Source organism: Terrabacter sp. RAF57, assembly GCF_052113925.1.
Lineage (GTDB): Bacteria > Actinomycetota > Actinomycetes > Actinomycetales > Dermatophilaceae > Terrabacter.
Genome location: NZ_JBFRDT010000024.1, coordinates 1 through 52,202, shown reverse-complemented (window position 1 = coordinate 52,202; position 52,202 = coordinate 1). Strand labels below are relative to the sequence as shown.

At 68.3% G+C, this 52,202-nt stretch carries 49 protein-coding genes and 1 pseudogene; 16 read left to right on the top strand and 34 right to left on the bottom strand.

The window, feature by feature from the left end; all coding sequences use genetic code 11:
• Positions 1-231 (top strand): annotated as a pseudogene (locus AB4Y83_RS20185) (hypothetical protein); the annotation flags it as partial.
• Positions 232-303: 72 nt separating this feature from the next.
• Here the strand turns inward: AB4Y83_RS20185 and AB4Y83_RS20180 are convergent.
• The 7 genes from AB4Y83_RS20180 to trpS all read right to left on the bottom strand — a co-directional run bounded on the left by AB4Y83_RS20180 (position 304) and on the right by trpS (position 7,661).
• On the bottom strand, positions 304-1,266 hold the full coding sequence (locus AB4Y83_RS20180) for a glycosyltransferase family 2 protein (RefSeq protein WP_442297973.1): 963 nt from the start codon (positions 1,264-1,266) through the stop codon (positions 304-306).
• A complete protein-coding gene (locus tag AB4Y83_RS20175; RefSeq protein WP_442297972.1) occupies positions 1,259-2,422 on the bottom strand; it encodes a glycosyltransferase family 4 protein in 1,164 nt (387 codons plus the stop codon). The genes AB4Y83_RS20180 and AB4Y83_RS20175 overlap by 8 nt, the downstream gene beginning before the upstream one ends.
• Positions 2,423-2,496: 74 nt before the next feature.
• Positions 2,497-3,591, bottom strand: a complete 1,095-nt coding sequence (locus tag AB4Y83_RS20170) for a YihY/virulence factor BrkB family protein (RefSeq protein WP_442297971.1) — start codon at positions 3,589-3,591, stop codon at positions 2,497-2,499.
• A 24-nt stretch (positions 3,592-3,615) separates the two neighbouring features.
• Entirely contained in the window at positions 3,616-4,146 is a 531-nt protein-coding gene (locus tag AB4Y83_RS20165) for a 2'-5' RNA ligase family protein (RefSeq protein ID WP_056778550.1), read from the bottom strand.
• Positions 4,147-4,273: 127 nt separating this feature from the next.
• Positions 4,274-5,092 carry an ABC transporter permease gene (locus AB4Y83_RS20160; RefSeq protein WP_442297970.1) on the bottom strand — a complete coding sequence of 273 codons (819 nt, stop codon included), beginning with the start codon at positions 5,090-5,092 and terminating at the stop codon, positions 4,274-4,276.
• Positions 5,089-6,291 carry an ABC transporter ATP-binding protein gene (locus tag AB4Y83_RS20155; RefSeq protein ID WP_442297969.1) on the bottom strand — a complete coding sequence of 401 codons (1,203 nt, stop codon included), beginning with the start codon at positions 6,289-6,291 and terminating at the stop codon, positions 5,089-5,091. Before AB4Y83_RS20155 ends, AB4Y83_RS20160 begins: the two co-directional genes overlap by 4 nt.
• A 314-nt stretch (positions 6,292-6,605) precedes the next feature.
• Positions 6,606-7,661: a tryptophan--tRNA ligase gene (gene trpS, locus AB4Y83_RS20150; protein ID WP_442297968.1), complete on the bottom strand. Its 1,056-nt coding sequence runs from the start codon at positions 7,659-7,661 to the stop codon at positions 6,606-6,608.
• Positions 7,662-7,983: 322 nt separating this feature from the next.
• Here trpS and AB4Y83_RS20145 point away from each other — a divergent pair, with 322 nt between their 5' ends.
• Positions 7,984-8,463, top strand: coding sequence for a hypothetical protein (locus tag AB4Y83_RS20145; RefSeq protein ID WP_442297967.1), 480 nt, complete (start codon positions 7,984-7,986; stop codon positions 8,461-8,463).
• A 3-nt stretch (positions 8,464-8,466) separates the two neighbouring features.
• On the opposite strand, the gene AB4Y83_RS20140 is transcribed toward AB4Y83_RS20145, so the two are convergent.
• From AB4Y83_RS20140 to AB4Y83_RS20105, 8 genes are all read right to left on the bottom strand, one after another.
• On the bottom strand, positions 8,467-9,510 hold the full coding sequence (locus tag AB4Y83_RS20140; protein WP_442297966.1) for a TlpA family protein disulfide reductase: 1,044 nt from the start codon (positions 9,508-9,510) through the stop codon (positions 8,467-8,469).
• Positions 9,511-9,644: 134 nt separating this feature from the next.
• On the bottom strand, positions 9,645-9,923 hold the full coding sequence (locus tag AB4Y83_RS20135; protein ID WP_442273986.1) for a PqqD family protein: 279 nt from the start codon (positions 9,921-9,923) through the stop codon (positions 9,645-9,647).
• Positions 9,920-10,717 carry a hypothetical protein gene (locus tag AB4Y83_RS20130; protein WP_442273985.1) on the bottom strand — a complete coding sequence of 266 codons (798 nt, stop codon included), beginning with the start codon at positions 10,715-10,717 and terminating at the stop codon, positions 9,920-9,922. Before AB4Y83_RS20130 ends, AB4Y83_RS20135 begins: the two co-directional genes overlap by 4 nt.
• A gap of 11 nt (positions 10,718-10,728) precedes the next feature.
• Positions 10,729-11,856 (bottom strand): glycosyltransferase, encoded by a 1,128-nt coding sequence (locus AB4Y83_RS20125; RefSeq protein WP_442273984.1) that lies wholly within the window; start codon positions 11,854-11,856, stop codon positions 10,729-10,731.
• Entirely contained in the window at positions 11,856-12,875 is a 1,020-nt protein-coding gene (locus tag AB4Y83_RS20120) for a glycosyltransferase family 4 protein (RefSeq protein ID WP_442297965.1), read from the bottom strand. The genes AB4Y83_RS20125 and AB4Y83_RS20120 overlap by 1 nt, the downstream gene beginning before the upstream one ends.
• Positions 12,872-14,014, bottom strand: a complete 1,143-nt coding sequence (locus AB4Y83_RS20115; RefSeq protein WP_442297964.1) for a glycosyltransferase family 4 protein — start codon at positions 14,012-14,014, stop codon at positions 12,872-12,874. Before AB4Y83_RS20115 ends, AB4Y83_RS20120 begins: the two co-directional genes overlap by 4 nt.
• Positions 14,011-15,381, bottom strand: coding sequence for an O-antigen ligase family protein (locus AB4Y83_RS20110; RefSeq protein WP_442297963.1), 1,371 nt, complete (start codon positions 15,379-15,381; stop codon positions 14,011-14,013). The genes AB4Y83_RS20115 and AB4Y83_RS20110 overlap by 4 nt, the downstream gene beginning before the upstream one ends.
• Positions 15,378-17,381, bottom strand: a complete 2,004-nt coding sequence (locus AB4Y83_RS20105; RefSeq protein ID WP_442297962.1) for a glycosyltransferase — start codon at positions 17,379-17,381, stop codon at positions 15,378-15,380. Before AB4Y83_RS20105 ends, AB4Y83_RS20110 begins: the two co-directional genes overlap by 4 nt.
• Before the next feature lie 128 nt (positions 17,382-17,509).
• Between AB4Y83_RS20105 and AB4Y83_RS20100 the strand changes: the two genes are divergently transcribed.
• On the top strand, positions 17,510-18,913 hold the full coding sequence (locus AB4Y83_RS20100) for a polysaccharide biosynthesis tyrosine autokinase (RefSeq protein WP_442297961.1): 1,404 nt from the start codon (positions 17,510-17,512) through the stop codon (positions 18,911-18,913).
• Between the two features lie 33 nt (positions 18,914-18,946).
• Here AB4Y83_RS20100 and AB4Y83_RS20095 read toward each other — a convergent pair whose 3' ends face one another.
• Together AB4Y83_RS20095 and AB4Y83_RS20090 are read right to left on the bottom strand one after the other, a co-directional pair.
• A complete protein-coding gene (locus AB4Y83_RS20095) occupies positions 18,947-19,246 on the bottom strand; it encodes a hypothetical protein (RefSeq protein ID WP_442297960.1) in 300 nt (99 codons plus the stop codon).
• On the bottom strand, positions 19,243-20,136 hold the full coding sequence (locus AB4Y83_RS20090; RefSeq protein WP_442297959.1) for a nucleotidyltransferase family protein: 894 nt from the start codon (positions 20,134-20,136) through the stop codon (positions 19,243-19,245). The genes AB4Y83_RS20095 and AB4Y83_RS20090 overlap by 4 nt, the downstream gene beginning before the upstream one ends.
• Positions 20,137-20,204: 68 nt before the next feature.
• Here AB4Y83_RS20090 and AB4Y83_RS20085 point away from each other — a divergent pair, with 68 nt between their 5' ends.
• Positions 20,205-20,852 carry a hypothetical protein gene (locus tag AB4Y83_RS20085; RefSeq protein ID WP_442297958.1) on the top strand — a complete coding sequence of 216 codons (648 nt, stop codon included), beginning with the start codon at positions 20,205-20,207 and terminating at the stop codon, positions 20,850-20,852.
• Between the two features lies 1 nt (position 20,853).
• On the opposite strand, the gene AB4Y83_RS20080 is transcribed toward AB4Y83_RS20085, so the two are convergent.
• Positions 20,854-21,915: a glycosyltransferase family 4 protein gene (locus AB4Y83_RS20080; protein WP_442297957.1), complete on the bottom strand. Its 1,062-nt coding sequence runs from the start codon at positions 21,913-21,915 to the stop codon at positions 20,854-20,856.
• 115 nt (positions 21,916-22,030) lie between these two features.
• Between AB4Y83_RS20080 and AB4Y83_RS20075 the strand changes: the two genes are divergently transcribed.
• The 3 genes from AB4Y83_RS20075 (at position 22,031) to AB4Y83_RS20065 (ending at position 25,598) form a co-directional block, all read left to right on the top strand.
• Positions 22,031-23,197 carry a glycosyltransferase family 4 protein gene (locus AB4Y83_RS20075; protein WP_442297956.1) on the top strand — a complete coding sequence of 389 codons (1,167 nt, stop codon included), beginning with the start codon at positions 22,031-22,033 and terminating at the stop codon, positions 23,195-23,197.
• 86 nt (positions 23,198-23,283) lie between these two features.
• Entirely contained in the window at positions 23,284-24,468 is a 1,185-nt protein-coding gene (locus AB4Y83_RS20070) for a glycosyltransferase family 4 protein (RefSeq protein WP_442297955.1), read from the top strand.
• Positions 24,465-25,598: a glycosyltransferase gene (locus tag AB4Y83_RS20065; RefSeq protein WP_442297954.1), complete on the top strand. Its 1,134-nt coding sequence runs from the start codon at positions 24,465-24,467 to the stop codon at positions 25,596-25,598. Before AB4Y83_RS20070 ends, AB4Y83_RS20065 begins: the two co-directional genes overlap by 4 nt.
• Here AB4Y83_RS20065 and AB4Y83_RS20060 read toward each other — a convergent pair.
• Positions 25,591-26,184 carry a hypothetical protein gene (locus AB4Y83_RS20060; protein WP_442297953.1) on the bottom strand — a complete coding sequence of 198 codons (594 nt, stop codon included), beginning with the start codon at positions 26,182-26,184 and terminating at the stop codon, positions 25,591-25,593. The genes AB4Y83_RS20065 and AB4Y83_RS20060 overlap by 8 nt on opposite strands.
• A 53-nt stretch (positions 26,185-26,237) precedes the next feature.
• Between AB4Y83_RS20060 and AB4Y83_RS20055 the strand changes: the two genes are divergently transcribed.
• A complete protein-coding gene (locus AB4Y83_RS20055) occupies positions 26,238-27,341 on the top strand; it encodes an LCP family protein (RefSeq protein WP_442297952.1) in 1,104 nt (367 codons plus the stop codon).
• Between the two features lie 30 nt (positions 27,342-27,371).
• Here AB4Y83_RS20055 and AB4Y83_RS20050 read toward each other — a convergent pair whose 3' ends face one another.
• The 4 genes from AB4Y83_RS20050 to rfbA all read right to left on the bottom strand — a co-directional run bounded on the left by AB4Y83_RS20050 (position 27,372) and on the right by rfbA (position 30,520).
• The gene (locus AB4Y83_RS20050) at positions 27,372-28,325 is read right to left on the bottom strand and encodes a hypothetical protein (protein WP_442297951.1); all 954 of its coding nucleotides are present in this window, start codon (positions 28,323-28,325) and stop codon (positions 27,372-27,374) included.
• Positions 28,326-28,432: 107 nt separating this feature from the next.
• The gene (locus AB4Y83_RS20045; RefSeq protein ID WP_442297950.1) at positions 28,433-29,026 is read right to left on the bottom strand and encodes an arsenate reductase/protein-tyrosine-phosphatase family protein; all 594 of its coding nucleotides are present in this window, start codon (positions 29,024-29,026) and stop codon (positions 28,433-28,435) included.
• Complete coding sequence (locus AB4Y83_RS20040; RefSeq protein WP_442297949.1) at positions 29,023-29,628, bottom strand: dTDP-4-dehydrorhamnose 3,5-epimerase family protein; 606 nt, start codon at positions 29,626-29,628, stop codon at positions 29,023-29,025. Before AB4Y83_RS20040 ends, AB4Y83_RS20045 begins: the two co-directional genes overlap by 4 nt.
• A 13-nt stretch (positions 29,629-29,641) precedes the next feature.
• Entirely contained in the window at positions 29,642-30,520 is an 879-nt protein-coding gene (gene rfbA / locus AB4Y83_RS20035; RefSeq protein WP_442297948.1) for a glucose-1-phosphate thymidylyltransferase RfbA, read from the bottom strand.
• Between the two features lie 270 nt (positions 30,521-30,790).
• On the opposite strand from rfbA, the gene AB4Y83_RS20030 reads away from it, so the two are divergent.
• The gene (locus AB4Y83_RS20030) at positions 30,791-31,861 is read left to right on the top strand and encodes a glycosyltransferase family 4 protein (RefSeq protein WP_442297947.1); all 1,071 of its coding nucleotides are present in this window, start codon (positions 30,791-30,793) and stop codon (positions 31,859-31,861) included.
• Between the two features lie 8 nt (positions 31,862-31,869).
• Positions 31,870-32,886 (top strand): glycosyltransferase family 2 protein, encoded by a 1,017-nt coding sequence (locus AB4Y83_RS20025; protein WP_442297946.1) that lies wholly within the window; start codon positions 31,870-31,872, stop codon positions 32,884-32,886.
• Positions 32,887-32,925: 39 nt separating this feature from the next.
• On the opposite strand, the gene AB4Y83_RS20020 is transcribed toward AB4Y83_RS20025, so the two are convergent.
• Positions 32,926-33,849 carry a hypothetical protein gene (locus AB4Y83_RS20020; protein ID WP_442297945.1) on the bottom strand — a complete coding sequence of 308 codons (924 nt, stop codon included), beginning with the start codon at positions 33,847-33,849 and terminating at the stop codon, positions 32,926-32,928.
• 147 nt (positions 33,850-33,996) lie between these two features.
• Between AB4Y83_RS20020 and AB4Y83_RS20015 the strand changes: the two genes are divergently transcribed.
• Positions 33,997-35,592 (top strand): polysaccharide biosynthesis tyrosine autokinase, encoded by a 1,596-nt coding sequence (locus AB4Y83_RS20015; protein ID WP_442297944.1) that lies wholly within the window; start codon positions 33,997-33,999, stop codon positions 35,590-35,592.
• Between the two features lie 79 nt (positions 35,593-35,671).
• On the opposite strand, the gene AB4Y83_RS20010 is transcribed toward AB4Y83_RS20015, so the two are convergent.
• Both AB4Y83_RS20010 and AB4Y83_RS20005 read right to left on the bottom strand, forming a co-directional pair.
• Positions 35,672-36,277 (bottom strand): arsenate reductase/protein-tyrosine-phosphatase family protein, encoded by a 606-nt coding sequence (locus AB4Y83_RS20010; protein WP_442297943.1) that lies wholly within the window; start codon positions 36,275-36,277, stop codon positions 35,672-35,674.
• 121 nt (positions 36,278-36,398) lie between these two features.
• Positions 36,399-37,742: a UDP-glucose dehydrogenase family protein gene (locus AB4Y83_RS20005; protein ID WP_442297942.1), complete on the bottom strand. Its 1,344-nt coding sequence runs from the start codon at positions 37,740-37,742 to the stop codon at positions 36,399-36,401.
• A 74-nt stretch (positions 37,743-37,816) separates the two neighbouring features.
• On the opposite strand from AB4Y83_RS20005, the gene rfbB reads away from it, so the two are divergent.
• The 3 genes from rfbB (at position 37,817) to AB4Y83_RS19990 (ending at position 41,212) form a co-directional block, all read left to right on the top strand.
• Positions 37,817-38,830: a dTDP-glucose 4,6-dehydratase gene (gene rfbB, locus AB4Y83_RS20000; protein ID WP_442297941.1), complete on the top strand. Its 1,014-nt coding sequence runs from the start codon at positions 37,817-37,819 to the stop codon at positions 38,828-38,830.
• Positions 38,827-39,705, top strand: a complete 879-nt coding sequence (rfbD, locus tag AB4Y83_RS19995) for a dTDP-4-dehydrorhamnose reductase (RefSeq protein WP_442297940.1) — start codon at positions 38,827-38,829, stop codon at positions 39,703-39,705. Before rfbB ends, rfbD begins: the two co-directional genes overlap by 4 nt.
• 70 nt (positions 39,706-39,775) lie before the next feature.
• Positions 39,776-41,212: an O-antigen polymerase gene (locus tag AB4Y83_RS19990; RefSeq protein WP_442297939.1), complete on the top strand. Its 1,437-nt coding sequence runs from the start codon at positions 39,776-39,778 to the stop codon at positions 41,210-41,212.
• A 158-nt stretch (positions 41,213-41,370) separates the two neighbouring features.
• On the opposite strand, the gene AB4Y83_RS19985 is transcribed toward AB4Y83_RS19990, so the two are convergent.
• Positions 41,371-42,237 carry a glycosyltransferase family 2 protein gene (locus AB4Y83_RS19985; RefSeq protein WP_442297938.1) on the bottom strand — a complete coding sequence of 289 codons (867 nt, stop codon included), beginning with the start codon at positions 42,235-42,237 and terminating at the stop codon, positions 41,371-41,373.
• A 69-nt stretch (positions 42,238-42,306) separates the two neighbouring features.
• Between AB4Y83_RS19985 and AB4Y83_RS19980 the strand changes: the two genes are divergently transcribed.
• The gene (locus AB4Y83_RS19980; RefSeq protein WP_442297937.1) at positions 42,307-42,783 is read left to right on the top strand and encodes an acyltransferase; all 477 of its coding nucleotides are present in this window, start codon (positions 42,307-42,309) and stop codon (positions 42,781-42,783) included.
• A gap of 17 nt (positions 42,784-42,800) precedes the next feature.
• On the opposite strand, the gene AB4Y83_RS19975 is transcribed toward AB4Y83_RS19980, so the two are convergent.
• From AB4Y83_RS19975 to AB4Y83_RS19955, 5 genes are all read right to left on the bottom strand, one after another.
• On the bottom strand, positions 42,801-43,850 hold the full coding sequence (locus tag AB4Y83_RS19975; protein WP_442297936.1) for a polysaccharide pyruvyl transferase family protein: 1,050 nt from the start codon (positions 43,848-43,850) through the stop codon (positions 42,801-42,803).
• Positions 43,847-44,860, bottom strand: a complete 1,014-nt coding sequence (locus tag AB4Y83_RS19970; RefSeq protein ID WP_442297935.1) for a glycosyltransferase family 4 protein — start codon at positions 44,858-44,860, stop codon at positions 43,847-43,849. Before AB4Y83_RS19970 ends, AB4Y83_RS19975 begins: the two co-directional genes overlap by 4 nt.
• Positions 44,861-44,868: 8 nt before the next feature.
• On the bottom strand, positions 44,869-45,900 hold the full coding sequence (locus tag AB4Y83_RS19965) for a hypothetical protein (RefSeq protein WP_442297934.1): 1,032 nt from the start codon (positions 45,898-45,900) through the stop codon (positions 44,869-44,871).
• Positions 45,901-46,264: 364 nt separating this feature from the next.
• Positions 46,265-47,308: a glycosyltransferase gene (locus AB4Y83_RS19960; RefSeq protein ID WP_442297974.1), complete on the bottom strand. Its 1,044-nt coding sequence runs from the start codon at positions 47,306-47,308 to the stop codon at positions 46,265-46,267.
• 90 nt (positions 47,309-47,398) lie between these two features.
• Positions 47,399-48,775, bottom strand: coding sequence for a sugar transferase (locus AB4Y83_RS19955; RefSeq protein WP_442297933.1), 1,377 nt, complete (start codon positions 48,773-48,775; stop codon positions 47,399-47,401).
• Positions 48,776-49,193: 418 nt separating this feature from the next.
• Between AB4Y83_RS19955 and aqpZ the strand changes: the two genes are divergently transcribed.
• A complete protein-coding gene (gene aqpZ / locus AB4Y83_RS19950; RefSeq protein WP_442297932.1) occupies positions 49,194-50,006 on the top strand; it encodes an aquaporin Z in 813 nt (270 codons plus the stop codon).
• A gap of 10 nt (positions 50,007-50,016) precedes the next feature.
• Here the strand turns inward: aqpZ and AB4Y83_RS19945 are convergent, their stop codons facing one another.
• On the bottom strand, positions 50,017-51,372 hold the full coding sequence (locus AB4Y83_RS19945; RefSeq protein WP_442297931.1) for a DUF1501 domain-containing protein: 1,356 nt from the start codon (positions 51,370-51,372) through the stop codon (positions 50,017-50,019).
• 8 nt (positions 51,373-51,380) lie between these two features.
• On the bottom strand, positions 51,381-52,202 hold an 822-nt coding region (locus tag AB4Y83_RS19940), incomplete at its 5' end, for a DUF1800 family protein (protein ID WP_442297930.1).

The following is a 52,202-nucleotide window of genomic DNA, read 5'->3' as shown; positions in this document are numbered from 1 at the left end:
GAGCTGCCCACTGGCGGCGCGACCGGCGCCGGCGCCGGCGCGGGGGCCCGACCGGGGACCTCGGAGACCGGCACTCCGTCCCCGGTCGCGGGCCCGGTCGCGGCCCCGGCGAGCGAGGCGACGGCATCCGACCGCACCAGGTCGCTCGTCGTGCTCGCCGCGGCCGGTGTCGTCGTCACCACCGGCGTCGTGCTGCTCGCGATCGCCCGGCGCCGGCGCCGCGCGGCGTGAAACATCCTTGCGGCGCGATGGTCGCARGGGCCCGGACTCACCGCACAGGACTCGCGAGAACTCCCAATCAGGTCACCTCGCCGGCCTGGCCCAATACCGCAGGGGACGGAGAGATACAGCGTGCGCGAGGGCGTCCAGCAGGCCCGAAGCGGCGATCAGCAGCTCGCCACGCCCGAGGGCAGTCACAGCGGACTGCGCCTTGGCGCGAGCTGTTCGACGCTGGCGTGTCCGCCACTTCTGTCGGAGCGCTCGGCGCTGCGCGTCGGAGTTCGCCCGCGAGAAGTAGGTCCGGGCCCAGACCCGACGCGTTTCCTGGATGTTCTGATCCCCCGCGGAGTCAGAGGCGTTGAATCCGTGCCGCCGGTAGCCGACGCGAGCCCCAGGCAGGAACAGCACCGGTCCGTGCCTGAGTACCCGGAGCATCAAGTCCCAGTCGTCCGCGACGACGTAGCTCGTGTCGGGTCCACCCACCTCGGTCACGATGTCCAGCTTGAGCATGACGCAGCTCGGGGGGCAGAGCCGGTTGTGGACGAACACATCCTCGAAACGGACCTCGCGCCCATCGCTTGCCTCGAGCGAGGATGAGCCGTCGCCACCCACCATCGCGGCCGCGAACGCACCATCGTCGAATGGTCTTCCGTCAGCATCCACGAGGTCGACCAGCGCAGCGGCGCCCACGGCGTCCGACCGTTGACTCAAGCAGGAGACCGCGCGACTGAAGAAGTCGGATGGCAATACGTCGTCCTGGTCCAGGAAGACGACGTATGACGCACCAGGCGTGCTGGCTGCCATCGCGTGGTTCCGGGTGGACGCGATGCCCGACGAGCCCTTGGTGCGCAGACGCACCCGAGCGTCGGCGTGCGACCACCGGCGCACTCTTTCAACGCTGTCATCGCTGGAACCGTCGTCGACCACGACGACCTCGAAATGGGGGTGAGTCTGTGAGATGACGCTCTGCAACGTCTCATCGATGAACCGAGCACCGTTGTAGAGCGGTATCACCACCAAGACACGCTCGCTGTTCGGCTCAACCATTCGCGGACACCTCTCGGCCAGGGCCCGCTGTCGGGAGGCCCCACTCCTCGAGGATCTCGTGCAAACGTTCAGCGCGACCGGCCCATGTGAATTCCATCGACCGTTCACGAGCACGTCGACCGAGATCGCTGCGTACCGTCGGGGCGTCAGCAAGCTGTCGCAAGACGTCGATCAAGGCGCCTGGGTCGTTGCGCCTGATGACTATCGCAGCGTCCCCGGCGACCTCCGGCATGCCACCGGACTCCGTGACCACGGTTGCCACGCCGCTGGCGAGCGACTCCAGCAGCGTGAGACCGCACGGCTCCTCCCATCGAGACGGGAGCGTCACGACATCTGCCCACTCGTAGTGGGCAGGAAGCTTTGCCCGCGGTGTGAACGGCACGAACTCGACCCCACAGGACAGGGTTGAGGCGCGTCTGCGCAGGGCGCGCTCGTAGCTGGAAAGTGGGCCATCGATGGCGAAGCCCTCACTGCCCACGATCCTGACGGTGAGTCCGTGGATCCCGGCTCGCTCCACCGCATCCAACAGCACGTCGGGGCCCTTCTCCGGCACGACCCGGCCCACGTACAGGATTCTCAGTCCGTCTCGGTCGGTCCGGTCCACGGGCACGAAGGAATCGGTATCGACACCGTTGACCAGGGAGACGACCCGGGAGCGCATCGAGCGAGGAACGCGGTGGCGCGTCCTTTCAGCCAACCACTCGCTGACGGTGATGATCCCCTCCAAACCGCGGACGGAGCTGTGAGCTGCCCACGGGGCTCCGTGCAGGATCTCGTTGTGTGCGTAGAGCACTGGCGCTGACTGGGCGGGAAGGAGAGTGGCCACGTTAGGCGCGTTGTGGAGCAGCACGGTGTGCGGTGCGTCGCTCAGGACCTTGAAGGCAGCACGGTACTCACGGGAGGCGAAGGGCCGGCCGGCGCCCATCCGGGCGAGGGCTGTATCGACGAGACGGACTGAGCGGCTCCGCGGTGGGGCAGGCGGGTAGGAGATCACGTCTGCTGAGTTGTATCGCTCGGCATACGTTCCCTCAGCCACCAGAACCTGATGCCTGGCGCTCTCGGCCGTCGGACGGGCCAGCCCGTCGATCACCGTCATCACGGCCGATCCTGTCATCGGCGAGAAGTGGTCACCCGGCGTCGGCACATGGGCTATCACGGGTCGAATGTACCCAGCACGTGTCTGCCCGCACGGCGAACAGCGGTACTGACAGGCGCAGTGCCCCGGGTCCCTCAGCGGTGCTGCCGGCGAAGCACAGCGACCAGCGCGGCCGAGGCGGCACCGACGACCGCACCCGCGGCGAGGCTGACCCGGTCGACCGCGCGGGAACCGGCGACGTCCCGCCCAGCCACGTCGGCGTGCCCGGGCGCCACCTCGAGGGGGGCTGCCGCATACGGCACGAGGCTGGTGTCGGCGCCGGAGGCGAGCGGGGCGATGAACACGGGGCGGGCGGCCCTGGACAGCGTCGAGCGGCCGGTGTCATCGCCCAGGGCGTCGAGGTCGACGTCGTTCGCGGCCCACGCGGCCGAGAGGAGGATGACCTTGGACATGAGGTCGAGCCAGAAGAGCAGTCCGACCGAGAGCGCGACGGCCCCGAGCAGCGGGTTCGCCGTGGCATGGCTGACGAGGAAACCGCCGAACAGCYTGAGCAGGGTGAGGATGACGGCGCCGATCACCGCTCCCTGACGGATGTCGCGCAGCGGCAGCGGTGCTCCAGAGAGGGTCCGCAGCAGGACGACGAGGATGAAGGTGTCGAAGACGATGCCGATGAGAAGTCCCAGCAGGCCGACGAGGAGTCCGTTGCCCTCGAGACCGACCCACCCGGCCACCTGCTCGGCCAGACCACCGATGCTGCTCGTGAGGATCGCCGAGACCGCGACGGCCGTACCGACGGTCACGAGGACCAGCAGGTCACGGGCCATCGTCCGCACCATGGCGTGTGTCGCGACCTCGAGGCCGAAGACGCCGCGGATGCCGGTGCGCAGGGCCCGGACCCACCCCATGCCGGCGAACAGCAGGGTCACGAACGAGATGATGCCGGTCAGGGTCAGCGTCAGGCTCGCCGGCGCCTCGATGCTGATGATGCCGTCGGGGTTGCTCGGCGTCTTGACCATCCCGGGGAGGGCCTTGTTGAGCGAGTCGGCGATCGCGAGGACGAGATCGGGGCGGTCCTGCAGGACGAAGCCGAAGATCGCGAAGGCGAGCGCGAGCGCCGGGAAGATGGAGAAGAAGGCGTAGTAGCTGACCCCCGCCGCGAGCAGGTTGCCGCTCGACGTGCTGAATCGGGTCCACGCCCGGTACGGAGACAGGGCCTTGAGCCGATCCATGAGGGGCCCCAGAGCCGGCACCCGTCAGCCCCCGGTGAGGGTGAACTCGTGCACGGGACGCCACACGTCGTCCTCGCCCAGCTCGTAGAGGTGGTAGGCGCCGACAGTGAAGGCGACGGAGTAGTCGGCGAGGTCGGTGAAGGCGAGGTCGAGCGACTCGGCCGGCACGTTGTGCGCCACGGTGACGTGCGGGTGGTAGTAGAACTCGAGGGCGCGGCTCACCGGCCCCGAGCGCAGCGACACCTCGAGCGCCTCGCAGTTCGAGACGCCCTGGGCCACCTGGATGAAGACGACGTCGGACAGCGGACGGAACGTGCCCGTGCCACGCAGGACGACGTCGAACGCGGCGTGCGCGGCGGCCACCTCGGCGCAGTGGCTCCGGAAGGCGGCATACGCCTCCGCGTCGACCTCGGTCGGCGGCAGCAGGGTGATGTGCGCGGGGATCTGCCAGGCCTGGGGGTCACCGAAGTCGGCCCGGCGACGCTGGAGATAGTCACCGTGCGGGGCCGGGATCGGGATCGAGACGCCGATCGTCGTGGGGCGCGCAACACTCACGCACCCGACCGTACCCAATCTCCTCGACCAGTGCGGCCGCGGGCCTGCCGGACGTGCGCCCGCTCCGATCGCACCGGCCGCGACGGTCGCACCCTCACCGATCGTCACCCCGAGAGCGGGGCTGGCCTCAGATCACGTCCGCGAACGACCGCTCGAACCGCTGGAAGACGAGCAACCCGGCGAAGAGAGCCCCTGCGCTGACGATGACCGCCGCGGCCAGCTGCCACACCGGCGGCGGCGCCGTGCCGAGCAAGGACCAGCGGATCCCAGTCAGCAGCCAGCTCATCGGGTTGAGATCGAAGAAGATGCGGTACTGCTCGGGAACGGCTTCGAGCGAATACGCCACGGGCGTCGCATACAGCCCGATCTGGACCAGCCAGGGCAGGACGTACGCCACGTCCCGGTAGCGCACCATGATCGCGGAGGCGGCCAGTCCCAACCCCAGACTCAGGCAGAGGGTGCACAGGACCCAGAAGGGAAGGGCGAGCGCCGCGATGCCCGGGTTGACCCGGAAGGCGACCAGCAGAACGACGCCGAGGACGAGGGCCACGACGAAGTCGAGGATGACCGACAGGATCGTCGACGCCGGGACGAGGATGCGTGGAAAGAACACCTTGGACACGAGCGCCTGGTTGGCGACCAGCGAAGGGGCGGCCCGGTTCAGCACGCCGGAGAAGAGATTCCAGCCCAGCATGCTGATGTAGGAGAAGAGGAAGTACGGCACCCCGTCGGTCGAGAGACCTGCGATCCGGCCGAAGATGATGGAGAAGATCCCGGCCGCAACCAAGGGTTGCAGGATCACCCAGGTGACGCCCACGGCCGTCTGCCGGTACCGGAGGAGGACGTCGCGCTGGCCGAAGCGAAGGAAGACCTCTCGGGCGCCCCAGAGCTCCTGCCAGTGCGGGAGACTCAGACGCCCGGGGGGTGTGATGACGACCTTGCTCATGCGTGCACCTCGTAGTCGAAGTCCAGCAGGACCGCACCGTGGCCGGTGGCCTCGGGTGAGGTCAGCTCCGGGTAGGGCAACGACGGCAGGATGTCGAACGTGGCCGAGCCCTCCCACGAATCCAAGATGCCTGACGCACACACGAAGACGTCGATCGAGTAACGGCCAGGCTTCATCCACAGGTGGCGGATCGACAGCCGAAGACGCTGCTCACGGTCCGCGTCCAGGTAGCGGCCGACGAGGCGAGAGTCGCACTGACCCACGACGTTCCCGTTCGCGTCCGTCAGGTGCGCCGAGACGAAGTAGGTGCCGATGAAGTCGTCGGTCGGACCGATGCGAATGTCGACCGACTTGTCATCGTCGACGGAGAAGGACTGACTCGTCGGCACGACCTCGAGGATGCGAGGCACGTCGTCACTCAGCCCCTTCCGCGCCTGCGTCTCACGCGCGGCATACTCCTCAAAGCTGCCGCGATAGCGCTTGATGACGTCGGCGACACCGCCCTGCAGCTGGAGCGTGCCGTGCTGGAGGAAGATCGCCGAAGTGCACAGCGACTCAACCGTCTGCATCTGGTGACTGACGTAGAGCACGGTTCGTCCGTCGTTGGCGACGTCCCGCATCTTGGCCAGAGACTTCCGTTGGAACTCCGCGTCTCCCACGGCCAGCACCTCGTCGATCGCCAGGAGCTCCGTGTCCAGGTGCGCAGCCACCGAGAACGCCAGCCGGACGTACATGCCGGAGGAGTATCGCTTGACCGGCGTGTCGAGGAAGCGCTCCACCCCCGAGAAGTCGACGATCTCGTCGAAACGCCGTCGGATCTCGTTGCGCCGCATCCCGAGCAGCGCGCCGTTGAGGAAGATGTTCTCGCGACCCGTCAGTTCCGGGTGGAAGCCCGTGCCCACCTCGAGCAGGCTGCCCATGCGACCGGACAGCTCGATCCTTCCAGCCGTCGGCGCCGTGATCCGCGTCAGGAGCTTGAGCAGGGTGGACTTTCCGGCGCCGTTTCGCCCGACGATGCCGACGGCCTCTCCCCACGGGATCTCAAAGGACACGTCCGACAGGGCGGTGAAGTCCTCGTAGTCCTTGCGACGAAACGGGTGACGCAGTCGCTGGGCTACGGCCTCGGTCACCCGGGTGACCGGTGCTGCTCGATGAGCGATGCGGTAGGACTTCGACAGTCCTACCGCACGAATCGCCATGTCCGTGCTCACGCTGCGCCCCCGATGTTCTGTCTGTGATGTCGACGTCCGTCGACATCAGGCGTGTTCGCGCGATCTTCCCGCGACCCCATCTGCGCGGTGGCGACCTCGCACACCCGGTGGCCAATGCCGACAATCGACCCAGTGAGCAGGTGGTCGGAGATCCTGTCGCACCCGGTGGGACGAGTCACTGGAGGAGGCCTCGGCGCAGCGCCCCGAGCCCTGACGTGCCGTGCGGGAGGTCGGCTCGCGGCTTGAGCTCCCCTGTCTGCATCACGGTGGCACCCTACCCAGCGCGGGCGGGCAGAGCGTCGTTATCCCAGGTTCCGACCGAGGACGGGGAGAAGGCCGACCTTGTCGTACACGCGGCGGACCGTCGCCTCTGCGACGGCGCGGGCCCGCTCGGCGCCGTCGGCGAGGATGCGGTCGAGCTCGCCGGGGTCGGCCATGAGCTCGAGGGTGCGGGTCCGGAACGGCGTCACCGCCTCGACGACGACCTCGGCGACGTCCTTCTTGAGGTCGCCGTAGCCCTTGCCGGCGTACTGCTCCTCGAGGATCGCCACCGGCGTGCCCGACAGGGCCGAGTGGATCGAGAGCAGGTTGGAGATGCCCGGCTTGTTCTCCTCGTCAAAGCGGATCTCGCGCTCGGCGTCCGTCACGGCCGAGCGGATCTTCTTCGCGATGCGCGCGGGCTCGTCGAGCAGGCTGACGAGCCCAGTGTCGGAGGCGGCCGACTTGCTCATCTTGGCCGTCGGCTCCTGGAGGTCCTGGATCTTGGCCGTCGCCTTCATGATGTGCGGCTCGGGCACGACGAGCGTGTCGCCGAAGCGCTGGTTGAAGCGGCCCGCGAGGTCACGCGAGAGCTCGAGGTGCTGGCGCTGGTCCTCGCCGACGGGGACGACGTTCGCGTCGTAGATGAGGATGTCGGCGGCCTGGAGCACGGGGTAGGCGAAGAGGCCGACGTTGGTGTTGGTGCCCTTGGCGGACTTGTCCTTGAACTGCGTCATCCGGCTCGCCTCACCGAAGCCGGTGAGCGTCCCGAGCACCCAGTAGAGCTCGGTGTGCTGCGCGATGTGGCTCTGGACGAACAGCGTCGAGCGCGCCGAGTCGACGCCGCCGGCGATGAACTGAGCGGCGGTGATGCGGGTGCGCTCGCGGAGCACCTCGGGGTCCGGGGCGACCGTCAGGGCGTGCAGGTCGGCGACGAAGTAGAAGGCGTCGTGCGTCTCCTGCAGGCGCACCCACTCGACCAGCGCACCGATGTAGTTGCCGAGGTGGAGCGAGTCGCTCGTCGGCTGCATGCCCGAGAGGMTGCGCGGGGTCGTGGTCGGGAGGGAGGGCGTCGAGGACATGGGTGCATTCTGGCCCATGGGCGCGCGTCCCCCAACCACGTGCGCCCGTCGTGCGCCCGTCGTGCGCCCGCCGTGCATCTCCTGGCTCTATGTGGGCCTGCAACCCCGGATCACGATGGTCGCGCGGCCAGCGAGACAGATCTGGGGAACTCTCTAAGTGGCTGCCTTACTACGTTATCGTGACGCTTGGGGAAGGGGCCGAGACCGGGGACGGTCTAGACCTGTAATCAGATCAAGCCACTAGAGGGGGCATTCCGACATGAGCAGTACCGAGGCGGGCCACAATGTGAGCCCAACGAGACGCACGTTGGTGAAGGGGGCTGCTTGGGCGGTGCCCGCAGTGACCATCGCCGCTGCCGCGCCGAGCGCGGCTGCCAGCGTCCTGTGTACAGGCACCTTCTGCCTGACGAGCGACTTCTGCAAGCTTCCGGGCCAGTCCGGGCCATGCGACAAGGGCTACCGAGCCCCGGCCACGATCCAGGCCGCGTCGTTCGAGCGCATTCTCGTGGCGAGCGTCACCGCGCAGGGTCTCTCGCCCGCTGACAATGCCGATTTGCTGCTGCAGATCACTCCGACGAGCGGCCAGACCGTCACCTGTAGCGCGGCGTGCACATGTACCGTCACCGTTCCCGCGGGATACCAGAAGATCTGCATCCCCGCCAGCACCGCGCCCCTGCAGTACGACATCCAGGTGTGCGGTTTCCCCAACAGCCGGAACACGACGATCACCCTGGACTACTTCCTGTACAGGTGCAGCACCGCTGGGGCCTGTGTGCAGCTGGAGCACGCCAGCACCTCTGGCGGCGCACACCCCTGCTGACGATCAGTACGTTTGGCGATGGCCCCTTGGAAGAGCGTCCAAGGGGCCGTCACTGTCCCTGTCGAGATTGACGACCAGGTGTCCCAGCTCCGCGACGAGGTCGGCGATGAACCGCGTGACGTTGTCTGGGCCGGCGACAGGGCCGCCCGCCAACTGTCCGTCTGCCCCGAGCGCCACCGCGCTGGGGGTGCCCTCGATTCCCAAGGTGTCGTAGGCCCAACGCTCCGGGTCGTAGATCGTCCACTCGTCCCCGTCAGCGCCGCTGGGGGGCGGCACGATGTAGGCGAGTCGCACGTCCAGCATGGGCAAGGCGGCGCGCCACGCAGGTATCTGATCGATGACGGTCGTGCACAGGCCGCACGTGGTGGAGACAAACAGGAGCACTTGGGGCCGTGTCGCGCTGAGGTCACGAAGACTGCGCACGGATCCGTCGCTGAGCGTGACGGGCACCGCCGGGGTCGGCGTGCGAAGGTAATCTTCGAGTTCCGCCTCGTCGACGAAACCGGGTGAAGAAGCTCGGCCAGGATCCGGCCCGCCGACTGTGAGAATCACGGTCAAGCCTGCGGCCGCTGTCGCCGCGAGCCACCACCATTCGTTGCCGTCCATTCGCTGCAGGGCGTCCCGTGGACCCACATCCGCGCGGTACGCCCAGATGCTCAGGCACGCGAGCACGACGTACCAACCATTACGTACTGCCGTCGCAGCAGTCACACGGGCCGGTCCGAATGCGCCGAAACAGTCGCAGTCGACATCATCTCCTCGGCGCAGCACCTGGATCACCAACCACAGGTAGGTCAGCACGAGCGCCAAGGAAGCGCCAGCACTGAGCACGCCGAGCACACCAGTCCCGAGCGTGAGTAGCAGCGCCAGGGTGACCTCCACCCACGGGTGCGCCGCTGCGACAGTCGGAATAGCGAGTGCCCTCGGCACCCCCAGCGACCGGAGGCTCGACGCACCAGTGCCAGGGCTTCGCAGCTTTGCGAGACCTGCAACTGCCAGCACCGCCGCGAGAAGGAGAGGCGCAACAGTGAGGGCGGTTGGGACCATGTGCCAAGGTTAGGCGACCCGGCGGTGGCGCTCACGCATCTTCGCCAACCGCGCGGAGCCATGCGCCTCGTCGTCGAGGCCCACACCCCCACCGTTTCAAACGGCTGTTCATGCGCATGTGTCGAGTGACCTCGTCAGCCGTCAAGGCGGACGACTCCTTCTGACTCGAGGCTGGCCAGCACCGCCCGGACGGCGTCACGGGAGTCCGCTCGCTCAGGAGGCGTCCCGAAGCGGGCTACGAGCCCCGAGGCGAGCTGCTCGATCGACGTGCCACCCGCGGTCAGTTCGCGGACAGCTTGTCCGAGTGTCGAAAGCCGGACGACCCGATACGCCCCGTTCACGGGGATCAGCACAACGGAGCCGTCCTCCCCGATCAGCTCATCCAGCGCCTCAACGGCCCACACCATGCTCACCGCTGCCGCTCCAGCACCGTGGCGACGATTGGTTCGAGATCGTCGGCGTTGCCGTAGTGCACGCGTCGGAGCCCACCAACGCTTTCGATCGCCGCGGCTAGACGGCGTAGGGGGCTGGGCAGCTGCGCAAGCGACGAGCTCTCGGGTGCCAGAAGCGCGATAGCGTCGAGAAGCGGCACGTTCTCAACCTCAACAGACCTTCCGGGAGGTGAGTCCCTAACCAGCACGACAAGCCCCGCCAACCACGGGTCGACTGGAGCCAAGCTCAGTCCGAGAGTGCAAGGATCAGTCTCGTCCTTGATCGAGGACCCCGACCGCCTCAGAGACAAGGGCTTGGGATAAACGTCGATTCCGAGGTCCTCCCTGATCGCTATGGTTTCGTCGGAGAGGTAGCCGCGGCCGCGCCCAAGCACCCGCGTCAGGGTCGTCTTACCCGTACCTCCGGGGGCGACGTAGACAATCGACGCCCCGCTCGTTGGGTCGCACAGCCCCCCCGCGTGGAGCATCAAGGCCGTGCCAGCCCGCGAATCAATGGCCGCGCGCGTCACGGACTGGGTGAGTGACTGCAGCGCCGACGCCCGAGAGCCTTCGTCGTCAGAAGCCGCGGGAGGGCGCACCTGCTTCACCTCGCTGCATCGAGGCCGATCGTCAAGGCAGAGCCGCCAGATGTCGCGCACGGGTTGCTCGAGGGAAGCGGGAACCACAACGTCGAGTGGGACTCCGAGTGCCCGCAAGGGGACGTGCACCATCTTGACCCGGTCGCGGTTGTCCAGTGAGTCACTGCTGGCTGTCATCGTGCCCGACTCTAACGAGCCAGACGCGCGATGACAGCAGCCATCCGGTCGACGCGGTCACTCCAGTCGACCGGGGCTCCGCCGCGGCTTGAGGTGCCCCCAGGAGGGTGACCTGACAGCATTCCGAGGACAACGTCGACGAAACCACCCTCGTCGGCGACCTCGATCCGGTCCTCGTCCACGTCGCGGAAGCCCGCAACAGGCGTCGACACCACGGGTCTGCCGGCGGCTCGGTACTCGTAAAGCTTGATCGGGTCGAGGCTGTCCGTGAAGGAAGTCACGACGTGCGGCACGATGAGCATATCCGAGTGCTGGAGGTAGGCCGGCACGTCGCCACTTGGCCGCGCGCCGAGCAGAACGACCCCTGACTGCTCGAGCGTGCGACGTTCGCTGGGTTTGAGGGCGTCAGGCCCGAGCATCACAAGGCTGCCCCGGCCTGCCAGTGCGTCCGCCACGCGAGCGCAGAGAGCGACGTCCAGGCGGTCACTGTGGAGCGTGCCGGCATACAGCACCACGGGCGCGTCGGGGAGGTCCGCAGGTCGGTCGTGCGCGACGAGGTAGGCCGCCGTGTCGACCCCGTTGGGCACGAGAGTCACCTTCCGGCGCTGCCCCTTGCTCGCCGCGAGGGCCGGGGAGCAGACGACGACCTCGTCGCACCGAGCCAAGAGCACCTGTTCCTGCGCGATGACCCGCTCGGTCTCGGCGGTCGACCGCTCGGCGAGCGTCCAGTCGTCGGTGACGTCGTAGAGCGAGCGCCATGTCGTCGCCTCGACCAGCAGCGCGCCGCTCGGGTCGTTGACCCAGAGGACCGGGTCGGCCATGTCGAGCGAACGGGCGGTCCGGAGCACCTGCCGAGCCCAACGCTCGTCGACGCGGCGGTCGACTCGCCGGGGCAGCCATTTGGTGGGCTCGAGGAGCCACAGCGCCTCGGGCCGTATGCCGTCGAGCGACGGCCCGGGACGCAGCCCGCGGCCGAGCCTCGGCTGGCTGGCGCCGAGGGCTGCGTGAAGCGGGTCGGTCGCCGGCTCGACGAAGAGCACCCGGAGGGTCGGGTCGCCGCGCAACAGACCGGCGACGAGATGCTGGTTGCGTCGCCACACACGGTCCCACGCCTCGAGGGAGGTCACGACCAGATCCATCACAGCACCCCTCGATAGACGGCCCGGGTCTCTCGTGCCTGGTGTTCGGGCGTGAAGCAGGTGCGCTGGGCGCGTTGGAGGTCGGAGGCATAAGCGTCCCGGCGGCGAGGATCAGCGACGAGAGCGGCCAGTTTCCGTCCCGCACTCTCGTGGTCTCCTGGTGCGTGCAGCGCCGCGCCGTCGACGGCCCCGACGGTCTCGAGGTGCCCTCCGGCGCCGACCGCGACGACGGGAAGGGCCGCTCCCATAGCCTCGAGAACCGTGAGGCCGAGCCCCTCGATGCGACAGGGGGCCAGGAGCACACCTGCGCGCGCCATCAGGTCCGGCACATCGCTCCGGTGACCGAGGAAGCGGGTTGAGTCGGCCAGGCCGAGGTCGGCCGCCAGGGAGGCCAGTCGCCATCGCTCGGCACCGTCCCCGGCGACGTCGAGACGCCAGCCCTGCGAGGCGACCCCGGACGCGGCGAAGGCCCGCAGCGCGACGTCGGAGTCCTTCTCGAGCTCGAGCCGCTGGACGAGCAGCACCACCCTCTCGCGCGCCGCGGCCGGGGGCGTCTCGGGACTGCTCTCGACGCCCGGGTGGATCACGACGCTCGCCCCCGCGATGCTGTCCGCGACGTAGCGGCTGATCGCGATCTGAGCGTCGACTCGGCGTGCGGCCAGGGCGGCCGCCACGCTCGAGACGGGGTTGCTCCCCCGACTCCTGGCGAAGTGCCGGGTCACCACCAGCGGAACGTTCACGCCCAGCAGCGCTGTGGCGCAAGCGATCTCGGCGGCCGTCATGTGGGCGTGCACCACGTCGGCATCGACCGCCCAGCGCCGCACGGCGATGAGGACGTCGGTGACGGTCGCGGCCGGAAGGGTGCGTACGCCCGGACCTGCGGCAGCCGGCATACGGTGGGTGTCGCCTCCGATGACCACGACCTCGTCACCCGCTGCGGCCTGGGCGCGGGAGAGCAGAGCGACATGGCTCTCGACGCCGGCGAACCCGTCCGAGCGGATCGCGTGCAGAATTCTCATGAGGCCTCTCGGCCTCGTCCCGGCGCGGCACGCAGGCCGTCGAGCAGCTCGACGTAGCGGGCGGCGACATGGGCCCACGTGTGCTGTTCGGCAGTCCGGCGAGCCGCCTGACGCAGGGAGGGACGGTCTGCCCCGGAGAGCAGGTCGAGCGCCTCGGCCACGCTGGTCGCCGACCGTTCGACGAGATAGCCGTTGACCCCGTGCTCGACGACATCGGGGATGGAGCCGGTGCGAGCGCCGATGACGGGAACCCCCATGGACAACGCCTCGAGGACGACGAGCGGCGACGCCTCATAGGCGCTGGGCAGGCACAGCACATCAGCCGCGCGCAGCCAGGGCCTCGGGTCACGGCTCGGACCGACGAAGGTGATGCGGGCCCGGTTGCGCACGGCGGCGGCCCGCGACTCCATGCCGGCTACGAGATCCGGTGACCCGCCCACGACGAGGAGCCGCACGTGGTCAGGGCACTGGTCCAGCGCGTCCACGACGAGGTCCAGTCCCTTGCGCGCGTACTCGTGCCCGATGAAGACGGCCAGCACGTCGGTCTCGGTCAGCCCCAACGACTCCCGCTCTGCTCGCCGCGCGTCAGCGGACGGCGGGACGAACTCGGACGTGTCGACGCCGTTGGTGACGACAGCGGTGCCCGGCCGCAAGGACGGGTGCAGCTCGCGCAGGAGCCGCTGGTCCTGGTCGGAGAGGTTCACGACGAGCCCGTGGGTGGCGGAGGTGTAGCGGCGCTTGTCCCGCACCGTGGTGAACAGGTGCAGGGGGTTGCGCAGGATCCGGTACCAGTACGCCCCTCTCGACCGCATCGCGGCCTGGACGAGTCCGTGGTTGACGTAGATGTCCCCGGCGAGGACGTCGTTGTGGCACACGGAGACGGTTTCGGGGTGGTCGGCGAGATAGCGCCGCGCGCGGCGGGTCCCGACGGACGAGAACCACACCACCCTGGCCAGGACCGCGAGCCGGCCCTGCAGACCGCCCCGAGGTGTCGGCAACCAGGCGCCGCCCGACTCCGTGAGGGTGAAGCGCTCGACGGTGACCCCCGTCCGCCGCCACTCCTGCTCGAGGTGGTGAGCCACGGAACCCACCCCGGTGCCGGGCCCGATCTCGGGCGCGATCTGCACGATCGTGGTCACCGAGCGGCCCCAGGGGTCTGCAGCAGTCCGGCGGGGTGCGGAGCCCCAGCCGGCTCGGGCGCTCGGGCCTCGGACGACTCGCGCTGCTCGGAACACCATTTCGCCCCGAGGCACAGGCCGAGGACGAGGAACGGGAGCGACCCCTGCACGGCAGACCAGAAGAGGTCGAACTGGCCCTGGACGATCCGTGACACCAGAACGGCCACCGCCAGGGACCCGTAGGCCGGGTCCATCCGCCACGCGACCCGCAGTGCCACGACCATGAGGAGGACGAAGGCGGCGAGGCCCACTGCCCCGGCCGATGTCAGCACCTCGATCTCGGCGTTGGGCGGCTGGAACTGGAACGGGAACCGGTCGGTGTACCACCAGCGCAGCCCGACGCCGAACCACGGGTCGGAGGACCAGACGGTCATGGAGTCCTGGAACCACGTGAGGCGCTGGAAGACCGAGTTGAACTGGTTCCCGGACTGGACCTGGTCCTGCACGAGGTTCGTCACGAAGAGAACGAGCGGGGCGACGAGCAGCAGCACGAGCTTGGACCGTCGTCGATCGGTCCGCGAGCGCAGGACCAGGACGAAGACTGCCGCGACCAGACCGATGACCGCCTGCCTCGACTGGGTGAGCAGGACAGCCGTCAGCATCATGCCCATGAGGACGAAGGACCACCTCCGATTGATCCCGCCCCACGCGGGCCGCGCATAGACCATGACCGCCCCCATCGCGCACACCGTGCCCGCGAAGTTCTTGTGCATGCCATACGGGAAGCTCGGGTAGACCGGGCTCAGGTCGCCGTGCGCGATGTGTATCAGACCTTCTACGACGGTGATGGTCGCCAGGACGGCGATGGTGCCGATGAGCAGGCGGAGACCGGTGCGGGCGTGACCGTTGGCGCCGACGGCCCATCCGACGAGAAGCGATCCGGACACGAGCATCCAGGCGTGCGCCCACTCGACGGCGTTCGCCGTGTACGGGTTGTTGACGACCGTGATCAGCGTGGCGAACTGGTACACCGCCGAGGCCCAGAGGACCGCACGCAGGCCGGCGGAGAAGGGCCGCCTGGCGAGAAGAAGGGCTGGGACGGCGGCCGCTGCGAGGGCGAAGTCCGAGAGCGAGAGGTCGACCCCTCCGCCGCCGACGCGGAGGACGACGAGGAGCAGGGGTAGCACGGCGAGCGGGATGAGACCGGGTTGCACTGCCGTCACACCCATCGCGAGCACGGCGACGGCGAGGATGATCGCTGCGTCGGGCGTCGTCACGGCGAGACGTCCTACGACGGCGATGAGGGCGACGCCGGCGAGCACCAGACCGATGCGGGTGAGCAGGTCGGTCGTGCCGGTGCGGAGGAGACGTTCCGGGATGATGCTCACGACGTGGCCACCCGTCCCAGCTCGTCGAGAGGCACGGACGGACGGTCGCTGCGTGTGGCGCGGGCGTCGCGGGGCCGTTCCTCCAACCGTGCGGGACCTGCGAGGTAGAGGTGTAGGCGTGCACGTGCCGCGCGACGCCGGTCTCCCCGCAGCACGACCCCTCGCGCGGCAGAGCCGACGACCTGCCCGGCACGCCCGACCTGCCAGCCCACGCTGCCGAAGTGCTTTCGGAGATAGATCTCCTGCGCGGCGTGGAAGTGGCCCTCACGCCGGTCGGGGTCGGTGCTCGTCGCGGCACCCACATGGGTGGCACGCGCTGCGGGCACGAGCGCGTGACGCCAGCCGAGCAGGACCGCGCGGCGCGCCCAGTCGGTCTCCTCCGCATAGAGGAAGAAGCGCTCGTCGTCGAAGGGACCGACGTGGTCGAGGGCCTCGCGGCGCAGCAGCAGCACCGACCCGATGACGTAGCGGTTGCGTCGCAGGCGGCCGAGTCCGGCGGCCTCGACCCACGTCGCGAGCGGCGACGGGAAGGGCCACTCGACCCGGGAGTGCGTGCCCGTGGCGTCGACCTGCGACGGCCCGACGCTCGCGAGGTCGGGCTCGGCGAGCAGGGCTGCGCGCAGGACCTCGACGTCGCCGGGGGCGACCACCGCGTCGGGGTTGACGAGCAGGACGTCGGCGCGGGGGTCGACCCGTCGCAGCCCCTCGTTGACGCCGGCCCCGAAACCCCCGTTTCGACCCGGGTCCACGTAGCGGGCGCCCGCGGCCTCCACCACGGAGCGCACCGCAGGCGAGGAGGAGTTGTCGACGACCGTCACCGACAGCGTGCTCAGCGGAGCCAGCGCGTCGGCGAGGAGGTCGGGCTGGCCGTACGCGACGACGACGACCTCGAGCGGCCGGTCGTCCGGTCCTGGCGGCGTCCACTGCTTCGCCGCGGCGCGGTACATCGCATCGTGCTCCGCCGCGATGCGGTCCCACGACGTCGCCGCCGCGCGGGCGAGGCCGGCTGCTCTGAGCCGCCCGGCCACGTCGCGGTCGTGCACGACCTCGCTGATCGCCTTGGCGAGCTCGGCGACGTCGCCCTCGGCGACGACGAGAGCGGCGTCGCCGACGACCTCCGGCAGTGCGCCGCTGTCGCTGACGACGACCGGGGTGCCGCAGGCCATCGCCTCGAGCGCGACCCGGCCGAACTGCTCGACCCACGAGGGGGTCGTGAGCGACGGGACGACCAGGACGTCGAGCGAGCGGTAGAAGTCGGTCAGCGCCTCAGGCGCCAGCGCGCCGAGGAGCTCGACGCGGTCGGCGATGCCGAGCCGCTCCGCGAGGTCCACGAGGGCGTGCCTCTCGGGTCCGTCGCCGGCGAGGCGTACGCGCACGGCGGGCTCGAGCGCCGCAGCGCGCAGGAGCACGTCGGCACCCTTGGCGGCGTCGAGGCGACCGGCGAACCCCACGACGGGCACCTCACGGGGCGTGTCGGCATACGCCGGCGGGGTGAAGGCGGTCAGGTCGGTGCCGAGGTCGACGGTGCGGGCGCGACCCGGGAAGCCCTTGCGCTCGGCGATGCGGCCGGCCGCGTCGTTGCACACGTTGACGCCGCTCGCGTGGCGCAGCGCGGCTCGCTCGAGCCACCGGAACGGGACCGGATAGCGCTTGTCGATGTTCTGGGCCGAGTAGAGCAGGTAGGGGGCGCGCTGGCGACGCAGCCACCGGAGCAGCAGCACCTCGGCGGTCGCGAGGGCGAAGGGCTCTTCGTGGATGTCGATGACGTCGACCGGGCGACCGATGGCCCGCCACAGCGGGCGCGGGTCGTAGAGGAAGAGGGCCGGGTGCGAGCCGACAGTGCGCGCCGGCACGACCGGCTCGTCGGGGAGCACGGACAGGGCGACGCGGCGGCCGCCCTCGGACCACGCCGCAGCCGACACGATGTCGACCCGGTGGCCGAGGCGTCGCAGGGCGCGCTCCCGCCCACGCCACGCGTCGACGACGGCGCTGTGGGACACGCGCAGTGCCCACATGACCACTCACCCCTCTCCCCGTACCGTCCCCGGATGTCTCCGACTCGGCACAACCCCTTGGATGATATGGGAGGATCGCCGCACGTACTGTCGAGTTGGGCCAGGGGGGCAAAGTGACGTTCCGGGAGTTCCTGGGCGTTCTGGGGGCACGGTGGCGGATCATCGCGGTGAGTCTGCTCGCGGTGGTCGCGGCGACCGCTGTCCAGACGATGCTGACCCCTGCCGTCTACACGTCCAGCTCGAAGATCTACCTGCGGGCGACCACCCCGGCGAGCGCCACCAGCAACCAGGGCGGGACCTACGCCGTCTCGGCAGGCGACCTCGGCACCTACCTCGAGGTCCTGACCTCACCGTCGGTCATGGATCCCCTGCGGACCCGGCTCGGCCTGCCTGCGGGATTCCCGCTGTCGGTCTCGGGCGACGTCTCTCAGACGTCCAACATGATGACGATCACCGCAACCGGTGGGGACCCCCAGCTCGTCGCGCGAGTCGCCACCGAGGCAGGCCCCGTGCTGGCCGACGTCGCCAAGAAGTTCTCCCCGCTGCTCGCCTCGAATGGTCAGGCCGTCGAGGCCGACACCATCGTGCCGGCCTCTGTTCCGGCTGACCCCACGTCACCCAACGCCAAGCGAAACCTCATGCTCGGCGCGCTCCTCGGCCTCGCGCTTGGCGTCGGCCTCGCGCTGCTCCGGCACACCCTGGACACCAAGGTGCGCACGGAGGAGGACATCAAGGCCTTGTCGAAGCGGCCCATCCTCGGCGACATCCCGATGGTGAAGTCGGTCAAGAACGGCCTGCTCTCGCTCGAGAGCGACCCGCACGGACGGCACGCGGAGTCGATCCGCCGCCTGCGCACCAACATCCTCTTCGTCGATGTCACGACCGGTGGGCACTCTTTCGTCGTCACCTCGTCGGTGCCCGGTGAGGGCAAGACGACGACGACGATCAACCTCGCCCTCGCGATGGCGGACGCCGGATCCAAGGTGCTGCTCATCGACGGCGACCTGCGCAACCCCTCGGTCGCGAGCACGATGGGTCTCGACGGCTCGTTCGGCCTGACCACCCTCCTGCTCGGTCAGGCGGACGCCGACGACGTCATCCAGCGCTGGCGCGAGACCACCCTCCACGTGCTGCCCGCCGGCCCCGTGCCGCCCAACCCGAGCGAGCTGCTCGGCTCCGAGCCGATGGAGGTCCTCTTCGGCAAGCTGTCCCACGACTACGACTTCATCCTCGTGGACAGCCCGCCCGTCGTCCCGGTCATCGACGCCGTGCTCATCAACAAGCTGACGCACGGCCTGATCATGGTCGTCGGCGCCGAGCGGACGAAGAAGCGCGACCTCGCCAGCGCGGTCCAGTCGCTCGAGACCGTGGACGCCCCCGTCGCCGGTTTCGCCCTCAACATGGTGTCGGCGGGGTCCTCGACCGCTCATCGCTACGGCTACTACGGCTACAACCGCGACGCCGACGTCAAGCCGAGCCGTCGGGCCAAGCGCTCGCAGGCCAAGCACCACTCCTGATCCACCGCGCCCGACCGCTCCGGCGAGGTGGATTCAGGCCCCGGCCGGCGGGTCGGCGTCGCCACCGAGCGGCACGAGCAGCTCCCGCGCGCTCAGGTCGCCGACGAAGGCCCGGACGTCAGCCGTGATCGCGTCCTCGGGCTGTCCGACGAGCTCGGCGACACGGGCGACCCATCCGGTCGCGGGAGCCGTCGTGGCCTCGGCCCAGATCAGGGCAGCAGCACCATCGAGGACGAGGAGCGGGCCGCCGGGCAGGCGTGCGACGTAGACGGACATCCCGTCGTCGCTCACGGTGACCCCGGCGTCGGGTCCGGGACGGTAGGCGGCGCTCACCGCCGGCTCCGACGGGCGAGGCGGGAGACCTGCTCCCTCAGGCCGCGCGCCGGTCGGCCGAAGAACTCGGCCACGATCTCTGCGCGCGACACCGGGCGTCCACGCACGATCGTCAGGTGCTCAACGTTGACGAGCACCGAGCGCGACGCGACGGTCAGCTTGGCGCGCAGGCCCCGGGCCGCCCGCACCCTGGCGCGCCACTCCTCCATCCGGGTGCCCCCGCGCGCCGCGACGCGCCAGAGGTCGTATGCCGGGTCGTCCCGATGCTCGTCGAGGGTGCCGGTGATGACCGAGAAGGCCAGACCGGCATCGAGCCGCCCCACCCAGTCGAGAACACGGTCGCGAGCAGCGTCGTCGACCGATGTCCAGAGCCACTCGACGTCGTTGGCGGCCTTGGCATCGCTGCCTCCGCGGGCGGCGTGCAGGAGTAGGACGACGGCTTGCGCATCGCGCGACGGCACCGGGCAGTCGATGCCGCCCAGAACCTTCGTGGTCCGCTGGGACCACAGGGTGTCGAAGGCCCGCTCGGGCGTGGGCCCGGTCCCAGGATAGATGCGGTGCAGGTCGAGCAGTCCGAAGTCCTGGTGTCGCAAGGTCGCCGAATGCTCGAAGGACGATCCGTAGACGAAGGTGTTGATGAGCTCCCAGCCGTGGCGAGGCAGCTCGTCGAGCAAACGACGCACGTGCGCCGGACGGGCCAGCACGTCGGCATCGGAGAAGCCACGCCCCGGCACCAGGGTCGGATCGAGTGCCGCACCCTTGACGTGCAGCAGGTCCGCTCCGCACCGGTCGGCGATCCACTGAACTGATGCGTGGGCGAAGCCGATGCGTACCTCGAGGGGCACAGTGGCACCCGCAGAGGGGGCTCCCGTCGCCTCCTGGGTTGCCATCGAGCGAACCCCCATAGACTGCAAGCGGACTGGTCGATCGCACCATAACAGCCCGCCAGGAGGTGCACGTGTCGCATCGCGATCGCCTCCGCTGGGCCACCGTGGCCGTCGCCGCCGCCACGGCCTTCGTGCTCACCGCGCTCCTCTCGACCCGAACCGGGGTCGGTGTGACGGTCGACGGGACCGTCCGCGGCTGGATCCTCAACGGGCTGCCGGGAGCCCTTCGCCAGGGTCTCGACCGCCTGGCCCGGCCGTTGGTCATCGTCGTGCTCGCTCCGGCGGTCGTCGTTCTCGCGCTCCTCGCACTCGTCCGTCGCGGCTGGCGGCGCGCCCTCGCGGGCGTCGTCATCCCGGCAGCGGCGACGTTCGTGGCTCTCGAGCTGCGCACACGCGACGTCTTCGGCATCGGCGGGGACGCCTTCCCGTCCAACCACGCGGCCGCCGGCCTCGGCCTGCTCGTCGGGGTCGCGGTCGTGTGGCCGCGACCCGTGACGCGACGAGGGCTCGTCGGACTGGGCGTGGCGGCGTTGTGCATCGGCCTCGGCAACGTGTCGTGGTACGCGCACCAGCCCCGTGACGTCGTCGGCAGCGCGCTGCTCGTGGTCGCGGTTGCCGCGGCGACCTTCGCCGTCGTCGGCGGTGACTCCCCCAACCTCGCCACGGAGGTCCGGGCCTCGCGTCGCACGTCGCGGGAGGGTGCAGGGCCCGTCGGCTGAGTCAGCCGGTGACGGAGCGCCAGACCCGCGCGTGCCCCTCGGCGCTCGCCTCCCAGGTGAAACGGCGCGACCGCTCGAAGCCGCGGCGGGCCATCGCCTCGACCTCGGCACCGCCGGCGAGGACGTCGAGGACGCCGGCGGCGAGACCCGGGCCGGTGGGGTCGACGAGGAGGCCGCCGTCGCCGACGACCTCGGGCAGGGACGACCGGTCGGCGGCGACGACGGGCACGCCCGTGGCCATGCCCTCGAGCGCCGGAAGGCCGAACCCCTCGACGAGGGAGGGCACGACGACGACGGACGCGGCGGCATACAGCCTCGGCAGCACCTCGTCGGCGACGCGCCCGACGAGTCGGACGGCGGGCAGCGCGCCGAAGAGCTCGGTGCGACGGGGGTGGGGCGGGCCGGCGAGCACCAGCGTCACGTCGGGCCGGGCTGCCCGGATCCGGGGCCAGGCGTCGGCGAGCGCCGCGAGGTTCTTGCGCTCGGACGCGCCACCGGCGGTGAGGACGTAGGGTCCGTCGACGCCGAGCGCGGACAGCCGGTCGGCGCCGAGCGGCTCCGCGCCGAAGTAGCGCTCCTCGACCCCGTTCGGGACGACGACGGGGTCGAGGAGCCCGAGCAGGTCGACCGCCTCGGATGCCGTGAAGGCCGACACGCAGACGACGGCCGCTGCGCGGCGCAGCTCCTCCGCCGCGGCGGCCACGGGTGCGGACTCGTCGGCGTAGCGCCAGGCCACGACGTCGTGCAGCGTCACGACCTCACGGGGCGCCGGCGGCAGCTCGAGGTTCATCCGGTGCACGAGCCCGCCACGGGCGTACGCGAGACGGCCCGCCGCCGCACGCGCGCTCGGTGACGCGCCACCGAGCCAGCCCATCGGCAGGCGGAGGGTGCCGGGCAGGGGCGACCGGAGCGAGCGCGCCACGACGTGCCGGACCCGCCACACCTCTCCCGGTGCGGCCAGCGCGGCGAGGGCAGCGGGAGCGCGCGAGACGATGTGTCGCTCGTAGGCCTGCGCACCCATCGGCACCGCCGTCGCGGTCGTGGCGATCGTGAGCCGGTGCACGCGGGATCCTCGCTGTCGGGGCTGCGGTCAACTGCGGGACGGGTCCGCCCTCGCATCGTAGGGTGAGACCGCCCGCGAGCCGGTGACCTCGCGGGCCCGATCGAGAGGAGCCGCGGTGGAGGGTGCCGGTCGGCCGCGCGTCGCGCTCGTGACCTCGTCGTACCACCCACACCTCGGTGGGGTGGAGGGGCATGTCCGCCACGTCGCGCGCGAGCTCCGCACCAGGGGCACGGAGGTCGAGGTGTGGACCGTCGACCGCGGCGAGCACCTCGGCGTCACCGAGCTCGACGGCACCGTCGTGCGCCACCTGCCGACTCCCCTACCAGCCCGCTCGGGGCGCGCCCTCATGAGCTTCGGGTTCGCCGCCCCGCGGGCGTGGCACGCGTGGCGGTCGGCCTTCCGCGCCTTCCGCCCCGACCTGCTCCACGTCCAGTGCTTCGGACCCAACGGGGTGTATGCCGCCGCGCTGGCTCGTCGCACCGGCACCCCGCTCGTGCTGTCGAGCCACGGCGAGACGTTCATGGACGACCACGACGCCTTCGGCACCTCGGCGCTGATGCGCGAGGGACTGCGCCGGACCATCGCGGCCGCCGCGGTGACGACGGGGTGCTCCGAGCAGGTGCTCGACGACCTGCGGGACCGGTTCGGCCTCGAGGGCGGGACCGTCGTGCCCAATGGCGTCGGTCCCGTGCCGACGACGCCTCCGACTGGCACGATGCCCGACGCGCTCGGCCTGTCAGACGGCCCCGTCGTCCTGGGGGTCGGCAGGCTCGAGACGACGAAGGGCTTCGACCTGCTCGTCGAGGCCGTCGCGGGCATCGACCGCGAGCTCTCCCCGACGCTGGTCATCGGCGGCGACGGGTCCCAGCGCGAAGCCCTGCGGGCGCTCGGTGAGCAGGTCGGCCTCGGTGACCGGCTCCGACTGGTCGGACCGCTCGATGAAGCCGCCGTCGACACCTGGATGCGTCGGGCCGACGTCGTCGTCATGCCCAGCCGCCGCGAGGCCTTCGGCATCGTCGCGCTCGAGGCGTGGCGGGCCGGCACACCCCTCGTCGCCACGAGCCTCGGCGGCCCCGCGTCGTTCGTCACCGACGGCGTCGACGGCGTCGTCGTCGACCCGGTCAACACCGGGGCGCTGGCCCATGCCGTCGAGTCGCTGTTGCACGACCCCGAGAGGCGGGCGGCCCTCGGGGCGGCCGGGCAGGCCTCCGCGCGCCGATACACGTGGTCCGCGATTGCGCTGCAGTACTCCCACCTCTATCAAGGGCTCGCCAGTTCGTGATCCGCGGTGGGCTTGCCCTGACGAGACGACGCGCGGGCACGCGCATCATCGGGCCGGTCTGCTGCGCCCGTGGGTAGCCTCGGGGCGTGCCTCCAGCCGCGCCGCCTCCGCGCCCTCCCGTGCGTGTGGCGATCCTCGACCACACGGCTGAGCTGGGCGGCGCGGAGCTCGCACTGCTGAGGCTGTTGCAGGTCGTCGACCGGGGGCGCGTCGAGCCCGTCGTCGTCCTCTTCTCCTCGGGCCCTCTCGAGGAACGGCTCCAAGCGGTCGGCCAGCCGGTCGTGGTCGTGCCCCTGGACCCGAGGGTCCGGGACATGGGCCGTGCCGTCGGCCCGCTCAGCGCACTGCGTCGCGCTGCGACCGGCGCGGCCTTCCTGCACCGCCTCGCCGCCTCCCTCCGTGCTCTCGACGTCGACGTCGTCCACACGACCTCGCTCAAGGCGGACCTCCTCGCGATGCCCGTGGCTCTCCTGCTGCGCAAGCCCCTCGTGTGGCACGTCCACGACCGCATCGCCGAGGACTACCTGCCCTTTCGGACGGTGCGCGTGCTGCGGCTCCTCGCCCGCCGCGTGCCGCACGCCGTCGTCGTCAACTCCGAGGCGACGGCCGCCACCCTGCCCGGCGCGCGCCGTCCGACGGTCGCCTACCCGGGGCTGTCCTCGGAGCAGGTCGCGCACTCCGGCCGACGTCTCCAGCCGGAGGGTGGCCCCGTCGTTGGCATGGTGGGACGGCTCAGCCCCACCAAGGGCCAGCTCGTCCTCGTTCGGGCCGCGCGACACGTCGTGGACGTACGCCCGACGACCCGCTTCAGGCTGGTCGGTTCCGCCGCCTTCGGCGCCGCGGACTACGAACGCGAGCTGCGCTCGGAGATCGGTCGTCTCGGGCTCGAGGCCGACATCGACCTCGTCGGCTTCGTCGACGACCCGCGGGGCGAGCTCGAGGCCATGTCCGTCTGCGTGCACGCGTCAACGGTGCCCGAGCCCTTCGGCCAGGTGGTCACGGAGGCGATGGGATGGGGCGTGCCGGTCGTCGCCACCCGCGGCGGTGGGGTCGACGAGATCGTGCGCACGTCGCCGAGTGGCTCCGAGACGGGGCTCCTCGTCGACGCCGGAGACGAGCAGGCCCTGGCTCTGGCGGTCCTCGACGTCATCGACCGTCCGGCGGAGGCGCTGGCCCGCGCCTCTCGCGCCCTCGCCGACGTCGCCGACCGATTCGGGATCGAGCGGGCCGCCGAGACCGTGACCCGGGTCTGGGAGGAGGCCGCCTCGTGAGCACCCCGGACTTCCCTGTCGGGCGACCGCGCGTCGCCATCGTGCACGACTACCTGACCCAGCGCGGCGGTGCGGAGCGGGTCGTCCTGGCGCTGCACCGGGCCTTTCCCGACGCGACGATCCACACGACGCTCTACGACCCGGCTGGCACCTACCCGGAGTTCCGCGATGCGCGGGTCGTCGTCTCCCCCATCAACCGCATCGGGGCGCTGCGCCGCGACCACCGGGCCGCGCTCCCCCTGCTCCCGTATGCCGTGTCCCACCTTCCCGTGGACGCCGACGTCGTCGTCGTGTCGAGCTCGGGCTGGGCGCACGGCGTGCCGACGACCGGGCTCAAGCTCGTCTACTGCCACGCCCCGGCGCGCTGGCTCTACCAGGCCGACGCCTACCTCGGGGACGAGGCCGGCCGGTCCGCGAAGGCGCGCGCGCTGGGTCTGCTCAGCGGGTGGCTGCGCCGCTGGGACCGTCGCGCAGCGGCGTCCGCGGACCGCTACCTCGCGAACTCGACGGTGGTCCGGGAGCGCATCTCGGCGGCATACGGCATCGACGCCCGGGTGCTCGCCCCGCCCTACGGCATCGACCCCGCCGACCCGCAGGAGGCGGTGGCCTCCCTGGCGGACTGGGCCGACGACGGCTACCTGCTCCTCGTGTCGCGGCTGCTGCCCTACAAGAACGTCGACGTCGCGGTCGACGCCGTGCGCGACCTCCCCGAGCGGCTCGTCGTCGTCGGTGCGGGACCGCTCGAGGCGCGGCTGCGCGCCGAGGCACCGGACAACGTCCGGATCGTCTCGGGCCTGACGGACGCCGAGCTGCGCTGGACCTACGCCCACGCCCGCACCCTGCTCGCGCCGAGCCTCGAGGACTTCGGGCTCACCCCCCTCGAGGCGGCGGCGTTCGGGGTGCCCACCGTGGCCCTGCACGCCGGCGGCTATCTCGACACCATCGACGAGAACGTCAACGGGACGTTCTTCGAGGAGCCGACCGTGCCAGCCGTCCGCGCCGCCGTCGTCGCCGCCCGAGAGCGGGTCTGGGACGAGGCCGCGATCCGCGCCCATGCCGAGCACTTCTCGGAGGCGAGATTCCACGCACGCATCCGGGCGGAGGTCGACAACCTCCTGTCGGTCAGCTGACGGCGCGCACCACGAGGAGCCAGGCCACGACGGGCGCACCGACGACGAGGATGATCGCGAGCACCCGCAACGCCGCCGCGTGGCCGTAGACCTTGGCGACGACGGCGCCGAGGATGCCGATGGCGAAGACGGCGATCGAGTAGTTCGCGAACGTCGCGCTCAGCTCGACGATCTCGGGGGACTTCGTGATGTTGGCGATCGTCGCCGCCTTGCCCGCGGGACCCCACGGCGCCGGCAGCGGCACCTGGGCGAGGAGCAGCGCCGCGAGGCCGAGCACGTCGGTGCGTAGGTACGAGCGCCTCAGCGCCGAGGCCTGACGGCGGCTGCGGACCGACGGCTGCACGGCCGACGGGGGCGGCGTGAACGCGCGAGGCAGTGTCAGCAGCAGACCGGGCAGGCCGGCGAGACCGGCCAGGAAGGCCGCGTACAGCTTGGGGCGCCCGTCGGAGGCGAAGCCGAAGACGGTGACGAGCGGCACCGTCGCGTGCACGAGCACCCAGACGTAGGCGACGAAGGCCAGAGCAGCCCCGACGGCCACGGGGAGGTCGGCGCTCACACGTCGGCTCACTCCTCGGGCTTCGGGCATGGCGGACAGTGTAAGCAGCAGTGCGATCGACTCCCGACACCTACACTTGCGCCGTGGACAGCACCCGTGAGCGCGACACCGACCTGTTCGAGTCCGAGCAGGTCGCTGCCGGCGACGGCTCCTCCGGGGGCTCCGGCGGGTCCGGCGACGACTGGGACGGCGGGTCGCCCGCCGACGGCGGTTCGGGCCGCCGGGAGAAGAAGCGCAACCGCAAGGTGCTCGTGGCCGCGCTCGTGCTGCTGCTCGTGCCCGTGCTCGCCGTGGGCGGCTACCTCGCGTGGCTCAACCACATCGTCACCAACAACGTGAAGCAGGAGCTGCTCCTGCCCGACGACGGCTCGGCGGGCAGCCAGCCGACCGACAAGAACGGCAACGTCGTCGTGCAGCCGGCGGGCAACGGCACGAACTACCTCGTCGTCGGCAGCGACGCCGGTCCGGGTCGCGTCGGCGGYCGGTCCGACGTCATGGTGCTCGTGCACGTGCCGGCCGACCACTCGGCCGTCACCCTGATCCACTTCCCCCGCGACCTCTATGTCTCGATCCCGGGCAAGGGCAAGAACAAGCTCAACGCGGCGTATGCGTTCGGCGGGCCGCCGCTGCTCGTCAAGACGATGCAGGACATGCTCGGCGTCCGCATCGACCACGTCGCGCTCGTCGGGTTCGAGGGGTTCAAGTCGATGACCGATGCTGTCGGCGGCGTCGACGTCAACGTCGAGGAGTCGAGCAACCAGCCGCCCTACGTCTTCACCCAGGGCGTCCAGCACATGGACGGCGCGATGGCCCTGGCCTTCGTGCGCGAGCGCAAGCAGCTGAGCGAGGGCGACATCTCCCGTGGGCGGCGCCAGCTCGCCTTCATCAAGGCGCTCATGCTCAAGACCCTGAGCAAGGACGTGCTGACCAACCCGATCAAGCTCAAGGACTTCACCGAGGCGGCCACGACCAACCTCACGGTCGACCAGAAGCTCGACGTCGGCACCATGCGCTCCGAGGCCCTGGCCCTGCGCGACCTCCGCGGCGGCGACATCCGCTTCATCACGGCGCCCTTCACGGGCTTCGGCACGAGTCCGGCCGGTGCGTCGATCGACATCGTCGACGAGGTGAAGATGGCCGACCTCGGCGACGCCATCCGCAACGACGAGCTCAACTCCTACAAGTAGGAGCCGGCCCGGCGACCCCGTCGGCCGCGGTCAGACCCGCTTCCACGAGTTCAGGTCGCCCTGCGAGAGCCACGTCTGGTTGCCGGAGATGATCCAGCCGGCACGGTCTGTCACCGACAGGCCGATGCTCCCCCGCTCAGGGGTCGCGACCGGCACGCACGCGACGACGGCGGCGGTGCGGCCCTTGACGACCTCGACGAGCTGGACCCCCTTGCACGCACCGACGATGCGGACGGCATACGTCGTCAGGCTGTTGTCGACGAGCAGGTTGCTCAGGGCGACCCCGCCCGGCGCGTCACCGGAGTCGGACCACGTCGTCCCACCGTCGTCCGTGACGACGACCGACCCGTCGGCGCACAACGCCTGCGCCTGGGCCGCGGACGTGCGCGAGAGGTCGACGACGACCGCGTCGCCGCAGGGCGTCGCTGCGGCCTCCTTGGGCGCGAGCACCTGGGTCGGCTCGTCGAGACGGCGCGCCCAGCCCCCGCTGACGGCGGTCGGGGTCTGCCACGTCCGACCCGCGTCACGCGAGGCGTACTGCTCGAGGGTGCAGTCTGGGCCGGCCCCGATGACGAAGACGCGCGCCTCGTCGAGGGGCTGCACGCGCGCGACGGCGCGGGCCGGCGACCGCAGCTTCGTCCACGACCGGCCGCCGTCGGCGGTGACCTCGACGGTCGCGCCCCCGGCGACGCAGGCGCCGGTCGTGGCTCGCCAGGCCCGCGCTGCGTCGAGCGCCGAGACGAGCCGGGTGACGGGGACGGCCTTGGCCGCCGGCGGCGTCGTGCCGGTGGTGGGGGCGGTCGTGCCCGGCGCGGCCGGCGCGGCCGTCGCGGGCGGACTCGTGGTCAGCGCCGCGGTCCGCGTCGTCGAGACCGCGGGCAGCGCCTGGGAGGCGTTGTGGCCCGACCGCAGCGCGAACGCGACGAGCGCGACGTCGACCGCCAGGAAGGCGACGAGACCTGCCGTCGCCACTCGGTTGTTCATTGCTCCAGATCCCCCTCGACACGGCTGATGGCCCTTCCCCCGGGGGACATGCTAGGGGCGAATCCGCCTGTCGTACGCGGCAGTCCGCGTTCGGATCGGCTCTCGGGTCAGCCGGCGGGCGGCGTCAGGGCTGCGACGACGACGGGCAGCTGCGCCTCGATCTCGGTCGACATCCGGTCATATGCCGCAGAACCGCGCCCGTATGGGTCGGGTATGTCCGATTCGGCCGCGGTGCGCGCCGGGTGGAGTCCTCGACGACCACGAGCGACCTCGGCCACGATCGCGGCCCACGGCGTGTCGTGGTCGGCCGCCGACACGTCGGGCGCGGCCGCGGCCGCGGCGAGGTCGGCGTCGCGGACGAGGTCGGCGAGCTCGCCCAGGGTGAAGGTCTTGCGCAGGGCCCGCGGGTGCAGGGCGACGGCGTCGGCCCGGTGCTTCTGCGTCGCGGTGACGACGATGTCGGCAGCGTCGAGCATCGCAGGGGTGAGCTGGCGCGAGGCGAAGCCCGCCGTGTCGGAGCCCACGGCCTCGAGGGCGGCGACCGACCCGGGCTCGATGTCGGCGCCGACGAGGGCGCGCGTGCCGGCGCTCTCGACGTGGACGTCCTGCCCGGCGAGGAGCTGACGCAGCCGACGCTCGAGGTAGGGCGAGCGGCACACGTTGCCCGTGCAGATGACGAGGACCCGACCCACCGGCCTCATCGGCGCGCCCCGGCGAGCGAGGAGGTGTGGGCGAGGCAGGCCTCGAGCGTCGGCAGCAGCCCGGCGTCCGCGGCAGCCGCAAGGGTCGGGGCGGCGGCGTCCTTGGGCGAGAGCACCGGGACGAAGCCGTCGGGCAGCTCGAGCCCGACGGTCGGGTCGAGCGGGTTGATGCCGCGCTCGATCGACGGGGTGAAGACCTCGGAGCACAGGTAGACGGCCGTGCCGTCCTCGACGCAGGCGAGCGCGTGGCCAAGGCCTTCCGCGAGGTAGACCGCGCGGCGGTCGACGGTGTCGAGCACGACGGAGTCCCACTGCCCGAAGGTCGGCGACCCGACCCGGACGTCGACGACGAAGTCGACGAAGACCCCGCTCGTGGCCGTGACGTACTTGGCCTGCGAGGGCGGCACGTCGGCGAAGTGGATGCCGCGGAGGGCTCCGGCCGACGAGACGGAGATGTTGGTCTGCCGGACCTGCATCTCGTGGCCGATGGCCTCGGCGAGGCGGTCGGCGCGGAAGCCCTCGGCAAAGACGCCTCGGTCGTCGGGGAACTGGCGCGGCGTGATCTCGAAGGCTCCGTCGATGCGGAGCGGGCGGATGTCCATCAGGTCCTTGCCTTCACGGGGTGTCCTTGCCCTCGGCGAGGAGGGCGTGCAGGTAGAGACCGTAACCGCTCTTGGCCTGGTCGTCGGCGTGCCGTCGCATGCCGTCGTCGTCGAGCCACCCGTTGCGCCAGGCGATCTCCTCGACGCAGCCGATCTTCTGGCCCTGCCGCGCCTCGACGACGTGGACGTACTGGCTGGCCTCGATGAGGCCCTCGAACGTGCCGGTGTCGAACCACGCGGTCCCGCGCGGCAGGACGCTGACCGACAGGGTGCCGCGGCGGAGGTACTCGTCATTGACGGCGGTGATCTCGAGCTCGCCGCGCGCACTCGGGCTCAGGCCGCGGGCGATGGCGACGACGTCGTTGTCGTAGAAGTAGAGGCCCGGCACGGCGTAGCTCGACTTCGGGTGCTCGGGCTTCTCCTCGATGGAGATGACGTGGCCGTCCGGGTCGAACTCGACGACGCCGTAGGCCGTGGGGTCGGCGACGCGGTAGGCGAAGACGTGGCCGCCCTCGACGTCGGTGTGGTCGGCGAGGCGGGTGCCGAGCCCCGGGCCGAAGAAGATGTTGTCACCGAGGACGAGCGCCACCCGGTCGTCGCCGATGAAGTCGGCACCGAGCACGAACGCCTGCGCCAGCCCCTCGGGACGCGGCTGGACGGCATACGTGATCGTCATGCCCCACTGGGAGCCGTCACCGAGGAGGCGCTGGAACTGCTCGACGTCAACCGGGGTCGTGATGACGAGGACCTCGCGGACGCCGGCCATCATGAGCGTCGACAGCGGGTAGTAGACCATCGGCTTGTCGTAGACGGGCATCAGCTGTTTGCTGATGCCGCGCGTGATCGGGTGCAGCCGGCTGCCCGTGCCCCCCGCCAGGATGATCCCCTTCATGGTCGGTCAGCCTAGGTGCTCGGGCATGAGACGTCGTCCAGCGATGCCTCTCTGGGCGGGTTGGAGCCGGCCAGACGTCCTGACACCGCACGGCTCCTCGTGGCGCGATCTCAAGAGGCTGCGGATCGGCCGATAGCCACTTCAGCCCGTCAGGCGACGTCTAGCATGAGCGGACCTCGACGAGTTCCCGCAGGGAGTCATGTGTCGCGCCCCATCGTGCATCTACCCACCCCACACGACCACTTCTCGCCGAGAACCGGCTCTGCCGTCATGACCGTGATTGACGGTCTGGCCGCTGCCGCACCAGCAGCGCAGTCTCACGCGGTGCTGGTCGCCCGCACCACCTACCGCGAGCGCTACGAGTCGGCTCGGGCGCTCGAGTACGAGCCGGGACCGTACGTGTCAGCGCCCGCTGCACGCGCCGATGCCGTCGCGGCAAGGGCCGGGTGGGGCAAACCCTTCCTCGAGCACAGCATGGGCGATGCCATGGACCACGTGCCCGATGATGCGGCCGCGCTCATGATCCACAACGGCCCTTTTCTGGCCAGACACGCGCCAAAGCAGATTCCGACGATTCTCTACGCGCACAACGAAGTTCTGCCTGGTGCGGTCCCCTGGGTCGCCAGTCGGGCCTGTCACGGTTTTGAGGGAGTGGTGGCGGTGAGTTCGTGGTTGGCAGAACGCCTCGCGCCTCGAATGCCTGCACGTCTGCGTCAGAACGTCCAGGTCGTGCTGAACGGCGTCGACACCACCGCCTTCTCTCCCAGCGAGCGCAGCGGTGACAGGGATCGCGTGCGGGTGTTGTTCCTCGGGCGTGTCGTGAGGGAAAAGGGTCCTGATCTCGTTCTGTCGGCCTGCCGGCTTCTGGCCCGTCACGACCTGGAGGTCAGGATCGTCGGGAGCGCCGGCTTCTCGCCGGGAGGCGCTTTGAGCAGCTACGAGCAGATCCTGCGCCGCACGGCAGCGGACCTACCCGGGGCCGTTTCCTTCGTGCCCTTCACCGAGCGCTCCGAGGTCGCCGCCCACTACCGGTGGGCTGACATCGTCGCGCTGCCCTCACGTTGGGATGACCCTTGTCCCCTGACCACGCTCGAGGCCATGGCGTGTGGAGCAGCGACCATCGTCGCCGACTCAGGGGGGATGCCCGAGTGCGCCGGTGACGGCGCGCTCGTCGTACCCAAGAACGACAGCTCGCGCCTGGCTGAGGTCATCGAGGCCCTCCTCGACGACCAGACGCTACGTCAGCAGTGGGGAGAGCGCGGCAGGCAACGGGCCGAGCTGCTCAGCTGGACGACCGCGTCGGCGAAGCTCACCTCCACGGTCAGCGCCTTCGCGACGTGAGCCGTCCGATGACCCAGACACGCGACCTCGTCACTGTCATTGTGCCTTTCCACAATTGTCGAGACTTCCTGGGTCACGCGATCTCGAGTGTGCTGGCGCAGTCGCACCAGGACTGGGAGCTGATCCTCGTGGACGACGGGTCGACCGACGACAGCGCCGAGGCCGCTCTGCCGTTCCTGTCCGACGGTCGAGTCAGCCTGGTGAGGCAGCCGAATGCAGGCGCCGGCGCCGCGCGCAATGCCGGCTTCGCCCGTGCGTCCGGCGCGTCCACCTTCGTTGTCTTCCTCGATGGTGACGACGTGCTACCACCCGAGTTCCTCGTCAGAGCGATCGAGCAACTCGCGTCGCGGCCGGACTCGACTGCTGTTCGCACCACCGCCGTCTTGGTCGATGCGGACGGGCACCGCATCGAGGCCGCAGATTTCGCGACGCACATGAACACCCGCCGAGTGCTGGACGGCCGGCGTTTCGTCCCGCTCGAACCCTCCCGCGACATCACGTTCCTCGAGCTGTTCGACCAGAGCCGCCTCTACCCACCTGCCTGCGCCCTCATTCGTACCGAAGCCGTCAGGACTGTCGGCGGCTTCGCCTCTCACCTTGCCGGCGCCGAGGACTGGTACTTCTTCATGCGTTTGGCGCGACTCGGTCCGATAGCGGTGATGGATGCGCCGCAGGTCTCCTACCGTCGTCACTCGTCGAACGCCACTTCCGATCCTGTCCGGTACGTCCGGGCCGCCCGTCGGAACTGGTCCATGACGTACCACGCCCCTGACATCACCCGAGCTGAGAGGAGAAGCCTCTCCAAGGTGTGGCGCGCCCGCCAGCGCGACCTCGCCCAGGCCAAGTGGCACCTGGCTCTGAGCTCGCCGCGCTCCCGGCTCGGAACGCCTCGGCTTCGCCTCGCGGCTGAGTCCTGTGGCCACCTCCTGCTCTGGCGTCCGCCCAAGTTCTGGATGCGAACGGGCCTGAGGCGCGCGGTTGATGCGCCCTCGGACCCTCGCGTTGGCTACGGCTGGCACACCTAGCAGTCCGCGCCCGGAGCGGCCGGAGGCCGGAGCCCTACGTCACGGGACTGCTCGCCACGTCTCCAAGCTCGCGTCGGAGCGCCAGGTCGCGTCCGCGACGGCCAGCCAGCCGGCGTCGTCGACGACGCTGATGGAGACCTTGCCCTCGGCACCGTCGAGGGAGGTCTCGACACAGGCGCCGCCGGCAGCCTTGCCGTCTGACACCTTCGCGACCTCGACGCCGGCGCAGCCGTCGGCCACGCGGGCGACGTGGACCTCCGGGGTGCCGTCTACCTCGCGGGCGCCGACGGCGAGCGCGCCGTCGACGGTCGCGAGGGTGGTCCACGTCGAGCCGCCGTCGGTGGACCGGACGAGTCGCCCGTCCGCGCAGACGACGACGGCGCGCTTGGCGCTGACGCGGGCGAGGTCCACCACGGTGGTGGTGCCGCACGGGCGGGCGTCGGGACGCTTCGGGGTGATCAGCGTGGTCGACGCTCCACCGGGGACGCGTGACCAGCCGCCCTCGACGTCGCGTGGTCCGCGCCACGTCGTGGCGTCGTCGTCGGTGGCGTACTCCCCGACCGTGCACCCGCTCCCCTGGGCGCCGATGACGAAGCCGCGGTCGCCGGCGACCGGCTGCACGCGCCCGAGAGCGCGGGCGGGAACGGCGCGCTTGGTCCACGTGCGCCCACCGTCGTCGGTGACGCGAAGGCTCGCCCCGCCGTCCGGGCAGGTGCCGAGCGCTGCACGCCAGGCCCGCTTGCCGTCGAGAGCCGCGACGACCTCCGTCACGGGGGTCGCCTTCAGGTCAGGTGGGGCGGTCGTCGTGGGCGACGCATTGGGGACGGGGGCAATGACAGCCGACGCCGGAGTGGAGGCTCCCGCGGCGTCGGGCCGGAAGGCGAGCGCGACAAGGAGCACGTCGACGACGAGCAGGGCCAGCAGGCCCGCGAGCGCCACACGCCCCATCGATCGGTCCGACATCCATCGCATCACGGGCGACACTCTACGGATCATCTGGACGGAATCGCCGCATCTCGGGCAGGCGCACTAGGATGCGCGGGAGTGAACTGTCGGAATTGCCCGACTGGAGTCGTGTGACCAGGCGCGGCCGACGAGGAAGACACCACTGTGGAGCTGCAGGACTACCTGAACGTCATCAGGAAGCGATGGATGATCATCGCCGCCGTGGCTCTCGTCACCCTCGGCCTGGCGGCCGCGTACACGGCGCTGACACCGCGCACGTATGCCGCGACAACGCAGTTCTACGTCTCGACCTCGGGCGACGACTCCGCCTCTTCCCTGCAGCAGGGCAACACCTTCAGCCAGTCCAAAGTCAAGACGTACGCGCAGCTGCTCCAGACGGGGAAGGTGCTCAACCCCGTCATCGAGAAGTCCGGTGTCAAGACCACGGCGGCCGAGCTGGGTCCCCAGATCACATCCTCGATCCCGTTGGAGACCAGCCTCATCGACGTCACCGTCACGGGTAGCTCCCCGGACGCGGCGCTGCGCATCGCCCAGGCGCTCGAGGACGTCTTCCCGGAGATCATCGCCAACTACGAGAGCCGGTCCGGCAAGGAGAGCCCCGTCCAGGTGAGAGTGTCCGAGGACGCGCAGGCACAGACTGCGCCCGTGAGCCCTAAGCCGACGCGCAACCTTGCCCTCGGCCTCGTGCTCGGACTGCTCCTCGGCTTCGGCGTCGCCCTGCTGCGCGACGTGCTCGACAAGTCGGTGAAGTCCCAGCGCGACCTCGAGGCGGTCACCGACCGCACGATCCTCGGCGCCATCGCCTTCGACCCCGACGCGTCGACGCACCCCCTCATCGTCCAGGTCGACCCCCACTCACAGCGCGCCGAGGCGTTCCGCTCGTTGCGCACCAACCTCCAGTTCATCGACGTCGCCAACCCGCCGAAGTCGATCGTCGTCACCTCGTCGCTGCCCGGCGAGGGCAAGTCGACGACGACGGCCAACCTCGCCCTCAGCCTCRCCGAGACGGGCCTCAAGGTCGTCGTCATCGAGGGCGACCTGCGCCGACCGCGGCTGCTCGACTACCTCGGCTTCGAGGGCTCTGTCGGCCTCACCGACGTGCTCGTCGGCCGGGTCGAGGTCGACGACGTGCTCCAGCCCTTCGGCCGCACCGGCCTGCGCCTGCTCGGCGCCGGTCCGATACCGCCCAACCCGAGCGAGCTGCTCGGCTCCGCGAACATGGAGCAGCTCGTCGCCGACCTCGCCGAGCGCTTCGACTACGTCCTCATCGACGCCCCGCCGCTGCTGCCCGTCACCGATGCGGCCGTGCTCAGCACGATCGTCGACGGTGCCCTCGTCGTCGTCGGCGCCGGGGTGGCCCAGCGCGAGCACGTCCGTCGCGCCCTCGAGTCCCTCGAGGCGGTCAACGGCTCCCTGCTCGGCCTCATCCTCAACCGGGTCAAGACCAAGGAGCTCGGGGCGGGCTACGGCACCTACGCGTACGACTACCGCCCCGAGAGCGAGCGCCAGCGCGCCAAGGGTCTGGGCCGGGCGCGCAGGCGCCCCGCCGCAGGGCCCGACCAGGTCGGGCCGGTGAACCCTAGGTCGCCGGCCGTCGGTGACCGTAGGCCGCCCGAGCCCGGGCCCAACGCGCACGAGTCGAGTGCGGCACCGGGCGACACGACCGGAGGCGCAACTGTGCCCCAGCAGCAGAACGGGACCAAGCCCACCTTCCCCACGGACGACTCGATCTTCCGCTGAGGAGACACCGGACCCTCGCGGCACCGGACGCACGCACCAAGGACCCCGTCACCGTGGTGACGGGGTCCTTCGTCTGCGTTCAGCGGTCCGACTGCGCCCTCGACGACCCGGCCACGCTACCCAGCGCGGCGACGATGACCTCGAGGAACTCCTCGATGCCGTCGAAGGCCTCCGTGTGGACGCGAKCGGACCGTCCATAAGGGTCCACGACATCGATCTCCCCCACGTCCCGCGGGGCGATCGTGCCGCGCGCGGCGGCAGCTTCGGCGACGACCTGTGGCAGCCAGGGCTGGGTCGGCACGATCGGCCGCCACGTCTGGGAGGACCGGCACAGCTCGGCGAAGTCGCCCAGGGCGAAGATCCGGCGCATGGCCGACGGACGCACGCGCGCGACGTCACCGCGATGGGCCCGCGTCATCGTCAGGACCAGCTCGGCCCCCTCGACGAGCCGTGGCGTGAGCGCTCGCGCTGCGTAGCCCGTGACGTCGGCGCCGAGTCGACAAAGCGCCTCGCTCGTCTCGGTCTCGATGCCGGAGCCGACCACGGCACCGGTCCCGGCACTCTCGATCGGCACCCCCGCCTCAGGCAACAGCTGCCGCAGCCGCCGCTCGGCGTAGGGCGACCGGCAGATGTTGCCGGTGCAGACGAAAAGGATGCCGCGGGCGCGAGGAGAATCCCCGAGCATCTTGCCCCCTGTGGTCCGGTGTTCGTGGAGGTTCGATCCTAGGCGGCTCTCGGGTGGCGCCATCGGCAGAATGGCGGTATTGAGGCGGTTGTCTCACGAATCCCCCAACCAGGGGCACGCCTCACCAGATCGAGCTGGACCTGCGTCCCATGCCCCGGTAGTCCCAGCCGGCGTCGGTCCAGGCGCGCGGGTCGAGCACGTTGCGCCCGTCGATGATCCGCGGGGTCGCGACGAGCGACTTGGCCTGGGCGGGGTCGAGCTCGACGTAGTCCTTCCACGCCGTGAGCAGCATGACGAGGTCGGCGCCGGTGAGGGCCTCCTCCGCCGAGTCGACGATCTGGAGGTCGGGCCGCGCCAGGCGCACGGCGTCGGCGCCCGCGGGATCCGTCGCCACGACGTTGGCGCCGCGGCCCCAGAGGCGGCCGGCGATGTCGAGGGCGGGCGAGTCGCGCACGTCGTCGCTGTCGGGCTTGAAGGTCAGGCCTAGCACGGCCACCTTGACGCCGACGAGGCGGCCGCCGGCCATCTCGGAGGCGAGGTCGACGGCGTGGTCGCGGCGGCGCATGTTGATCGAGTCGACCTCGCGGAGGAAGGTCAGCGACTGGTCGACGCCGAGCTCGCCGGCCCGGGCCATGAAGGCGCGGATGTCCTTGGGCAGGCAGCCGCCGCCGAAGCCGATGCCGGCCTGGAGGAACTTCGAGCCGATGCGGTCGTCGTGGCCGATGGCCTCGGCGAGGCGCGAGACGTCCGCCCCGGACGCGTCGCACAGCTCGGCCATCGAGTTGATGAAGGAGATCTTCGTGGCGAGGAAGGAGTTGGCGGCGACCTTGACGAGCTCGGCCGTCGGGTAGTTGACGAGCAGCCGCGGGATGCCGGCCTCGATGATCGGGGCGTAGACCTCGTCGACGACGGCGCGGCCGATCTCGCCGCGATCGCGGTCGTCGGGCAGTCCGTAGACGACGCGGTCGGGGCGCTGGGTGTCCTGGACGGCATACCCCTCGCGGAGGAACTCCGGGTTCCAGACGACGACGGCGTCCACGCCGGCCTCGGCGAGCCGGTCGGCGACGGCCTGCGCCGTGCCGACGGGGACGGTCGACTTGCCGACGACGACGATCGGGCCGTCGGGCGACGGGCTCGCGTTGGCGATGATGTCCTCGACGGCGGTCCACACGTAGCTCATGTCCGCGGCGTAGCTGCCGCCGCGCTGCGGAGTGCCCACGGCGATGAAGTGGACGCGGGCGTCGGCGAGGGCGGTCTTGTCGGTCGTGAAGCGCACGGTGCCGTCCGCCACGCCCTGCCGCAGGAGCGGCTCGAGGCCGGGCTCGTGGAACGACGGCACGCCGGCGGCGAGCTTGGCCACCTTGCGCTCGTCGATGTCGAGGCCGACGACGTCGTGGCCGAAGTCGGCCATGCACGCGGCATGCACCGCTCCGAGATAACCGCATCCGATGACCGAGATCTTCACGCCGGGCAGCATATCGAGCGCCGGAGAACGGCTGGTGGCCGTGACGTTGCCGGCGCTTCGATACTCTCGGCTCCATGCGCGTGCTCGTGACCGGCGGAGCCGGCTTCATCGGATCGAACTTCGTCCTGCGCGCCCGCGAGGTGCGGCCCGACTGGGGCCTGACCGTCATCGACTCGATGACGTATGCCGCCAACCGCCGTTCGCTCGCGCCGGTCCTCGCCGACCTGGGCGGAGACGGCTCGGTCGAGCTCGTCGAGGGCTCGGTCGCCGACGCGCCGCTCGTCGACCGGCTCGTCGCCGACCACGACGTCGTCGTCCACTTCGCCGCCGAGTCGCACAACGACAACAGCCTCGACTCGCCGTGGCCCTTCGTCGAGTCCAACGTCGTCGGCACCTTCACCCTCCTCGAGGCGATCCGCAGGCACGAGAAGCGCCTGCACCACATCTCGACCGACGAGGTCTACGGCGACCTCAAGCTCGACGACCACGAGCGGTTCACCGAGAAGACGCCGGTCAACCCTTCCTCCCCCTACTCGGCCACCAAGGCCGGAGCCGACCTGCTCGTGCGGGCGTGGATCCGGTCGTTCGGCATCAGGGCGACGGTGTCGAACTGCTCGAACAACTACGGCCCGCGCCAGCACGTCGAGAAGTTCATCCCGCGCCAGGTCACGAACGTCCTCGACGGCATCCGCCCTAAGGTCTACGGGTCGGGGCTCAACGTGCGCGACTGGATCCACGTCGACGACCACAACGACGCCGTCATCGCGATCCTCGAGCAGGGCCGGCTCGGCGAGACCTACCTCATCGGCGCGGATGGCGAGCGCAACAACCTCGAGATCGTCGGGATGGTCCTCGAGCTGCTCGGCAAGCCGGACGACTGGTTCGAGCACGTCGACGACCGTCCCGGCCACGACCTGCGCTACGCCATCGACGCGACGAAGCTGCGCCTCGAGACGGACTGGAAGCCGCGCTACGGCGACGTGCGCGCCGGCCTCGAGGCGACGATCGAGTGGTACGCCGCCCACCGCGAGTGGTGGGAGGCCGCCAAGGTCGAGTCCGAGCGCACCTACGCGCGGCTCGGGCGATGACCGCCACCGCGGGTGGTCCGGAGGGCGCCGGGCGCGCCCTCGTCACCGGAGCAGGCGGGATGCTCGGGCACGACCTCGTCCCGGCACTGCGGGCAGCCGGTTGGGTCGTCACGGGGCTCGGTCGCGGTGACCTCGACGTCACGGAACCGGCTCAGTGCGTGGCCGCGGTGGACGGGCACGACCTCGTCGTCAACGCGGCCGCCTACACCGCCGTCGACGCCGCGGAGACGGACGAGGCGGCCGCCTTCGCGGTCAACGCCGTCGGTGCCGCCAACGTGGCCCGCGCGTGCTCGCGCGCCGGCGCACGCCTCGTCCACGTCTCCACGGACTACGTCTTCGACGGCACGGCCACCGAGCCGTATGCCGTCGACCACCCCGTCGCGCCGCGCTCGGCCTACGGCCGCACCAAGGCCGCGGGCGAGTGGGCCGTGCGGGCGCTGTGCCCCGAGTCGTGGGTCGTGCGCACGGCGTGGCTCTACGGTGCGGGCGGCCCGAACTTCGTCTCGACGATGCTGCGCCTCGCGGGTGAGCGCGACAGGATCTCCGTCGTGGACGACCAGGTGGGGCAGCCGACGTGGACGGTCGACCTCGCCGACCTCATCGTGCGTCTCGTGACCGGCGACACGGCATACGGCATCCACCACGGCACGGCGAGCGGGCGGACGACGTGGTTCGGGCTGGCGCGGGCCGTCTTCGAGCTGAGCGGGCTCGACCCCGAGCGGGTGTTGCCGATAAGAACTGACGTCTCCTCACGTCCTGCTCCCCGCCCACCGTGGAGCGTCCTGTCGCACCTGAGCATCGAGCAGGCGGGCATCGCCCCGATCGGCGAGTGGCGACATCAACTCGCCATTCGCTGCGCGACAAGCGCGCCGTGATGCGTGCTGTAAAGTCGACCCAGCCCCCCGCCCCGCAGGTGCAAGCCCCATCACTAACCAGAGGTCAATAGTGGTTACGTCACACACTCGGCCACGAAAATTGAACTCTCAAGAAATTCAGCGGATAAAACCACCTTCAGACCAGGGGGCCGTCCTTCAGATTCGCTGGCCATGGTGGCTTCATCCAGCCGCAGCTCTCCTGCTCTTAGCCGGAAGCACGTTGGTGCTTGCGGCCCTTAGTTCAGACGAGGTCTATAGGTCGGCTTGGGGCACCCCAAAATACCTTACGGTAGATCTCACTCTCATCTTGGCACTTGGATTCGGCGCATTCGCATTGGCTATCTTAGGGGTCTCGAACATCTCGATGACCCCACGCACGTCAACCCTGTCGCTCAACCCATCACAGTTGAGGTACTTGAACCGCACGTACACAATCCTATTTTGGCTCGCGATATTCGGATACGCGGCCTGGACGATCGCGGGGGGACTGGGCGGCGTCAGTCTGAACAACTTGCGAGCCGTCTTTGACAGACAGCTTGGCGCCATCAGTGATCTGAAGTCCGCGGCAAGGCCGATTGCGGGCCTTACAACGTTGACACAGTTAGCGCCGCTTTGCTGCGCAGTCGGTGCACTCCTTCTCCGCATGGGACAGGGGCGGCGTGGATTCTGGCTCCTCGTCGCGCTCGCAGCGGCGCGCACCCTCCTATACGCCGAACGGCTTGCCATCCTTGAAGTAGTAGTTCCAATCGTCGTGATCTATATCCTAACCCCTGGCGTCGACCCCAAGTCCACTCACCGCACATTTAAACGCAAGCGGCACGCGCCCGCCGTAGCACTACCCTTGATATGGGCGCTATTCGCCGCGTCCGAATACACCCGGAGTTGGGTCTTCTATCAGTACACCACGCATCAGACATTCCCAGAATGGGTTACCTACCGGCTCCTAGGCTACTACTCCACCGCATATAACAATAGCGCACTCTTCGCACTCAATAGGGAAGGTCACGACCTGCCACCCTACTTTACAATCGACGCATTCTGGAATGCACCTGGTATCAGCAAGCTCTTCACCCCGCCCGACGTGCCGTTATGGTGGGGCACTGTTCTTCAACAGAATGGTAACCCGGAATACAACAGTGTCGGTTCTTTCTTGACCTCTTACGCAGAACTAGGCATAATCGGCATGCTGATTTTCTGGATACTGGCGGGTCTGGCGGTGGGACATATATTCAAACGGTCCGTTGAGGGAAGACTGGCAGCGCTCCTCTTGTACTCAGTTCTCTATATTGGCATCCTCGAGCTTCCGAGATACATATATTGGGCACAGGGCCGCTTCACCCCCGGTGTGATCGCCCTACTCATTTTCGCCATCAAGTACCCAAGAACCACCTCCCGGGAGCCCGCCGCACGCCCATGGCGTGAGCCACGTGGGCGGCAAAATCGCACGAGAGTCGCATCCTCTATTAACAAAGAACCGAGCGCTTCCTCCGGCGCGCCCGGTTTGTAGGCCAGCTGGCAACGGTCGCGACACGACGGATCGAATCTTCGGCTTACCATGAACCAATCACAGTATTGGGATAGCGTATGCGAAGCTCTAGCAGAGCCCTGCGTGGTACCCCGCCGAGCAGTATACAGCCGACTTAGAAATTGGTCCGGCCCCGGATTTCAGGTTCCGATGTGTGACATTCCATGGCCTTTGATAGCAATTCCCAGCCATCCCTCAACACGACCTAAGAACTCTGCGAAGCTGACTAGGCTTGCTCCGAACCGCCCACGAAGGAGTTCTCCTGTGCCCCTCGCGAGCGGTCCCATCAATCTTGGCGCAGCCTTGGACCATATGTAGTTCTTCCGCAGCACGCGGCCAGTGCCTCTCCCATATGATCTTGCCTTCCACGCGTTCCTTGGTGTCGTACTAGAATGAGATCTCTCTCGGATCACCACGCTAGGCAAATATTCTAGGTCGCCGCCGTCAAAGCGAAGCATTCTCAGCAAAAGATCAGTCCCTTCGCCGGAGCGCCAGGGCGTGCCGCTGCCTAAACCTAACGATTCATCAAAACCACCGACAGCAAAGAAGACCGAAACGCGCAGAAATAAGGCTGCCTCGATAGCATTCCTCCAAACATTGTCCGCATTGAGCACTAGCGGCGAAACAGAGAATTTCGTGCGCACCCCCAAATCACTCTCGAGACAACCGGAAATTCCCGCAAGGCCGCCGGACTCAATCGCACCTACGGCAGTGAGGAACGCACCTGTGGTGAATTCGCAATCATCGTCAGTTACCGCCACAACGTCGCACCGTTCAAGGGCCGCGATTCCTGCATTCCGCGAGCGAGACAGACCTGGCGGGCAGGTGACCATCCGTACGGGAAGAACTCCTGACCATCTTTCGACCACTGCAGACGATCGGAGCTCAGGCGACTGGTCTACTATGATTACGTCCGAGACTGGATAGTTCTGCTCAGCGATTGAAGACATGAGTCTGTCTAGACCATCGCTATGGCCCAAGGTCGCAATGACTACACCCAGCCTCACCTAGCGCCAACTTCCATCAAATAGATGTACAGGACGGATGGGCTGCTGCAGCCCTGATATGCTTTAATCATGCGTCTTAGACTACTTCTCGTAAACGCAATCATCATGAGGGAACTGGTGCCGATATCATGGAGATCCATTCTTCTGCGCCGGTTGGGATTCAATATCGGAGCGAGGACCTATATCGCCTCAGGGTGCCGCTTCAAAGGGGTCAGCCTGTCCACCGGAACTGATTGCTTCATAAATCACGATAACTATATCGACTCTGGCGAGGTTACCATAGGCAGTGGCGTGTTTATTGGTCCCGGCTGTACACTCATATCACGCGATCACGCCTTGGGAGGTCCAGAACGACGGGCAGGAGACAACCGAGACACGCCGATCCGTATCGGAAGCGGATCTTGGATCGGTGCAAATGTCACAGTCCTTGGCGACGTTACTATCGAGAGTGGGGTCGTGGTTGCCGCCGGCGCTGTGGTTACAGGGGATCTCTCTTCGAACGGAATATACGGCGGAGTCCCAGCTCGACTAATTCGCAAACTCTGATTACCCGACACTCTGACCTAGGGCATATTCGCTCGCGCGACCGCGCGCAGGATCTCTGTTCTGCCATCGCTGCGACGCGAAGCAGACGACAAAACTGCGCGGTTGTACCTCGCCCTCTCTGTCTGAGACTCCAGCAATCCACTGAGTTGGGCACGCACTACGTCAGGGTCAAAGGCCCTGGAGTTGTGCACGTACTCGGATAGACCCAGGTCGTCGAAGGCGCCAAACCCTTTTCGCTCGTATGCCAAGTGTATTACGAAGTGGCCCTCTGACAGTGCCATCAGGGCAGCATGGAGGCGCATTGCCACGACCACACGCGGCGTGGTCTCGCAGAGCAAAGAATCTGCGTCCAGAATAGCCTGCGGATTTAGCTGACTCGTAGCGGCACGGTCATCGTTACCCCCCACCGTGCTTTGGATGAACGCATCGTACCGGTGGATCCCCCGCGCCAACGCCAATACGGCTGGTGGAACTGTACCTCGTACGGCGCGCACGCTGAGAACGGGAATCAGATTGATATCGTGCCCACCCGTGAGCCTCGAGGTTCCGAGGGCTGCCAAATCGGGAACTCGGCGGCTGTTATGGAGGTTGATCTCCCGCATCGTCCTGTCATCCCGTGCATACACGACATCGAGTCGTGACAGCAGAGGAATAATCAGCCTTCGGGAACCGAACCGGAGAGGGCCGATGCTTTGTGGCAGATAGACACTCGGTGTAGTCGAAAACGCGGCCGCAGCAATTTGGGGACCCATGACCACAAGCATCTTTATCATTTCCAGAAGATGCCCTGCTCGCAGGTAACCACCACCCACTCCCACCACTAGGTCGAAGCTATTGATTTTGGTGAGGACCCGCAAATACTCGCGACTATACCCTCGCCAGCTCGGCTTGGAGTTTACTACTCGGATGCCTAGTGTGTCAAAGGTTCTGGGATCTGACGCCGCCAGAGTGACGTCCAGGTCATCCCCCAGCGCCTCACTCAAGACTTGAAGAGAGTGTGTTACGAGTAGGCCATCGCCACGATTCTTCGCGCTATAGGCGTGGAGAATGAGGACTCTTCGTCTCATGGCAGCACCCGCCCGTAGATGTTCAGGTGCTTTTCGACGCTTTCATCCCATGAGAACTTCCTTGCCCATCCAGGTCCCTCAGTCCTGCATCGATGCCTGACTCCTGTATCCGTGACGCCGACCACGAGCGCGTCAGCCACTGCTTGGGGATCGTGCCCTTCAATCTCCAGCGAGGGGCCAGCCACCTCCTTCAACGACCCGGACCTGGTGCTGCAAACGACTGCACCCGCGGCCAGGGCTTCGAGCACAGGAAAGCCGAATCCCTCATAGTAGCTCGGAAAGCAAAACAGCTCCGCATTCCGAATGAGGTTCCTCTTCTGCTCTTCCGAAACGAAGCCTAGATAGGTCACGTGCGGCGAGGTCGCCATCGCCTCCATCGTGCGTTCGAAATTCCAGGCTGGGCGGCCTGCAATCACTAGACGCAGCCCAAGGGCTCGCACCGCAGGCGCCTCCATAGCCGTCACCAAGGATTCGAGGTTCTTTCGCGGCTCAATATTGCCCACGTACAACACGTATGGTGATGAGGCTGGTAGCTGGGAGCCTAAACTGGTCTCATCTATTGGGTTGAAGTATGAGGGGTCGATCCCATGGTGAATTACGGACAGCTTTTCGCGCGGATAGTCGAAAACCTCCGCGATGTCATCCGCGCTGCTTTGAGAAACAGTGACTACCGAGTCAACGTTACGCAAAGCCATTGACACGCGTCCGCGCCAGACACGCTCCTGATTCTTGGTGCGCGCCACTGAGATCCAGCGGCTGGCCACTCCATGGACTGTGAGCACCGAGGGAACGCGTGTTCTTAGGATGGGGCCCGTATCTGCCACATAATGGACGATGTCGTAGGTGCCTACACTATATCCGGCAAGCGATTCCCAAATTGCGTTCACTGGGGCCTTTGTTGAATGCCGAATGGACGTCACTTCTATCCCCGTTGCACGCAGTCCCGCGGCCAATTGGCGTGCATATGTCGTGTTACCGCCCACTTGCCTGTCCAGGATTCGTCCGGGCATTCCTATCTTCACTGAGCTRCTTCCTTGACTTGTGTAGAACGAGTGCTTCTGGACACTTGAATGTAGAGGCCGGCCGTCAAGAGAGCGAAGGCAAGCGCCTCTCCCAAAAGCGCTCCCGCGCCACCTCCCCGAACAGCTCCGAGAGGCGCCAGGACCAGAGCGGCCACGGCTCCGAGAAACCTCACCCGCGTGCTTCTCCATGACTCTCCAAGTAGCCGCAGAATGATGCCTGGCACCACTGACAGTGAAGCAAATAGGCGGTTGGCGACCGCCGCCAAGATGAGAGCACTTGCTAGGAGCCATGAATCTGCGAACACGGCAGTTCCCACAATATCGGGGAGCAGAAGGAGAGCCGCTCCGGTTAGAAGGACCGTGCAGGCTAGGATGAGCGACAACTTCAAGCTCTCGCGCTTCAAACTTCCCTCGATCGCACAGCGGTCCCTGAGTTGCCGCATATACACGGAACGAGCCCAGTTTATCATGACGCTGGTTAGACCCATTACAGAGATTGCGGCCTTGTATGCGCCAAGAGCATCATATCCGGCGACGCGTTGAAGCACGACTGCCGTGAGCGCTCCCGCCGAAGCGCCCATCAATGCCTCGAGGGCATAGGAGGAACTGTGCTTAAAATGCCTGCGCAGGAAATGCAAACCTCCCGAGACGGACAGGGGGTTCCTTCGACTTGATGTAAGACCTACTAGCGCTGAGATCCACGCAGCTACGGCGAAAGCCAAGGCGGAGTCGTGTGGTGACCCACCGGCGAACGCCAGGAGTGATCCAGCGCCCAGCAAGGTCAAGTTCGCGATGTCTAGCACGAACATACGTTCCAATCGCCCATGCTCAAGACAGACAAACCTAACGGCGTCCTGAAGGGCGAGTGCCGGCGCAGCGCAGGCGGCAAACAACGCCCACGCCTGTAGGTCGTGAATCAGAAAGGATACCAACACTAGGAAGGCGCCGATACCAAGTCCAACGAGGAGCGAGGCGAGCAGTGGTGAGTCCCCCAGCTTCGCTCCTCGCGCCATCAGGGTCTCGCCCACGATAGCCCGGCTGACACTCAGGACAAGTTGGCAGAGCGTCCAGAACATCACGAACTGTCCGAAAGCAGAAGGAGTCAGGGCGTGCGCGTTGATACTTAGGATTGCAATATTGCCCAAGCTGATGGCCAGTTGATCAAGAAGGCCAAGCGGGGCTCGTTTTGCAATGGGGGGTCGCAAAGCTCTTGTCCTCATTTAGGGAGCTCCAGCGGCCGTCGTCTTAGCAATCGCCGCTCCGCAACTTCTATAGTGGCGGTCTAGCAAAGCGCCCCACTCACTCTCGTCCTCAAGTCCTTATCTCACTTTCAGGGAAAGGCTGAGCACTCAAATTGCATCAGCGGATCTATTTCTTGGCTAGATGCCTGTATTACGAGCGAGCAATCTCAGAGTAGACGGCAGTCATCTGTTCGTAAGCGACCTGAGCCGAGAACTGCCTCGTCACCACGTCTGCGTTCTTACGCCCTTCCACCGCCCTCCTGTCTGGGGAGTCCAGTCGCGAAGCGATCAGTGTCGCGAGTCGGTCAGAGTGCCGGAGCTCAACCACCGCCCCTTGACCCAGCCGGTCCAGCAAACCACCAACGTCGGTCCCGACGACAGAGCGTCCCATGGCCATTGCCTCCAAAGGGACCAGTGCTGCGCCCTCCCAACGGGAAGGCAGGGCCACGACATCGCTGGCTGCATACCAGTCGCGTGGGTCTTTGGTGCCTCCCGCAAACGTCACGCCGGGTACCCCGCGAGACATGGTGCGGAGGTCGGCTTCAGCCGGTCCATCGCCGACGAGCACGAGGAGGGCATCTGGGTGTGATTGGAGAATTTCGGGCCAGATGCCAAGCAACAGGTCCTGCCCCTTCTGCTTGGCGAGTCTTCCGACGCATGTAACGAGCGGCCTGCCGGGCTCTAGGCCCAAGCGTGCTCGCGCCTCGTGTTGGGAGCGTGGCTGCCAGTACGTGGTGTCTACGCCATTTGCGACAGTACGAATGTGTTTGATGCCTGCAGTCACGCCCAGCTCCGACTCGGCCACACTTCCGCATATGACAAGATCGTGCCACCGGTCACACAAGCGCTCGAGCGTGAGTGCCGCCCTATCCAGCCCTGGGGGTAGTGCCTCAAAGGACCATGCGTGAGGCTGAAAGACTGTCGGTATGGATCCTCGAAGGCGAGCACGACCTACTAGTCCAGCCTTCGAGCTATGCAGGTGTACAACATCGGGTTTATAGTGCGCCACGATCGTTCCGAGTTTGCGCTGGCTGGCGACGAAGCCCGAGAGCGGGAGCCTGCTGGCTTCCCACTCGTAGAACTTGACTCCAGCAGCCGCTAGCTCGTCACGACCCTGAAAAGTTGCAGGGGCTGCAACCGCGGATTCGATCCCGAGCCGAGTTTGATGCGAACTCAAACCAGTGACCACCCGCATCACCCCGCCATCAGATGGCTGCGTGAGATGCAGAATCCTCATTGCAGGCATCCCCTAGAATTGCGAACAGTTCGTGAACCTCCTTGGACGTCAGTACGCACCTCGACCCCTCGCAACAGCAAAGACTGTTCGCCAGATAACCGCTAGATCAAGCGAGAGCGACCAGTTCTCGACATAATAGAGGTCCATACGAACCGCTTGATCCCACTCGACATCGTTGCGTCCGCTCACCTGCCACAACCCGGTCATGCCGGGCTTAGTCTTAAGGCGCCGAGCGTGCGTCTCTGTGTACGTGCTGACTTCTTGAGGACGCTGCGGCCGGGGCCCAACTAGGCTCATGTTGCCTTGGATTACGTTGAGGAGTTGCGGGAGCTCGTCGAGCGACCAGGTGCGCAGGAACTGCCCGATCGGCGTTACGCGCATGTCGTTTTTGATTTTCACCAGTGGCGGCAGGAAGCCTTGCTCTTCAGCCATCTTGACCAGATGAGCATCAGCACCATCGCTCATCGAGCGGAACTTCCAGATTTCGAACTCGGCACCATTCAGCCCGACACGAGTCTGACGAAAGAAGACCGGACCAGGGCTCGTCGCCTTTACGGCGATGGCGATCAAGACAAATAGGGGTGCCAAGAGTGCGAGGGCAATGGAAGCGAAGACTTTGTCAAAGACGTCCTTGACAGTCCGCATCGCCCCKGCATAGCGGGGGCCTTCCACATAGAGAAGGGGAAGGCCCTCGATGGGTCGCGTGTGCACCCTAGGTCCGGCGATGCCGCTCAGTGAGGGTGCCAAGATGAGGTCGGCCCCCACAGACTCGAGCGACCACATGAGCTGACTCAGCTGGGCCGGTGAGAGGTGCGCGGACGCAGAGACAACGACCGCGTCGATATCGAGCTGGCGAGCCAGACGTGCGACGTCCTCCGACAGGGTCTCGCTGTCCTGCACCGACACTTGCCCGACGACAGTAAGCCCAGACGTGGGCGAGCCGCCGATGTGCTCGGTTACACGTCCTATGTCGTCCAGCCCTTCGACGGTCAGCACTCTCGACGACGCGGCACCCTCAGCACGCATCTTCAGAAGCCGCTTGCGCCAGAACCACCGCGTGCTAAGCAGGGCCAGCGCTCCGAGCGGAAGAGCGATCACAACGTAGCTGCGGCCAACCGCGTACTGGAGGAAATAGGCCACGAAGCCTAGCCCCCCGAGCATCCAGACGAGACCGGCGATCACGCGCCTGTACTCCTCAGCGCCCGATCCAAGCACGCGCTTGTCTCGCGAGCCGTTGAGCCCGAGCACGACGGTCCAAGAACCGGCGATTACGACACTGAGCAACCAGTATGAAGGGGTAGCGATATCCCTGGAGCCTCCCGCGACAACATCCATGTCAACATTAGGCAAGCTAACTGCTTGGGCCACCAACGCTGCCATGAACGCCGTGATCAAATCTGAGGCTGCCAGTCGAGCACGTTCCACGCTCGCCCACCGATGGCGTGCGGCTGGCGCGGCAGTGACCGACTGATCGAGTGTTCGGCTGCTCAACTGGCTCGTGCCCCCTGGCTCTCCTGCTTGGCCGCCCCCTGATGGGGTGCGTAGAACTCCCACCGTCGGGATCACAGCACGCCTCTGGCTGCTCCGGAAAGGGGGGTATACGGCTAGTGTCTCATATGATCGATTCCTCCATGTTGCCCGTCAATGTCCGCGTGACGCGTCCGTGGGTGTGGATGCCGAGCTCAAGAAGCCCCGTCTGCGCGCGGTTCGCGAGCAGTGCCTCTCGGGTCGGGCAGGAAATCGAGGTGATCGGCCTCGTCCGGGACCTGCGGGTGCACGCTAGGCTGCGGGCGCCGGGAGCCTCCCGCGTGTTTGGCCTAGATATCCTTGCTGGAGGAGCCTGATGTACACCCCCAAGTTGAGCTCACGCCTGGGTGTCGAGGCGCTCGGGACCTTCTGGCTCGTCTTCATTGGTTGCGGCTCGGCCATCTTCAGCGGAAAGTTTCTCGTCAAGGCTCTCTCCGATGAGGCGCCCGTCAACTACGGCATCGGCTTCCTCGGCATCGCCATCGCGTTCGGCCTCGCCATAACGACCATGGCCTACGCCGTCGGGCACGTCTCGGGGGCGCACTTCAATCCCGCCGTGACGATCGGCATCGCGGTCGCGAAGCGCTTCGAGTGGCGCGAGGTGCCTGGCTACATCGGCGCCCAAGTCGTCGGCGGACTGCTCGCAGGCGGTGCGCTCGCCGGCCTGCTCTCCTCCACGGGTCGACGCGTCACGGGCAACCTCGCGGCCAACGGCTACGGCACTCACTCCCCCGGCGGTTTCGCACTCGGGGCGGTGCTCGTGGCGGAGGCGCTTGTCACTGCCTTCTTCGTCTACATCATCCTGGGCGCGACCAAGGATGACGCCCCGAAGGGCTTCGCCCCGCTCGCCATCGGCTTCGGGCTGATGCTCGCGCACCTCGTCGCCATCCCGATCAGCAACGCCTCGATCAACCCGGCCCGCTCGACGGCCGTGGCCTTCTTCAACGGCAACGGCGCTGTCGGCCAGCTCTGGGCCTTTTGGGTCGCACCGGTCGTCGGCGGACTCATCGCCGGCAGCACGTTTGCCTGGCTCACCGGCGAGCGTCGCGACGACATGGATATCAGCGGATCGACCGACATGGTGGAGAACGCCGCCGTGGACGACCACGGTCGCCCCATCCTCGACTGACGGTGGAGGTTCAGGCCTTGGCTGCGAACATCCCGAGTCGGTCCGCACTGAGCCCGGGAAAGACGGTGGCGGAGGCGAGCTGGGCCCGCTGCTCGAGGGCTTCGGCGAGGATCGTGCGGTAGTCAGTGGCACCGGCGAGGTCACCGTTGTTGAGGTTGGCCTCGGAGAGGCCAGGCCAGCGTCCATAGACCTTGCCACCCCGCAGCCCTCCACCCATGACGAGCGACACGTTGCCATGTCCGTGGTCCAGGCCACCAGAGCCGTTCTCGGCGACGCGACGCCCGAACTCGCTCAGGGTCACGAGCGTCACGTCGCTCATCTGCGCCCCGAGGTCCTGGTTGAACGCCGCGAGCGCCTGCCCGAGCTCGGTCAGTTGCCGAAACATCCAGCCGGAGTCGCTGGACCCGAGGCCGGAGTGCATGTCCCAGTTGCCGAGGTCGATGGTCGCCGCCCGCAGCCCGATGCGGGCCTTGATGAGGCGAGCGAGGTCGCGCAGGGCGTCGCCGACGGCTCCCTTGGGGTATGCCGCCCCGTTGGCCGGGGTGTAGCCGGCGGCCTTGAGGGGCGACATGGTCGAGAGCGCCCCGAGCGTCGCCTTCGCGGGTGCCGCGAGCGCGGCGGGTGCCCCCGCATACAGCGCGTTGAGCGCGGTGGTCCAGCGGGTTTGCTCAGTCGCGGTATCGGCCCCCAGAAGGCTGAACGTGTCGACCGTGCGGATCGCGACCTCCGGGTTGGGCCCAATCATCGACTGGGGCGTCGTGGACGTCCCGACCGCCGCGGAGGCGAAGGTCGAGACCGGGCCGCTCAGCCCGATCATGCGGTCGAGCCAGCCGGTGCGCAGCGTCGAGCCCGGGGCGGCGTTCTCCATCGTGGCCATGGCGTCAAAGTGCGAGCGTGTCGGGTTGACCTGGCCGACCGCGTGGACGGCCGCGAGTCCGCCGGCGTCCCAGATCGGCTTGAGCGGCGCGAGGGCGGGGTGCAGCCCGAACATGCTGTCGAGCCTGATCGCCCGCGAGGCCGGAATTGCGATGGTCGGCCGCGCGGCGAAGTACGCAGGGTCCCCGACGGGGGCCACCGCGGACAGGCCGTCGAAGCCGCCGCGGAGGCTGAGGATGACGATCGTGTCGCCGGTGTAGGCCGTCCCGGCGAAGGCGAGCTGCGTGGCGGCACTGGGGCCGGCCACGCCAACGACGGCGCCGAGCGCGCCGAGCGTCGACGCGCCCGCGAGCAGCGTGCGGCGTGAAACGCGCGAGGTCAGCGCCTGCCCTTGCGGGCAACCGCAACCTTCAGCCGGCACGGCGTCGTCGACGTCCTCCGGTGTGGAGCCGGGCAGGGCCGCGGTCAGGTCCGTGGGCGTAATGGTCATGGTGGTCCTCAGCGGGTCGCGAAGTTCGGGGAGTTGAGCAGCAGGGCGACAACGTGGGGCAACCGCCCCGTCAGGGCCGGCGCCCCTGCCTTTAATGCGTCGGTGGGAGCGTGGTCGACGAACCGGCAGATGGAGTCGCGCTGGGCGGTGGTCAGTGTGATGAGCAGCTTCGCGGCGAGCGCGTCGACGAGGGCGGCATACGTCGTCGGCTGCGGTGACGGGACGAACGAGCTCAGGGCAGGGCGCTTCATCGACTGCATTGTCCAGCCACCGGCGAGGCGCAGGTGGAAGTTCCAACGGTTGAGCGTGCCCGACGCGCCGTTCCAAGCAGCGGCGACGTCTGGGTAGCCGTTCGGCGCGGGCCAACCCATGGGCGACTGCCCAAACGAACTCATTAGCGAGTAAAGCGTCCTCAAGTCGCTGCTGGTGGTTCCGATTGGGATCGGTTCCGGGGTCGACCCCAGGATGCGACATGACGCGAGGGCGTCCTCGTAGGGGGTGCGGATCTTCTGGCCCGCCGAGGCGACGAACTCGGGGGAGAGGAAGAGGGCTCGCAGCACCGGAGCGATGGCAGTGCCGTTCGCGAGGTAGACCTGCGCGAGCTTGGTGACGAGGGTGGCCGCGGGCGTGTCGGAGACGTAGCGGGTCACGAGCTTCGTCGCGATGCGGGTCGCCGTCGCCGGGTGGTTCGCCAGGTAGTTGAGGTAGAGCGTCGCGACGGCGCTGCCGTTCTCGGGCGTCGCGTTCGGGTCGCTCCAGGCGAGCACCTTGACGGTCCCGACGTGACGACGGTTGGGCCGGTAGTAGTAGAGACCCGACTCGGAGTCGAC

Excerpts from the sequence above, each read along its gene's own strand:
- AB4Y83_RS20180 (WP_442297973.1), bottom strand. The coding sequence starts at position 1,266 with ATGGTTGAGCCGAACAGCGAGCGTGTCTTGGTGGTGATACCGCTCTAC.
- AB4Y83_RS20160 (WP_442297970.1), bottom strand. The coding sequence starts at position 5,092 with ATGAGCAAGGTCGTCATCACACCCCCCGGGCGTCTGAGTCTCCCGCAC.
- AB4Y83_RS20155 (WP_442297969.1), bottom strand. The coding sequence starts at position 6,291 with ATGGCGATTCGTGCGGTAGGACTGTCGAAGTCCTACCGCATCGCTCAT.
- AB4Y83_RS20140 (WP_442297966.1), bottom strand. The coding sequence starts at position 9,510 with ATGGTCCCAACCGCCCTCACTGTTGCGCCTCTCCTTCTCGCGGCGGTG.
- AB4Y83_RS20130 (WP_442273985.1), bottom strand. The coding sequence starts at position 10,717 with ATGACAGCCAGCAGTGACTCACTGGACAACCGCGACCGGGTCAAGATG.
- AB4Y83_RS20125 (WP_442273984.1), bottom strand. The coding sequence starts at position 11,856 with ATGGATCTGGTCGTGACCTCCCTCGAGGCGTGGGACCGTGTGTGGCGA.
- AB4Y83_RS20120 (WP_442297965.1), bottom strand. The coding sequence starts at position 12,875 with ATGAGAATTCTGCACGCGATCCGCTCGGACGGGTTCGCCGGCGTCGAG.
- AB4Y83_RS20090 (WP_442297959.1), bottom strand. The coding sequence starts at position 20,136 with ATGGCAACCCAGGAGGCGACGGGAGCCCCCTCTGCGGGTGCCACTGTG.
- AB4Y83_RS20060 (WP_442297953.1), bottom strand. The coding sequence starts at position 26,184 with ATGCCCGAAGCCCGAGGAGTGAGCCGACGTGTGAGCGCCGACCTCCCC.
- AB4Y83_RS20050 (WP_442297951.1), bottom strand. The coding sequence starts at position 28,325 with ATGAACAACCGAGTGGCGACGGCAGGTCTCGTCGCCTTCCTGGCGGTC.
- AB4Y83_RS20045 (WP_442297950.1), bottom strand. The coding sequence starts at position 29,026 with ATGAGGCCGGTGGGTCGGGTCCTCGTCATCTGCACGGGCAACGTGTGC.
- AB4Y83_RS20040 (WP_442297949.1), bottom strand. The coding sequence starts at position 29,628 with ATGGACATCCGCCCGCTCCGCATCGACGGAGCCTTCGAGATCACGCCG.
- rfbA (WP_442297948.1), bottom strand. The coding sequence starts at position 30,520 with ATGAAGGGGATCATCCTGGCGGGGGGCACGGGCAGCCGGCTGCACCCG.
- AB4Y83_RS20030 (WP_442297947.1), top strand. The coding sequence starts at position 30,791 with ATGACCGTGATTGACGGTCTGGCCGCTGCCGCACCAGCAGCGCAGTCT.
- AB4Y83_RS20025 (WP_442297946.1), top strand. The coding sequence starts at position 31,870 with ATGACCCAGACACGCGACCTCGTCACTGTCATTGTGCCTTTCCACAAT.
- AB4Y83_RS20020 (WP_442297945.1), bottom strand. The coding sequence starts at position 33,849 with ATGTCGGACCGATCGATGGGGCGTGTGGCGCTCGCGGGCCTGCTGGCC.
- rfbB (WP_442297941.1), top strand. The coding sequence starts at position 37,817 with ATGCGCGTGCTCGTGACCGGCGGAGCCGGCTTCATCGGATCGAACTTC.
- rfbD (WP_442297940.1), top strand. The coding sequence starts at position 38,827 with ATGACCGCCACCGCGGGTGGTCCGGAGGGCGCCGGGCGCGCCCTCGTC.
- AB4Y83_RS19980 (WP_442297937.1), top strand. The coding sequence starts at position 42,307 with ATGCGTCTTAGACTACTTCTCGTAAACGCAATCATCATGAGGGAACTG.
- AB4Y83_RS19975 (WP_442297936.1), bottom strand. The coding sequence starts at position 43,850 with ATGAGACGAAGAGTCCTCATTCTCCACGCCTATAGCGCGAAGAATCGT.
- AB4Y83_RS19970 (WP_442297935.1), bottom strand. The coding sequence starts at position 44,860 with ATGCCCGGACGAATCCTGGACAGGCAAGTGGGCGGTAACACGACATAT.
- AB4Y83_RS19960 (WP_442297974.1), bottom strand. The coding sequence starts at position 47,308 with ATGCGGGTGGTCACTGGTTTGAGTTCGCATCAAACTCGGCTCGGGATC.
- aqpZ (WP_442297932.1), top strand. The coding sequence starts at position 49,194 with ATGTACACCCCCAAGTTGAGCTCACGCCTGGGTGTCGAGGCGCTCGGG.
- AB4Y83_RS19945 (WP_442297931.1), bottom strand. The coding sequence starts at position 51,372 with ATGACCATTACGCCCACGGACCTGACCGCGGCCCTGCCCGGCTCCACA.